The sequence below is a fragment of the Citrobacter sp. MGH103 genome, assembly GCF_001034475.2.
Classification (GTDB): Bacteria; Pseudomonadota; Gammaproteobacteria; order Enterobacterales; family Enterobacteriaceae; genus Citrobacter; species Citrobacter freundii.
Genome location: NZ_CP073043.1, coordinates 2359904 through 2417574, shown reverse-complemented (window position 1 = coordinate 2417574; position 57671 = coordinate 2359904). Strand labels below are relative to the sequence as shown.

The 57671-nt window shown below is 50.1% G+C and carries 57 protein-coding genes (1 of these 57 cut by a window edge); 24 read left to right on the top strand and 33 right to left on the bottom strand.

The annotated features are described in order from the left end of the window. Positions 1-571 precede the first annotated feature (571 nt). Together SK33_RS11705 and hslJ are read left to right on the top strand one after the other, a co-directional pair. On the top strand, positions 572-1561 hold the full coding sequence (locus SK33_RS11705) for a 2-hydroxyacid dehydrogenase (protein ID WP_003020354.1): 990 nt from the start codon (positions 572-574) through the stop codon (positions 1559-1561). A gap of 112 nt (positions 1562-1673) precedes the next feature. Continuing rightward, the gene (gene hslJ, locus SK33_RS11700; protein ID WP_048217801.1) at positions 1674-2093 is read left to right on the top strand and encodes a heat shock protein HslJ; all 420 of its coding nucleotides are present in this window, start codon (positions 1674-1676) and stop codon (positions 2091-2093) included. Positions 2094-2106: 13 nt separating this feature from the next. On the opposite strand, the gene SK33_RS11695 is transcribed toward hslJ, so the two are convergent. Continuing rightward, positions 2107-2373, bottom strand: coding sequence for a putative hemolysin (locus SK33_RS11695; RefSeq protein ID WP_003020360.1), 267 nt, complete (start codon positions 2371-2373; stop codon positions 2107-2109). Between the two features lie 274 nt (positions 2374-2647). Here SK33_RS11695 and nifJ point away from each other — a divergent pair, with 274 nt between their 5' ends. From nifJ to ttcA, 5 genes are all read left to right on the top strand, one after another. Then, positions 2648-6172, top strand: a complete 3525-nt coding sequence (gene nifJ, locus SK33_RS11690) for a pyruvate:ferredoxin (flavodoxin) oxidoreductase (protein WP_048217803.1) — start codon at positions 2648-2650, stop codon at positions 6170-6172. 366 nt (positions 6173-6538) lie between these two features. Beyond that, complete coding sequence (gene ompC, locus SK33_RS11685) at positions 6539-7663, top strand: porin OmpC (protein WP_003020364.1); 1125 nt, start codon at positions 6539-6541, stop codon at positions 7661-7663. Between the two features lie 146 nt (positions 7664-7809). Next, a complete protein-coding gene (locus tag SK33_RS11680) occupies positions 7810-8022 on the top strand; it encodes a KTSC domain-containing protein (protein ID WP_003020366.1) in 213 nt (70 codons plus the stop codon). A gap of 81 nt (positions 8023-8103) precedes the next feature. Further along, positions 8104-8538, top strand: a complete 435-nt coding sequence (gene uspF / locus SK33_RS11675; protein WP_003020369.1) for a universal stress protein UspF — start codon at positions 8104-8106, stop codon at positions 8536-8538. A gap of 198 nt (positions 8539-8736) precedes the next feature. Next, positions 8737-9672, top strand: a complete 936-nt coding sequence (ttcA, locus tag SK33_RS11670) for a tRNA 2-thiocytidine(32) synthetase TtcA (protein ID WP_003833209.1) — start codon at positions 8737-8739, stop codon at positions 9670-9672. A 93-nt stretch (positions 9673-9765) separates the two neighbouring features. On the opposite strand, the gene dbpA is transcribed toward ttcA, so the two are convergent. The 4 genes from dbpA to SK33_RS11655 form a co-directional block, all read right to left on the bottom strand. Beyond that, entirely contained in the window at positions 9766-11139 is a 1374-nt protein-coding gene (dbpA, locus tag SK33_RS11665) for an ATP-dependent RNA helicase DbpA (RefSeq protein WP_048217805.1), read from the bottom strand. 28 nt (positions 11140-11167) lie between these two features. Beyond that, entirely contained in the window at positions 11168-11335 is a 168-nt protein-coding gene (gene ynaL, locus SK33_RS26660; protein WP_008322343.1) for a proline-rich small protein YnaL, read from the bottom strand. 275 nt (positions 11336-11610) lie between these two features. Then, entirely contained in the window at positions 11611-12594 is a 984-nt protein-coding gene (gene zntB, locus SK33_RS11660; protein ID WP_048217806.1) for a zinc transporter ZntB, read from the bottom strand. A 154-nt stretch (positions 12595-12748) separates the two neighbouring features. Further along, entirely contained in the window at positions 12749-13858 is a 1110-nt protein-coding gene (locus SK33_RS11655; RefSeq protein ID WP_048217809.1) for a methyl-accepting chemotaxis protein, read from the bottom strand. Between the two features lie 411 nt (positions 13859-14269). On the opposite strand from SK33_RS11655, the gene SK33_RS11650 reads away from it, so the two are divergent. Both SK33_RS11650 and SK33_RS11645 read left to right on the top strand, forming a co-directional pair. Then, entirely contained in the window at positions 14270-16384 is a 2115-nt protein-coding gene (locus SK33_RS11650; RefSeq protein ID WP_048217811.1) for a putative bifunctional diguanylate cyclase/phosphodiesterase, read from the top strand. 67 nt (positions 16385-16451) lie between these two features. Then, complete coding sequence (locus SK33_RS11645) at positions 16452-17684, top strand: sensor domain-containing diguanylate cyclase (RefSeq protein WP_003020387.1); 1233 nt, start codon at positions 16452-16454, stop codon at positions 17682-17684. Between the two features lie 12 nt (positions 17685-17696). Here the strand turns inward: SK33_RS11645 and smrA are convergent, their stop codons facing one another. Next, entirely contained in the window at positions 17697-18260 is a 564-nt protein-coding gene (gene smrA / locus SK33_RS11640) for a DNA endonuclease SmrA (RefSeq protein WP_003020390.1), read from the bottom strand. 225 nt (positions 18261-18485) lie between these two features. Here smrA and ogt point away from each other — a divergent pair, with 225 nt between their 5' ends. The 3 genes from ogt (at position 18486) to uspE (ending at position 21050) form a co-directional block, all read left to right on the top strand. Further along, positions 18486-19001: a methylated-DNA--[protein]-cysteine S-methyltransferase gene (ogt, locus tag SK33_RS11635; RefSeq protein ID WP_003020394.1), complete on the top strand. Its 516-nt coding sequence runs from the start codon at positions 18486-18488 to the stop codon at positions 18999-19001. 194 nt (positions 19002-19195) lie between these two features. Next, positions 19196-19948 carry a fumarate/nitrate reduction transcriptional regulator Fnr gene (fnr, locus tag SK33_RS11630; RefSeq protein WP_003020397.1) on the top strand — a complete coding sequence of 251 codons (753 nt, stop codon included), beginning with the start codon at positions 19196-19198 and terminating at the stop codon, positions 19946-19948. A gap of 151 nt (positions 19949-20099) precedes the next feature. Further along, on the top strand, positions 20100-21050 hold the full coding sequence (gene uspE, locus SK33_RS11625; RefSeq protein WP_003020400.1) for a universal stress protein UspE: 951 nt from the start codon (positions 20100-20102) through the stop codon (positions 21048-21050). Positions 21051-21098: 48 nt separating this feature from the next. Here the strand turns inward: uspE and SK33_RS11620 are convergent, their stop codons facing one another. After that, the gene (locus SK33_RS11620; RefSeq protein ID WP_003020403.1) at positions 21099-21359 is read right to left on the bottom strand and encodes a DUF2534 family protein; all 261 of its coding nucleotides are present in this window, start codon (positions 21357-21359) and stop codon (positions 21099-21101) included. Between the two features lie 244 nt (positions 21360-21603). Here SK33_RS11620 and SK33_RS11615 point away from each other — a divergent pair, with 244 nt between their 5' ends. Then, on the top strand, positions 21604-22635 hold the full coding sequence (locus tag SK33_RS11615; RefSeq protein ID WP_003843943.1) for a mechanosensitive ion channel family protein: 1032 nt from the start codon (positions 21604-21606) through the stop codon (positions 22633-22635). A gap of 37 nt (positions 22636-22672) precedes the next feature. On the opposite strand, the gene SK33_RS11610 is transcribed toward SK33_RS11615, so the two are convergent. From SK33_RS11610 to SK33_RS11600, 3 genes are all read right to left on the bottom strand, one after another. After that, entirely contained in the window at positions 22673-23725 is a 1053-nt protein-coding gene (locus tag SK33_RS11610) for an NAD(P)-dependent alcohol dehydrogenase (protein WP_048217812.1), read from the bottom strand. Positions 23726-23768: 43 nt separating this feature from the next. Then, complete coding sequence (locus SK33_RS11605) at positions 23769-24176, bottom strand: cupin domain-containing protein (RefSeq protein WP_171859132.1); 408 nt, start codon at positions 24174-24176, stop codon at positions 23769-23771. Positions 24177-24387: 211 nt separating this feature from the next. Then, positions 24388-24771, bottom strand: a complete 384-nt coding sequence (locus SK33_RS11600) for a VOC family protein (RefSeq protein ID WP_048217815.1) — start codon at positions 24769-24771, stop codon at positions 24388-24390. A gap of 120 nt (positions 24772-24891) precedes the next feature. Between SK33_RS11600 and SK33_RS11595 the strand changes: the two genes are divergently transcribed. Beyond that, positions 24892-25662, top strand: a complete 771-nt coding sequence (locus tag SK33_RS11595; protein WP_048217816.1) for a DeoR/GlpR family DNA-binding transcription regulator — start codon at positions 24892-24894, stop codon at positions 25660-25662. On the opposite strand, the gene SK33_RS11590 is transcribed toward SK33_RS11595, so the two are convergent. Further along, complete coding sequence (locus tag SK33_RS11590) at positions 25659-25943, bottom strand: Rho-binding antiterminator (RefSeq protein ID WP_003843950.1); 285 nt, start codon at positions 25941-25943, stop codon at positions 25659-25661. The genes SK33_RS11595 and SK33_RS11590 overlap by 4 nt on opposite strands. Positions 25944-26009: 66 nt before the next feature. Next, complete coding sequence (locus SK33_RS11585) at positions 26010-26240, bottom strand: glutaredoxin family protein (protein WP_003020425.1); 231 nt, start codon at positions 26238-26240, stop codon at positions 26010-26012. Between the two features lie 114 nt (positions 26241-26354). On the opposite strand from SK33_RS11585, the gene SK33_RS11580 reads away from it, so the two are divergent. Next, positions 26355-26918: a MarR family winged helix-turn-helix transcriptional regulator gene (locus SK33_RS11580; RefSeq protein ID WP_048217818.1), complete on the top strand. Its 564-nt coding sequence runs from the start codon at positions 26355-26357 to the stop codon at positions 26916-26918. A 37-nt stretch (positions 26919-26955) separates the two neighbouring features. Here SK33_RS11580 and mppA read toward each other — a convergent pair whose 3' ends face one another. After that, a complete protein-coding gene (gene mppA / locus SK33_RS11575; RefSeq protein ID WP_048217819.1) occupies positions 26956-28569 on the bottom strand; it encodes a murein tripeptide ABC transporter substrate-binding protein MppA in 1614 nt (537 codons plus the stop codon). A gap of 184 nt (positions 28570-28753) precedes the next feature. On the opposite strand from mppA, the gene mpaA reads away from it, so the two are divergent. Then, positions 28754-29482 carry a murein tripeptide amidase MpaA gene (gene mpaA, locus SK33_RS11570; RefSeq protein ID WP_003020433.1) on the top strand — a complete coding sequence of 243 codons (729 nt, stop codon included), beginning with the start codon at positions 28754-28756 and terminating at the stop codon, positions 29480-29482. Here mpaA and ycjG read toward each other — a convergent pair. Continuing rightward, positions 29457-30422, bottom strand: a complete 966-nt coding sequence (gene ycjG / locus SK33_RS11565; RefSeq protein ID WP_048217822.1) for an L-Ala-D/L-Glu epimerase — start codon at positions 30420-30422, stop codon at positions 29457-29459. The genes mpaA and ycjG overlap by 26 nt on opposite strands. Before the next feature lie 115 nt (positions 30423-30537). Between ycjG and tpx the strand changes: the two genes are divergently transcribed. Then, positions 30538-31044, top strand: coding sequence for a thiol peroxidase (gene tpx, locus SK33_RS11560; protein WP_003020437.1), 507 nt, complete (start codon positions 30538-30540; stop codon positions 31042-31044). 53 nt (positions 31045-31097) lie between these two features. On the opposite strand, the gene tyrR is transcribed toward tpx, so the two are convergent. From tyrR to pspE, 4 genes are all read right to left on the bottom strand, one after another. Continuing rightward, positions 31098-32642, bottom strand: a complete 1545-nt coding sequence (gene tyrR, locus SK33_RS11555; protein ID WP_003020438.1) for a transcriptional regulator TyrR — start codon at positions 32640-32642, stop codon at positions 31098-31100. Between the two features lie 146 nt (positions 32643-32788). Then, positions 32789-33850: a YcjF family protein gene (locus SK33_RS11550; protein ID WP_008322369.1), complete on the bottom strand. Its 1062-nt coding sequence runs from the start codon at positions 33848-33850 to the stop codon at positions 32789-32791. Next, the gene (locus SK33_RS11545; RefSeq protein ID WP_003020444.1) at positions 33847-35244 is read right to left on the bottom strand and encodes a YcjX family protein; all 1398 of its coding nucleotides are present in this window, start codon (positions 35242-35244) and stop codon (positions 33847-33849) included. Before SK33_RS11545 ends, SK33_RS11550 begins: the two co-directional genes overlap by 4 nt. Before the next feature lie 142 nt (positions 35245-35386). Further along, positions 35387-35704, bottom strand: a complete 318-nt coding sequence (gene pspE, locus SK33_RS11540) for a thiosulfate sulfurtransferase PspE (RefSeq protein WP_003020447.1) — start codon at positions 35702-35704, stop codon at positions 35387-35389. 228 nt (positions 35705-35932) lie between these two features. On the opposite strand from pspE, the gene SK33_RS11535 reads away from it, so the two are divergent. Next, positions 35933-36943, top strand: coding sequence for a LacI family DNA-binding transcriptional regulator (locus SK33_RS11535; protein WP_003843961.1), 1011 nt, complete (start codon positions 35933-35935; stop codon positions 36941-36943). A gap of 32 nt (positions 36944-36975) precedes the next feature. Here the strand turns inward: SK33_RS11535 and SK33_RS11530 are convergent, their stop codons facing one another. From SK33_RS11530 to pspA, 15 genes are all read right to left on the bottom strand, one after another. Beyond that, positions 36976-37881, bottom strand: coding sequence for an OmpG family monomeric porin (locus SK33_RS11530; RefSeq protein WP_003020453.1), 906 nt, complete (start codon positions 37879-37881; stop codon positions 36976-36978). Between the two features lie 67 nt (positions 37882-37948). Beyond that, positions 37949-39031: an ABC transporter ATP-binding protein gene (locus tag SK33_RS11525; RefSeq protein WP_048217825.1), complete on the bottom strand. Its 1083-nt coding sequence runs from the start codon at positions 39029-39031 to the stop codon at positions 37949-37951. 10 nt (positions 39032-39041) lie between these two features. Then, entirely contained in the window at positions 39042-39710 is a 669-nt protein-coding gene (pgmB, locus tag SK33_RS11520) for a beta-phosphoglucomutase (RefSeq protein ID WP_048217826.1), read from the bottom strand. Continuing rightward, entirely contained in the window at positions 39707-41983 is a 2277-nt protein-coding gene (locus SK33_RS11515) for a glycoside hydrolase family 65 protein (RefSeq protein WP_162771960.1), read from the bottom strand. Before SK33_RS11515 ends, pgmB begins: the two co-directional genes overlap by 4 nt. Beyond that, complete coding sequence (locus SK33_RS11510; protein WP_044710888.1) at positions 41980-43035, bottom strand: Gfo/Idh/MocA family protein; 1056 nt, start codon at positions 43033-43035, stop codon at positions 41980-41982. The genes SK33_RS11515 and SK33_RS11510 overlap by 4 nt, the downstream gene beginning before the upstream one ends. A gap of 10 nt (positions 43036-43045) precedes the next feature. Beyond that, positions 43046-43834 (bottom strand): sugar phosphate isomerase/epimerase family protein, encoded by a 789-nt coding sequence (locus SK33_RS11505; RefSeq protein WP_048217827.1) that lies wholly within the window; start codon positions 43832-43834, stop codon positions 43046-43048. Between the two features lie 16 nt (positions 43835-43850). Further along, complete coding sequence (locus SK33_RS11500; RefSeq protein WP_048217828.1) at positions 43851-44903, bottom strand: zinc-dependent alcohol dehydrogenase; 1053 nt, start codon at positions 44901-44903, stop codon at positions 43851-43853. A 27-nt stretch (positions 44904-44930) separates the two neighbouring features. After that, on the bottom strand, positions 44931-45773 hold the full coding sequence (locus SK33_RS11495; RefSeq protein WP_003020474.1) for a carbohydrate ABC transporter permease: 843 nt from the start codon (positions 45771-45773) through the stop codon (positions 44931-44933). Further along, on the bottom strand, positions 45760-46641 hold the full coding sequence (locus SK33_RS11490; RefSeq protein ID WP_003840754.1) for a carbohydrate ABC transporter permease: 882 nt from the start codon (positions 46639-46641) through the stop codon (positions 45760-45762). Before SK33_RS11490 ends, SK33_RS11495 begins: the two co-directional genes overlap by 14 nt. A 20-nt stretch (positions 46642-46661) precedes the next feature. After that, positions 46662-47954: an ABC transporter substrate-binding protein gene (locus tag SK33_RS11485; RefSeq protein WP_048217830.1), complete on the bottom strand. Its 1293-nt coding sequence runs from the start codon at positions 47952-47954 to the stop codon at positions 46662-46664. A 16-nt stretch (positions 47955-47970) separates the two neighbouring features. Continuing rightward, complete coding sequence (locus SK33_RS11480; RefSeq protein WP_075262462.1) at positions 47971-49677, bottom strand: sugar phosphorylase; 1707 nt, start codon at positions 49675-49677, stop codon at positions 47971-47973. Between the two features lie 164 nt (positions 49678-49841). Continuing rightward, positions 49842-50072, bottom strand: a complete 231-nt coding sequence (gene pspD, locus SK33_RS11475) for a phage shock protein PspD (protein ID WP_003020493.1) — start codon at positions 50070-50072, stop codon at positions 49842-49844. A gap of 8 nt (positions 50073-50080) precedes the next feature. Continuing rightward, the gene (gene pspC, locus SK33_RS11470) at positions 50081-50440 is read right to left on the bottom strand and encodes an envelope stress response membrane protein PspC (RefSeq protein WP_048217832.1); all 360 of its coding nucleotides are present in this window, start codon (positions 50438-50440) and stop codon (positions 50081-50083) included. Beyond that, the gene (gene pspB / locus SK33_RS11465; RefSeq protein ID WP_003020509.1) at positions 50440-50664 is read right to left on the bottom strand and encodes an envelope stress response membrane protein PspB; all 225 of its coding nucleotides are present in this window, start codon (positions 50662-50664) and stop codon (positions 50440-50442) included. Before pspB ends, pspC begins: the two co-directional genes overlap by 1 nt. Positions 50665-50718: 54 nt before the next feature. Beyond that, positions 50719-51387 (bottom strand): phage shock protein PspA, encoded by a 669-nt coding sequence (gene pspA, locus SK33_RS11460; RefSeq protein WP_003020532.1) that lies wholly within the window; start codon positions 51385-51387, stop codon positions 50719-50721. 155 nt (positions 51388-51542) lie between these two features. On the opposite strand from pspA, the gene pspF reads away from it, so the two are divergent. From pspF to sapD, 6 genes are all read left to right on the top strand, one after another. Beyond that, positions 51543-52532 carry a phage shock protein operon transcriptional activator gene (gene pspF, locus SK33_RS11455; protein ID WP_162771961.1) on the top strand — a complete coding sequence of 330 codons (990 nt, stop codon included), beginning with the start codon at positions 51543-51545 and terminating at the stop codon, positions 52530-52532. A gap of 96 nt (positions 52533-52628) precedes the next feature. Next, complete coding sequence (locus SK33_RS11450; RefSeq protein WP_003020537.1) at positions 52629-53273, top strand: quinolone resistance pentapeptide repeat protein QnrB38; 645 nt, start codon at positions 52629-52631, stop codon at positions 53271-53273. Between the two features lie 268 nt (positions 53274-53541). Further along, positions 53542-55185, top strand: a complete 1644-nt coding sequence (gene sapA, locus SK33_RS11445; protein WP_048217834.1) for an ABC transporter substrate-binding protein SapA — start codon at positions 53542-53544, stop codon at positions 55183-55185. Then, complete coding sequence (sapB, locus tag SK33_RS11440; RefSeq protein WP_003020545.1) at positions 55182-56147, top strand: peptide ABC transporter permease SapB; 966 nt, start codon at positions 55182-55184, stop codon at positions 56145-56147. The genes sapA and sapB overlap by 4 nt, the downstream gene beginning before the upstream one ends. Beyond that, entirely contained in the window at positions 56134-57024 is an 891-nt protein-coding gene (gene sapC, locus SK33_RS11435; RefSeq protein WP_003020550.1) for a peptide ABC transporter permease SapC, read from the top strand. The genes sapB and sapC overlap by 14 nt, the downstream gene beginning before the upstream one ends. Continuing rightward, positions 57024-57671, top strand: partial view of a peptide ABC transporter ATP-binding protein SapD gene (gene sapD / locus SK33_RS11430; RefSeq protein ID WP_003020556.1) — the 5' portion only. 345 nt of this gene lie beyond the right edge of the window; only the first 648 of its 993 coding nucleotides appear in the window; the start codon lies at positions 57024-57026; the stop codon falls past the right edge of the window. The genes sapC and sapD overlap by 1 nt, the downstream gene beginning before the upstream one ends.

Sequence of the window (57671 nt, the reverse complement as noted above, 5' to 3'; positions counted from 1 at the left end):
GCCCGTATTGTGGCATGTTTAACTGGATATGCCCACATTAAGGATAGATAACCGTTTTATAGGCACGCTGTTACACGTGCCGTCGGGGATATTAAGATTCAGACTCAATGGGGCCTCAGTTGTCCATCGCTATGTTTAGGTCCTATACGACCTGCTTCTATCAGAATTTCTTCAATGAGTTCTTCGAGGCACTCCCTACCATGATGATCGCAGACCAGATGTACCTGCCGGGAAATCTCATCAGGTTTCATACCATCGCATAATGCCGCCTTCAGCATTAAGGTGGCCCATCGTTTTGCTTCAGAGTGAGTTAACATGACTCCTCCCGATATTTGCTACCTGTATAAGCGTAGCTGTCAGGATGTGATTCGGCTGGCTTTTTAACCACGTTGTCTTTACCGGCATGAGCTGAATGAAAATTATCCAGTTGTTGAAAACGCGTAATCTGCCCACACTAACCAGATATACGTTGGAATTATTCATTACGTCCATGACTATCAATAACTTTTTATATTTTGTAAAATAATTTGAATTGGATTAATGTGACGTCAAAATCACTGGAGAAAGTCTTATGAAACTCGCCATCTATAGTACAAAACAGTACGACAAGAAGTATCTGCAGCAGGTTAACGAGGCTTTTGGTTTTGAACTTGAATTCTTTGACTTTCTGTTGACGGAAAAAACAGCCAAAACCGCCCATGGCTGCGAAGCCGTGTGCATTTTCGTCAACGACGATGGTAGCCGCCCTGTTCTGGAAGAGCTGAAAAAGCATGGCGTGAAATATATCGCGCTACGTTGTGCCGGGTTCAACAACGTCGATCTCGACGCTGCAAAAGAGCTGGGTATGCAGGTCGTACGTGTGCCAGCCTATTCACCGGAAGCCGTCGCTGAGCATGCGATTGGCATGATGATGACGCTGAATCGCCGCATTCACCGCGCTTATCAGCGTACCCGTGATGCCAACTTCTCTCTTGAAGGGCTGACCGGCTTTACCATGTATGGCAAAACGGCTGGGGTGATCGGTACCGGTAAAATCGGTATTGCGGCCCTGCGGATCCTGAAAGGTTTTGGTATGCGCCTGCTGGCGTTTGATCCCTACCCAAGCGCTGCTGCGCTGGAGTTAGGTGTTGAATATGTCGATCTTAAAACGCTATTTGCCGAGTCCGATGTCATCTCTCTGCACTGCCCGTTAACACCGGAGAATTATCATCTGCTCAATCACGAAGCCTTTGAGCAAATGAAAAACGGCGTGATGGTGATTAACACCAGCCGCGGGGCGTTGATCGATTCGCAAGCCGCTATCGATGCGCTGAAAAACCAGAAAATTGGTTCTCTGGGTATGGACGTGTATGAAAACGAACGCGATCTGTTCTTTGAAGATAAATCCAATGACGTGATTCAGGATGATGTGTTCCGTCGCCTGTCGGCCTGTCATAACGTGCTGTTTACCGGGCATCAGGCGTTCCTGACCGCCGAAGCGTTAACCAGCATTTCTGAGACTACGCTACAGAATCTGGCACAAATCTCCAAAGGCGAAACCTGTCCAAACGCCCTCTTCTGATTTCCGTGCTCCCCTGGATTCAGGGGAGCATTTTCAGACAATCACCGATGATAAAACACTCAGTATCATTATTATATTGAATGTATTCCCGTCACAAACCCAGAGAAATAGAATGAAGAAAGTTGTCACGTTGATTGCGCTCAGCATGCTGATGGCTGGCTGTGTGAGCAATGGAAAAGTGTCCGTCAATCGCGAACAGTTGCAGCATCACCGCTTCGTTTTGCAGAGCGTCAATGGCAAGCCGGTAACCGTCGCCAATAACCCACCTGAATTAAGTTTCGGTGAAAATATGACAGTGTCGGGAAAAATGTGTAATCAGTTCCATGGTCAGGGCAAGCTGTCCGACGGTGAATTAAAAGTGAAAGACATGGCAATGACGCGCATGATGTGCGCCGATCCACAGCTTAACGCGCTCGACGGCATCGTCAGCGAGAAGTTTAAGCAAGGCGCACAGGTTGATCTGACTGCTGACCAGTTAACACTGGCTACGGCAGAACAAACGTTGACGTTTAAACTGGCAGATTTAATGTAGTAAAAGCAGTGGCTCAATAATTCCCACAGCTTCCGGCGGCAAGCGACTGCTCACTACAGCGTTTGCCGTTAGGTAATGCACACATGCCGATGGCAGAACCATCCAGTTGGCGTGCCACGGAGAGCGAACCTCCAATCATGGCGCAATTTGCCTCTCCAGAACTGGACATTGCGGCCTTCATCCCCGGTGCGACATGAGCGGCGGTTGCCTGCTGAACAGGTTCACTGCTGCACGCCGATAATAATAACGCGGCACACCCTACCCAAAACGCTGCGCGCATCTTACTCCCCTCTGAAAATTAACCAAACGACACAGCCATAAATAATAGGCAGCGGAAACATTGCCGTCGAGAGGCAAAATGCGCATTTATGCGTGCTGTTTACATTTTCTGGCAATTTTTTGGCTACTCCTTTGATCAAACCATTCATTCTGATTATTCCCAGGACACAAAAGCGAAAATCTGTCTTTAGCGCTTTTGCTAAAATAGAAAGATAACTACAGGATCCGCCGCGGTTACGCGGGTCCCTCTTTTTGCGCAATGTAAGGGTGTCAGTATGATCACAATTGACGGTAATGGTGCGGTTGCTTCAGTCGCATTTCGTACCAGCGAAGTTATCGCCATCTACCCGATTACGCCCAGTTCGACGATGGCTGAACAGGCAGATGCCTGGGCTGGAAACGGGCTTAAAAACGTCTGGGGAGATACCCCTCGCGTCGTAGAAATGCAGTCAGAAGGCGGCGCAATCGCGACCGTTCACGGTGCATTGCAGACCGGTGCGCTCTCTACGTCGTTTACCTCATCGCAGGGTCTGTTGCTGATGATCCCAACGCTGTACAAACTGGCCGGTCAGTTGACGCCATTTGTGCTGCACGTTGCCGCGCGTACCATTGCTACTCATGCGCTGTCTATCTTCGGTGACCATTCCGACGTAATGGCAGTGCGCCAGACAGGGTGCGCGATGCTGTGTGCCAGCAGCGTGCAGGAAGCACAGGACTTTGCGCTCATTTCACAAATGGCCACTCTGAAAAGTCGGGTTCCGTTTATTCATTTCTTTGATGGTTTCCGCACATCGCATGAAATCAATAAAATTGTGCCGCTGGCCGATGACACGATCCTCAGCCTGATGCCGCAAGCTGAAATTGATGCGCATCGTGCCCGCGCGCTGAACCCTGAACATCCCGTTATTCGCGGGACATCTGCGAACCCGGATACCTACTTCCAGTCGCGTGAAGCGACAAATCCCTGGTACAACGCGGTTTACGAAAACGTCGAACAGGCGATGAACGACTTCGCCGCGGCGACGGGCCGCCAGTATCAACCCTTTGAGTATTACGGTCATCCACAGGCGGAACGTGTCATTATCTTGATGGGTTCTGCAATTGGTACCTGCGAAGAAGTCGTCGAAGAGTTGCTTGCTCGTGGAGAGAAAGTTGGCGTCCTGAAAGTTCGGCTGTTCCGCCCATTCTCTGCCAAACATTTACTGCGCGCCCTGCCGGAAACCGTACGCAGCATCGCCGTTCTGGATCGCACTAAAGAGCCGGGTGCCCAGGCAGAACCGCTGTATCTGGATGTAATGACCGCGCTGGCGGAAGCCTTTAACTGCGGAGAGCGGGAAACCCTACCACGCGTAATTGGCGGGCGTTATGGCCTTTCTTCCAAAGAGTTTGGCCCGGACTGCGTCATGGCGGTCTTTACTGAGCTGAGTAGCGCGAAGCCGAAACCTCGCTTTACGGTTGGTATCTATGATGATGTCACCAACCTGTCACTACCGCTACCGGAAAACACCCTGCCCGGTACCGCGAAGCTCGAAGCGCTGTTCTACGGTCTGGGCAGTGACGGCAGCGTGTCGGCCACCAAAAATAATATCAAGATTATCGGTAACTCGACGCCATGGTATGCGCAGGGTTATTTCGTGTATGACTCAAAAAAAGCAGGCGGTCTGACGGTTTCTCACCTGCGCGTCAGCGAGCAGCCTATTCGATCAGCGTATCTGGTTTCACAAGCCGATTTTGTTGGCTGTCACCAGCTGCAATTTATCGATAAGTATCAGATGGCCGAGCGCCTGAAACCAGGCGGGATCTTCCTGCTTAATACGCCTTACAACGTGGATGAAGTCTGGGCGCGTTTGCCACAGGAAGTTCAGGCAGTACTGAATCAGAAGAAGGCCCGTTTCTACGTGATTAATGCGGCCAAAATCGCTCGCGAATGCGGTCTGGCAGCGCGTATTAACACCGTTATGCAAATGGCATTCTTCCATTTGACGCAAATCTTACCCGGCGACAGCGCGATGGTTGAATTGCAGGGTGCGATTGCGAAAAGCTATAGCAGTAAAGGTCAGGATCTGGTTGAACGTAACTGGCAGGCGCTGGCTCTGGCGCGTGAATCCGTCGCCGAAGTGGCACTCCAGCCAGTTGACCCGCACAGCGCTAACCGCCCACCAGTGGTTTCTGATGCCGCGCCGGATTTCGTGAAAACCGTTACCGCGGCAATGCTCGCCGGTCTGGGTGATGCTCTTCCCGTATCCGCGCTGCCGCCAGACGGCACCTGGCCAATGGGCACCACGCGTTGGGAAAAACGCAATATCGCCGAAGAGATCCCCATCTGGAAGGAAGAGCTGTGTACCCAGTGTAACCACTGCGTTGCCGCTTGCCCGCACTCGGCAATCCGCGCCAAAGTGGTTTCACCTGAAGCGATGGAAAACGCCCCTGCCAGCCTGCATTCTCTGGATGTGAAATCACGCGATATGCGCGGTCAGAAATATGTCCTGCAGGTTGCGCCTGAGGATTGCACCGGTTGTAATCTGTGCGTCGAAGTGTGTCCGGCGAAAGACAGGCAGAACCCGGAGATCAAGGCCATCAATATGATGTCGCGCCTTGAGCATGTTGAAGAAGAAAAAGTTAACTATGACTTCTTCCTCAATCTGCCGGAAATAGACCGCACTAAACTGGAACGCATTGATATTCGTACCTCGCAGTTGATAACGCCGCTGTTTGAATATTCCGGCGCCTGCTCGGGCTGTGGTGAAACGCCGTATATCAAACTGCTTACGCAGCTGTACGGCGACCGCATGCTGATCGCCAATGCGACTGGCTGTTCATCGATTTATGGCGGTAACCTGCCCTCAACACCGTATACCACCGACGCCAACGGTCGTGGGCCAGCGTGGGCAAACTCACTGTTTGAGGATAACGCCGAGTTCGGTCTGGGCTTCCGTCTGACGGTAGATCAGCACCGTGTGCGCGTTATGCGTTTATTGGAACAGTTTGCCGATAACATTCCGGCTGAACTGAATGACGCCCTGCACGCTGAAGCGACGCCAGAAGTACGCCGTGAACAAGTTGCCGCGTTGCGCCAGCACCTGAAAGATGTCGAAGGCGCACAGCAGCTGTTAACCGATGCCGACGCGCTGGTCGAGAAATCCATCTGGCTGATTGGCGGCGATGGCTGGGCTTACGATATTGGCTTTGGCGGCCTGGATCACGTCCTGAGTCTGACCGAGAACGTCAATATTCTGGTGCTGGATACTCAATGTTACTCCAACACGGGTGGACAAGCGTCGAAAGCCACGCCGCTCGGGGCTGTCACCAAATTTGGCGAACACGGCAAGCGCAAGGCGCGTAAAGATCTTGGCGTCAGTATGATGATGTACGGGCATGTTTATGTCGCGCAGATCTCTCTGGGCGCACAGTTGAACCAGACGGTGAAAGCGATTCAGGAAGCAGAAGCCTATCCGGGTCCGTCGCTGATTATCGCCTATAGCCCATGTGAGGAGCACGGTTACGATCTCGCGCTAAGCCACGATCAGATGCGCCAGCTGACGGCGACCGGATTCTGGCCGCTGTACCGCTTTGATCCGCGTCGTGCAGATGAAGGTAAATTGCCGCTGGCGCTGGACTCTCGCCCACCGTCAGACGCGCTGGCCGAAACATTGCTTAACGAGCAGCGCTTCCGCCGCCTGAATGCCCAACAGCCAGAAGTTGCTGAGCAGCTGTGGAAAGACGCCGCCGCCGATCTGCAAAAACGCTACGACTTCCTGGCCCAACTGGCAGGTAAAGCAGAAAAGAGCGGTGCCGAGTAATACATTTATCTCAGTATTTGCCTGGAACCAAAAAAAAAGCCCGAACAGTTGTTCGGGCTTGTCAATTTATTCGCTGGCTAATTAATAATTACCATCAATATACCAACGAAAAATAAAACGTGACAATAAAGGCATATAACACGCGCAGAATAGCCCAACAAAATTCAATTGTATAATTTTTATTTTATATATTTTCACGCAACACATTCATCGCAATTATCATCATTTCCGTAGAATTATTTATTTAAGGTTTTACTTAAGGCGTAACAATTCATATTTATCTCTTTACGGAACTTCTCCTTTAGCATGCTTTTACTCCCTACATGGGTAGTCACAGGTTAATAAAAAAACTAAAGGATTATTTCAATGAACAGAAAAGTACTGGCTCTCGTAATTCCTGCCCTGCTGGCTGCAGGCGCTGCTCACGCTGCTGAAGTTTATAATAAAGACGGCAACAAATTAGATCTCTACGGTAAAGTAGACGGCCTGCGTTATTTCTCTGATGATGCCAACAAAGATGGCGATCAGACTTATGTTCGTGGCGGCTTCAAAGGCGAAACTCAGATCAACGATATGCTCACCGGTTACGGTCAGTGGGAATATCAGGTCAATGCCAACACCACTGAAGGCAACCGCAACAATAATTTCACTCGTCTGGCCTTTGCCGGTCTGAAATTCGGCGACTACGGCTCATTCGACTACGGCCGTAACTACGGCGTACTGTACGACGTAGAAGGCTGGACCGATATGCTGCCTGAGTTCGGCGGTGACTCCTACACCTATGCTGATAACTTTATGACCGGCCGTGCTAACGGCGTAGCGACCTACCGTAACACTGACTTCTTCGGTCTGGTGAACGGTCTGAACTTTGCACTGCAGTATCAGGGCGCGAACGAGCAAGCGGGTGATGAGCAGGAAGGTACCGGTAACGGCAGCGATCGTAACGTGCAGAACTCTAACGGCGACGGTTTCGGTATCTCCTCTACCTACGATCTGGGTATGGGTGTAAGCTTCGGTGCGGCTTACTCGACTTCTGACCGTACTAACGATCAGGTTAACGCTGGTAAAGCTGGCGGCAACGTTGCCGGCGGTGATACAGCTGACGCATGGACTACCGGCCTGAAATACGATGCCAACAACATCTACCTGGCAACCATGTACTCCGAAACCCGTAACATGACTCCGTACGGCGACAGCGGCGTGGCGAACAAAACTCAGAACTTCGAAGTCACTGCACAGTACCAGTTCGACTTCGGTCTGCGTCCGGCTGTGTCTTTCCTGATGTCTAAAGGTAAAGACCTGAACGCTACCGACGGTGACAAAGACCTGGTTAAATATGCTGATATCGGCGCTACCTACTACTTCAACAAAAACATGTCCACCTATGTTGATTACAAAATCAACCTGCTGGACGAAGACGACAGCTTCTACACTCGTAACAACATCTCTACTGATGACGTAGTTGCATTAGGTCTGGTTTACCAGTTCTAATCCGTCAGCCCGCTGGCAACAGCGGGCTATCCTTTCTTTGATAACCAATCTGTTTTATCCAGATCGAAATATTATATCTATTGTATTAAAACACGCCTTTGATAGATGATATCTTGCATTAAGACCTGTAGTAGAGGATACCTGCAATGAATCATCATCCTGTAAAATCATCCCGTATTGCATCCGTCGGCTATGACGAATCCTCTCACACGCTGGAAATTCGCTTTCACCAATTGGCTACCCTGCAATATCAGCCTGTCCCTGCCCGTATTTTTCGTGATTTCCTGAGCGTGGTCTCGAAAGGTCGATTTTACGACGGCGTAATAAAAGGCAAGTTTCCTGAAATCAAAATAAAGTGATGCCAAAATGTGATCTTTGTCATTGTACATAAAGTGCCATTACGCGGTAAGCTTTAGGTGGATACTTAAACAGGAGGTTTTATGAACAGAACGATTCTTGTACCCATCGATATTTCAGACTCAGAATTAACTCAACGCGTTATTGCCCATGTTGAAGCAGAGGCCAAAATTGACGATGCGCAGGTCCATTTTCTGACCGTAATTCCGTCACTGCCCTATTACGCTTCTCTGGGACTGGCCTACTCGGCAGAGTTACCGGCCATGGACGATCTGAAAGCCGAAGCAAAATCTCAACTGGAAGAGATTATCAAGAAGTTCAATATCCCAACGGACAGAGTGCACATTCATGTCGCAGAAGGTGCGCCGAAAGATAAGATTCTGGAGATCGCCAAAAAATTACCGGCTGATATGGTCATTATTGCCTCACACCGACCTGACATCACCACCTACCTGCTGGGCTCTAACGCCGCAGCAGTAGTGCGTCATGCGGAGTGTTCGGTACTGGTAGTCCGCTAAGCTTTCAGGCCCGCACATCGCTGCGGGCTTTTTGTTTCTACCACTTATACCCCACGATTCCTGTCCTAAATGTGCTGACATTTTTCCCGCTTATCCGTACCATACACGCCACAGTTTTTATATCAGACTTCTTTTGCCGGACTATCCGGCGTGATGCATACTCTTCTGATGCCACACTATGAATTGAGCCTCTATTAAATGTCGCAAAATCAAGATATTAGCAAGAAAGAACAATACAACCTGAACAAATTGCAAAAACGTCTGCGTCGTAACGTGGGCGAAGCCATTGCCGACTTCAATATGATCGAAGACGGCGATCGCATTATGGTGTGTCTTTCCGGCGGGAAAGACAGCTATACCATGCTGGAGATCCTGCGTAATTTACAGCAAAGCGCCCCGATCAGTTTTTCCTTGGTTGCCGTTAACCTCGATCAAAAACAACCCGGCTTCCCAGAGCACATTCTGCCGGAGTATCTGGAACAGCTGGGCGTTGAGTACAAGATTGTCGAAGAAAACACTTACGGGATCGTCAAAGACAAAATCCCTGAAGGCAAAACGACCTGCTCGCTCTGCTCTCGCCTGCGTCGCGGCATTCTGTACCGTACGGCAACCGAGTTAGGTGCCACCAAGATTGCACTCGGCCACCATCGCGACGACATCCTGCAAACGCTGTTTTTAAACATGTTCTACGGCGGAAAAATGAAAGGTATGCCGCCGAAGCTGATGAGTGATGACGGTAAGCACATCGTGATCCGCCCGCTGGCTTACTGCCGTGAGAAAGATATCGAGCGCTTCTCCGAAGCGAAAGGTTTCCCGATTATTCCGTGCAATCTGTGTGGCTCACAGCCTAACCTGCAGCGTCAGGTCATTGCTGACATGCTGCGTGACTGGGACAAACGCTATCCAGGTCGGATTGAAACCATGTTCAGTGCGATGCAGAACGTTGTGCCTTCACATCTGAGCGATATCAATCTGTTCGATTTTAAAGGCATTAAGCACGGTTCAGAGGTTGTGGACGGCGGTGATTTAGCGTTCGATCGTGAAGAGATCCCGCTGCAGCCTGCGGGTTGGCAGCCAGAAGAAGATGATGCTCAACTGGATGAGTTACGCCTGAACGTGGTGGAAGTGAAATAAGTCGATTATGTAAACGCCCTATCAGGCCTACAACGAGCATATACCCGTTGTAGGCCTGATAAGCGGAGCGCCATCAGGCACTCCAATGGGTATTTATTTCAATAAACGAACTCGGCAAGTCTTGCCTTTAATCTTACCGTTTTGCAATTGTTTCCACGCCTTGTGCGCTATGTTCTGGCGAACGGCGACATAGACGTGTGCCGGATGAACGGCAATTTTGCCGATATCGGCACTATCCAGGCCAATATCACCGGTCAGAGCCCCCAGAACATCACCAGGACGCATTTTAGCCTTTTTGCCACCATCAATGCATAACGTCGCCATCTCTGCTTCCAGCGGCAGGATTGACATGTTTGTTGGCGCTGGCAGCCAGTTCAGCTTCAATTGCAGCATTTCAGAAAGAATATTGGCACGCTGTGCTTCTTCCGGCGCACAGAAACTAATCGCCAGACCGCTGTTACCGGCTCGCGCGGTACGTCCGATACGATGGACATGAACCTCCGGATCCCACGCCAGTTCAAAGTTAACCACCAATTCGAGTGATTTAATATCCAGGCCACGCGCAGCGACATCGGTGGCAACCAGAACGCGTGCGCTGCCGTTGGCAAAACGCACCAGCGTCTGGTCGCGATCGCGCTGTTCCAGATCGCCATGCAGTGAAAGTGCGCTTTGCCCCGCCGCATTCAATGCGTCACACACGGCCTGACAGTCTTTTTTGGTGTTGCAAAAAACGACGCATGAAGCAGGCTGATGCTGGCTGAGCAATTTTTGCAGCAGCGGAATTTTTCCGTGGCTGGAGGTTTCGAAAAACTGCTGTTCAATCGCCGGTAACGCATCGACCGTATCAATTTCAATGGTTAATGGATTTTGTTGCACCCGGCCACTGATGGCGGCAATGGCTTCCGGCCAGGTCGCAGAAAACAGCAAGGTCTGGCGAGAAGCTGGTGCAAAGCGAATGACATCATCAATTGCATCGCTAAAGCCCATATCCAGCATGCGGTCGGCTTCATCCATAACCAGCGTATTCAAGGCTTCCAGAGAAACGGTGCCTTTTTGCAGGTGGTCGAGTAAACGCCCCGGCGTGGCGACAATAATATGAGGTGCATGCTGCAGAGAGTCACGCTGTGCACCAAAAGGCTGCCCACCGCACAGCGTTAAGATCTTGGTGTTTGGCAGAAAGCGCGCTAAACGACGCAGTTCACCCGCCACCTGGTCGGCAAGCTCTCGGGTTGGGCACAGCACCAGAGACTGCGTCTGAAACAGCGCGGCATCAATATGCTGTAATAGCCCAAGACCAAAAGCAGCCGTTTTGCCACTGCCGGTTTTAGCCTGCACGCGAACATCTTTACCCGCCAGGATTGCCGGTAATGCAGCAGCCTGAACAGGCGTCATTTCAAGATAACCCAGCTCGTTAAGGTTCTCGAGTTGAGCAGCAGGTAAAACATTCAGGGTTGAAAAAGCGGTCACAATTTAATCTCGCGGTAAAAACTCACATTCAGCAGGCGCGTATCCTCGCAGATCTACGCCTACGATGCGACAATTTAATAGGTTCTTCATCCGGCGGCGGATCCGGCATTGGCTGCGGACGAGGAATGGGATCGGGAATGGGAACCGGGTCAGTCGGGAGCGAATCCGTGTGCGCAGTTGCAATCAGACAGGTCATATACTCCTCCAGTCATTCAGGTTGACTCTTTTAGGGTAGACGCTGATTTCCTGCAGGCAAAAAAAAGCCGACTAATCTAAGTCGGCGTCGTACGAATCAATTGTGCTATGCAGTAATTCAAAAAAGGAAGTAAGACAATATGGAGCGCAACGCCCATCGCTTGACGTTGCATTCACCTGCGAGAGAGATATTGCCCCGAATAGGTAGATGGTTTATTGACCTCGCTCAAAATTCAGGACGTTTTCATGCGCAAAAGTCACTAAAAAACGTTGTTGTTACAACCATTTACTACGATGCAACCATAAAGTAACACCACCAATCAGGACCACTAACAGAATACAAAAAAGTGAGAAACCGAACTGCCAACCACCGCCAGGGATACCGCCGAGGTTAACGCCGAAAAGCCCGGTTAAGAATGTGCTGGGAAGAAAAACCATTGCCATCAATGACATTGTATACGTTCGGCGAGCCAGAGACTCCTGCATCACCTGCGCAATTTCATCCGCCATGATACCGGTCCTGGCAATACAGGCATCGATTTCATCCAGTCCTCTCCCCAACCTGTCAGCGATATCCTGCATCCGTCGCCGATGGTCGTCAGTCATCCAGGACAACCGTTCGCTCGCCAGGCGGGCATAGACATCACGCTGTGGCGCCATATAACGGCGCATCACAATTAACTGCTTACGCAGTAATGCCAGGAAGCCACGCGGCGGGATCTGCTGATCGAGCAGGTTATCTTCCAGATCGATAATTTTGTCGTGCAACTGTTCGATAAATTCACTGGCATGATCGGTCAGCGCATCACAAACATCCACCAGCCAACCGCCACATTCAGCTGGCCCTGTACCTTCCTGGAGGTCGCTGACCACGTCATCCAGTGCCAGCACTTTGCGCTGACGCGTTGAGACAATCAGACGCTCATCCATATATAAACGCATCGCTACCAGTTGGTCAGGCCGCTCGTCGGTGCTACCGTTGATACAGCGCAGCGTAATTAACGTACCTTCTCCTACCCTGCTGACACGCGGGCGCGTGCTTTCACCCGCCAGCGCATCACGCACGTTATTGGGGAGTAAGGGCGTTGTCGCCAGCCATTGCGCACTTTCAGGATGAGTATAATTAAGATGCAGCCAGCAGGGATGCTGAGTGTCGATAACATCGTTATCTTCCAGTGGTTTCACCCCACCACGCCCATCCAACAGCCAGGCAAACACGGCATCCGGCACATTAACATCCGTTCCCTTAATGGCTTCCACAGCGCCTCCACAAACATTCAGCTTTTTTCGTTAGTCTAGCCGTCAGAATATGTTAAGCAATATCTCATTGTCCCATTGTGCTGAAATGACTCATAAAAGTATCTGATAACAAAAAAAGCGCCGACAAATGTGGCGCTTGTTACGAGGCACCCTGTTAAGCCCGCTGGCGTCTCTCAGATTCAAAAGCGTGACTTAAACGAAACTTGTGCGTTCGCGACTGGAGGTCAGTCACTTGATTTTTTAGAATATCCGAAGAGTCAGACAGCTCATCCACCATAATGGCGTTACTCTGGGTAACGTTTTCCAGTTCCGCGAGCGCATGAGTAATACTGATGATCCCTTTCTCCTGCTCCTGCGTAGTGGTTAATATCTCGCCCATCAGTTGGTTTAATTGCCCGGCGCCACCAACAATATCCTGCATATTTTTTTCAGCTTCACGCACAATAGCCGCGCCTTGCTGAACGTTTTCATGAGTTTGGGCAATCAGATGTTTAATATTCTTAGCGGCATCTGCGCTACGGTGCGCGAGCATTCGTACCTCTCCGGCCACCACGGAAAAACCTTTACCATGTTCTCCCGCTCTCGCCGCTTCTACGGCGGCATTCAATGCCAGAATATTTGTCTGGAATGCAATACCATCTATCAGGGTAATAATTTCTGTCATCTGCTGGGCGCACTCGGTGATCGACTGCATATTGGTTGCGACCTGCACCATTAAATCACCGCCCTGCCGGGCAGATAGTGTTGCAATATTGGCCTTAGCACTCGCCATTTGCGTATTCTCTGCATTGTTACGCGTGCTGACCGCTATTTCATCCATGTTGGCAGCCGTTTGCATTAATGCTCCGGATTGCTGCTCTGTTTTTACTGATAACTCAGCGCTGCGTTCCGCGAGCTGTTCAGAGAGCGCCATCGCCGTTTGCGAAGATGTTCTGATCTCATTAACGAGTGTTGAAATATTACTTGATAAACTATTAATGCCCGGTATTAATCTCCCCGCACAGTTATTACCAAACTCTGGAATGCTAATCGCCAGATTCCCGGAGGTTACCTCCTCAATGCTTCTTTTAACCGTATTAATTGGCACAACCAAATATTTCGTCATGTACCACCACAAACATAATATAGAAGTAAAACTGACCAAATTAGTTCCAATGATAATTACCGGGGGAGCAGAAAATATCATTTCAAAAACATTCAGAGCGACCGCCGTAATGAGCAGAAATAAAATAATAAAGGTTCTGACGCTAATATTATTTAACATTTTAGTCCTGTGCGCTAAGAAATAACGTGGATATTATTTTTTATAGCATCTGCAATGCAGATTTCCATAACGCGGAGACGAAAGACGAACTTTCAATGAGAGTCTGCAATCCTTTCACTTAAGACAGGCAATCACACTATTAATTTACATTAACCAGGTGTTTTATCCTGCAAAGGATGATGCCGGCGCTTGTCGTTAGATTATTGTGATAGCAAGCACGTCGTGTACATAAAATGCACAGAATTATAAATCTGATGAATATTTGTATAAGTAAAGGTCTATCATTTTCGATGTTTGTCCCTTCCCTCTAATAGTCATTGTAAAAACACAAGAACATCCCAGGTTTTATCAGGTTAACTGGACAAAACCTGCTAAATTTATCATCACGTCTTTTTTTTGATAGGTAGTAAGATGTTGCACGTGTCGTGGGACCCTGTATTGATTGGGATTTCCTTTATTGTCGCGTTTATTGCCTCCTTTATTGCTCTCGACAGCGCGGGCAAAGTGGCAATTTCCAGCAGACGTGAATCTACCTTCTGGCGACTCTCTGGCGGTACTACGCTGGGTATGGGGATCTGGTCGATGCATTTTATCGGTATGCTGGCCATGAAAATGAGTATGCCAATAAATTACCATTTATCCCTCACCGCGTTTTCGTTCTTTATTGCGCTCATTTCTGCGACAGTCGCCATCAATATCGCCATTTCTGGTAATACGCTATCAACAAAACGCCTTCTCATTGCTACCAGCATATTAAGTGCCGGTGTTGTTACAATGCACTACGTTGGTATGTATGCCGTTATTGAACATGTGGCTATAACCTGGGATCGCTCGCTGATCCTGCTCTCCGTGATTATTGCCGTCGCTGCGTCTGGCGTGGGTTTGTGGCTGGCCTTTCACTTACGCCAAAATAGCCGTCGAGCGCTAATAAATCGGCTTATTGCTGCCTTTATTATGGCGCTGGCAATAGCCTCTATGCATTACACCGGTATGGGAGCCGCTACGTTCACCCATTTTGGACACACTGCGCACGATGGTCTCAGCACGCTGGAACTTTCTATCTGGGTCTGCGCCGTCACGCTTTTTATTTTGGGGATCATGCTGGTGGTTTCGATGGTGGATTCGCAACTCCGTACCTCCCGACTGGCTGACAATCTGCATCAGTTGAACTGCCAGCTTGAACATCAGGTTCACTTCGACGCGCTGACCGGTCTCGCTAATCGTACGCAAATAGACACCTGCTTACTGGCCTGCCTGCGGCATTCTAAACTGCATCAGCAGCATTTCGCGTTGGTATTTATCGACCTCGATCGTTTTAAAGTCGTTAACGATACCTGGGGACATCACATTGGCGATCAGCTACTGATAGCCAGTACACAGCGAATCTTCACTTGCCTTGATGACTCAATGACGCTGGCAAGACTGGGGGGCGATGAATTTATCCTGCTGGTTCCAGACTGCAACCAGCAGGATATCTCCGCCCTGCTGACGCGGATTGCCGATGTGATCGGTGAACCCTTTACCTTGTTCGAACATACCATTCGGGTTTCGTTAAGTGCGGGGAGCAGTATTTACCCTGAGCATGGCTCAACGCTGCATGAGCTAAAAGTGAAGGCCGATATGGCGATGTATCATGTCAAACAGGCGGGCAGAAACGGCTGGGCTATTTATCATCCGGAAATGGAAGCTATCGCGGATACACCGCCGACATTTTTACAAGAATTGTCGCAAGCGCTTGAACGCAACCAGTTTGAGCTATGGTATCAGCCTAAATATACCGCTGGAGATCATTCCCTGACCGGTTTTGAAGCATTATTACGCTGGCATCATCCGGAACGCGGCATGCTGCTGCCAGCCGAATTTCTTTCTGCGTTGGAAGATACGGGCCTGATTATTCCCGTTGGGAAATGGGTTATCCAGCAGGCATGCCTGCAGTTGCATCAATGGAAATTACAGGGAAATACAGAATGGACGCTCGCCGTTAACCTCTCACCCGCCCAGTTTGAACAGCATGATATTATTGATGTTGTTTGTAATGCCCTGGCGCAGTATCAACTGTCACCTGCCTGCCTCACGCTGGAACTCACTGAAAGCACCGCCCTTAAAAATTTGAAACGCAGTGTGGAAGTCCTGAATGCTTTTTCTGCTTTGGGGATCACCGTATCTATTGATGATTTCGGTACAGGTTATTCAAATATATTGATGCTGAAGTCTCTTCCGGCGCGCGAATTAAAAATTGACAGGATATTTGTCAAAGATATCAGCGAGAACAGCAAAAACACAAAAATTGTGTCTACCATTATTGACATAGCTCACTCCATGAATATGCGTGTGGTGGCAGAAGGAATAGAAACCCAGGAACAGGAAATACTCCTTACTCAGATGGGGTGTAGCATGCTGCAAGGTTTCTTGTTTGCAAAACCGCTGCCAGCACATAAGATTCATGAATTGATACAACAAGAAAACAGCATCAAGCAAAAGCCAGTTAGACCCCCCTTGTCTCACCGACAATCAATAACATTGTGAGACGTAATATCTAAAAATATTCGCCATTTAACAGGCAACACAGCAGATAAAAATAACGGGATTATCGATGAGCACAACCGAGCTGCATTCACTGGATTTATTAACCATTCCGGTGTGGATTGTTTTGCCACATACCGAAGAGCTGGTGTTCGCTAATAACGTTGCACGGGAGCTAATGCAGGGTCTCTGTTTTTCCCCGCTCCGCAAGGGAACATTTTCAACGCATGCTCAAAATGATTTAACTATGTATCTCAGCGACTTGAGAAATCATCACCATGTAGTGGAAATTCTCACGGTTTACCGCGACGGTGAAGAGATTGCGATGGCAAGTCGCCTTTCCATTAAACCCCTACCAGGCATGGGTGAAGTCATCCTTTTCGAAGGCATTGAGACGCCTACTGCACAGGGTCTGAAAGCGAGCCGTTCAGCAACCTATCAGCGGAAAAAGCAGGGATTTTATGCACGCTTCTTCCAGACTAATTCCGCGCCAATGTTACTTATTGATCCGTCACGCGATGGGTTGATCGTGGATGCAAACCTCAGTGCGCTCAATTTTTATGGATACACTCATGATGTGATGTGTCAGAAACATACATGGGAAATCAATATGCTGGGCCGCCATATACTTCCGGTGATGCATGAAATCGCCCATCTGCCCGGCGGCCATAAACCTTTGCATTTTGTCCATAAACTGGCTGATGGGACTTCCCGTCATGTGCAAACCTACGCCGGACCGATCGAAATTTACGGTAATAAACTGATGTTGTGCATTATTCATGACATTACCGAACAAAAGCGGCTGGAACAGGAGCTGGAGCGTGCGGCCCTGCGAGATGTTTTAACGGGATTACTTAACCGCCGACATTTTTATCAGGTAACCGAACCGGAACAGACGCATGCGATATCATTGACGCAGGACTACAGCCTGTTGTTGATCGATACGGATCGCTTTAAAAGCATTAACGATCTGTTTGGCCATTTAAAAGGCGACGAAGTGCTTTGTGCTCTGGCACGCACCCTGGAATCCTGTGCGCGAAAAGACGATCTTATTTTTCGCTGGGGTGGTGAAGAATTTGTGCTGCTCCTGCCGCGAACGTCGCTGGATGTCGCTCTCAACCTCGCAGAAGTGATCCGTGCGACGGTGGCAAAGGTGACTCTCCCTGGCCTTCCCCGCTTTACCGTCAGCATTGGTGTAGCACGGCACGAAACAAATGAAAGTATCGATGAGTTATTCAAACGTGTTGACGACGCGTTGTACAAAGCCAAGAACGAAGGCAGGAACAGAGTGCTGGCCGCCTGATGTTTACGTCGTTCAGCGACTACGTTTAGCGTGACGCTCCCAGTTATCCTGTTTTGCCTGCGCGGTTTTACGCAATGCCACATAGCATGCCCCGCTGCCGCCGTGATGCGGCAGTGCGGCGCAGTATGCTTGCACGTCGTCAAATTCCGTCAACCAGCGCGCTACGTAGCTGCGAATAATATTGGCATGAGAATTATCGTCACGTCCCTTGCCGTGTATCACCAGCACGTTACGCAACCCTTCTTGCTGCGCCTGCATAATAAAGCTAAAGAGCATCTGACGACATGTTTCAACAGGTTGGCGAATAAGATTAAGACTCGCCTGCTGCGGGTATTTTCCGTTTCGCAGTTTGTCAGTCACACCGTTCTGTAAACCTTCGCGACGAAACTCGAGCGGCACACTTAACGGGACAATATCGAGAAATCCTGTCGAGAGAAAATTATCCAGTTGAAGCGTATCGATACGCGCCGGAGTGCGAAGATTGCGCATGGGCTGCCAGTGTACATCGGTATGGCTTTTCAGCGGTTGAACATCCCCCATAGCGTCAAGAAACAACGATGCATCATCAAGGTTCATGTTTCATCCTCCAGCGTATTGCGACGGGCATTATCATAACCGCGCACTATTATACCGACAACTATACCGGTAACGGTTTACGGTTATTTCCAATAATTAACCGGATCCGTCGCGCTGAACCGATCTACTCACGACAAGTTGATATCCATTTTTAGAGGTATAGCTGCGACGGTCACTGGCGTGATAATGTGTAGCCTCGCCTGAATGCTGTAATGAGAGAAACGGATGCTTAACTTACTGGAAGACACCATCGACACGCCGCTGGGCCCGCTGTGGGTTATTTGTGATGAGCAATTTCGCCTGCGCGCAGTGGAATGGGATCAGCACAGCGATCGCATGGAACAATTGCTGGATATTCATTACCGCACAGAAGGTTATCAGCGCATTACCGCCAAAAACCCAGGTGGATTAAGCGACAAACTCGCTGAGTATTTTGCCGGAAACCTCAGCATCATTGACACGCTGGAAACAGCAACCGCTGGGACGCCTTTCCAGCGTGAAGTCTGGCAAGCGTTACGCACTATCCCCTGCGGGCAGGTCATGCATTATGGTCAACTGGCCGAACAGTTGGGACGCCCCGGTGCTGCAAGAGCCGTCGGCGCAGCTAATGGCTCCAATCCAGTAAGCATTGTGGTCCCCTGCCATCGCGTCATTGGACGTAACGGCACCATGACCGGATATGCCGGTGGCGTACAACGAAAAGAGTGGTTATTGCGTCACGAAGGTTATTTGCTACTCTAGATTCCAGGCAATTAATGCCTTATCCATCACACTTCCGCATAATGTGACCACAAATTAATTGTGGTTAATCAAGCAGATACAAACATTCACTCCAGTTATGCCTGAATTATTCTCTATTGGGAGTAGCTCAGGCTTACGTGCTCACCAAAAAGATGTTAAAATTGACAAATATCAATTACGGCTTGAGCAGACCTATGATCCCGGAAAAGCGAATTATACGGCGCATTCAGTCTGGCGGTTGTGCTATCCATTGCCAGGATTGCAGCATCAGCCAGCTTTGCATCCCGTTCACACTTAACGAGCATGAGCTTGACCAGCTCGATAACATCATCGAGCGCAAAAAGCCTATCCAAAAGGGGCAGACGCTCTTTAAAGCAGGTGATGAGCTTAAATCACTCTATGCTATCCGCTCCGGAACGATTAAAAGCTATACCATTACCGAACAAGGCGATGAGCAGATTACTGGCTTCCATCTGGCGGGCGATCTGGTCGGTTTTGACGCGATTGGCAGCGGACATCACCCGAGCTTTGCTCAGGCGCTGGAAACCTCAATGGTATGCGAAATTCCTTTCGAAACCCTTGATGACCTGTCCGGCAAAATGCCAAATCTGCGTCAGCAGATGATGCGTCTGATGAGTGGCGAAATCAAAGGCGACCAGGATATGATCCTGTTGTTGTCGAAGAAAAACGCTGAAGAGCGCCTGGCGGCCTTTATCTACAATTTGTCTCGTCGCTTTGCCCAGCGTGGATTCTCGCCTCGTGAATTCCGCCTGACCATGACCCGTGGCGACATCGGTAACTACCTCGGTCTGACGGTTGAAACCATCAGCCGCCTGCTGGGTCGTTTCCAGAAAAGCGGTATGCTGGCGGTGAAAGGCAAATACATCACTATTGAGAATAGCGACGCGCTGGCAGTTCTTGCTGGCCATACGCGTAACGTAGCGTAATCTTTCCGCAAGCATCTCTGTTATCCTTCTGTCAAATCGCTAAATTATCCCGATTTATTGATCTGGCAGGAGGTTATTCCCTGTTTCAAACCACATTATTGGGTTACTCTTTTAGTTACAAACTGCGATGACAGTTGTAAGGAGACCCTGTATGGCTATGTATAAAAATATGCTGGTCGTCATCGACCCGAACCAGGACGATCAACCAGCATTACGGCGAGCTGTTTATTTGCATCAACGGATTGGTGGCAAAATTAAAGCCTTTTTGCCGATCTATGACTTTTCCTATGAGATGACTACCCTGCTGTCGCCCGATGAGCGTACGGCAATGCGTCAGGGGGTTATCAGCCAGCGAAGTGCATGGATACGTGAACAAGCGAAATACTATATCGAAGCAGGGATCCCTCTGGAGATTAAAGTGGTCTGGCATAACCGACCCTTTGAAGCCATCATCCAGGAAGTCATCAGCGCCAAGCATGACCTGGTCCTCAAGATGGCGCACCAACACGACCGCCTCGAAGCCGTAATATTTACGCCAACCGACTGGCATTTATTGCGTAAATGTCCAAGTCCGGTATGGATGGTGAAAGACCAGCCATGGCCTGAAGGGGGTAAAGCACTGGTTGCAGTAAACCTCGCCAGTGAAGAGGCTTATCACAACGCGCTCAATGAAAAACTGGTCAAAGAGACGCTACAGCTTGCAGAACAGGTTAACCATACCGAAGTGCATCTGGTAGGCGCCTACCCTGTTACGCCAATCAACATCGCGATTGAACTGCCTGAATTTGATCCCAGCGTTTACAACGACGCAATCCGTGGACAGCATCTGCTGGCCATGAAGGCGCTACGCCAGAAATTCAGTATTGATGAGAAAGTGACGCACGTTGAAAAAGGCTTACCTGAAGAGGTCATTCCTGATTTAGCCGAGCACCTACAGGCAGGTATTGTGGTATTGGGGACCGTCGGACGTACCGGTATTTCTGCCGCGTTCCTTGGTAATACCGCGGAACAGGTTATCGATCATCTACGCTGTGACCTGCTGGTCATCAAGCCAGATGAATATCAGACGCCAGTTGAACTGGACGACGAAGAAGACGATTAACCACATAATAAAATGCCGGATGGCGATATCATCCGGCATTTTAAACGCCTAGTGTTGCTCCTCGCCGCCGAGGAAATAGATACCAAGCGGGATAGCCAACAGAATCGTAAACACCATGCTGTAGACACAAATCATTGCAGATTGAATGGCATACATTGAAGCGGTCCAGTCGGATAGCGGAATGTCATACTGTTCAATAACGCCGCCGATCGTCGCGCGCGTCACGACCGACGCTGCGATAATAAACACTCCAAGCAGGCACAACAAAAATTTCCGTCCCTTCGCTGTTTTCAGCTTAGCCATGATCATAGTACTGTCCTTTTGCAGATGAAAACCTTGTTACTTTGCGCTAACAATACCATGACATCAACTGACTGTCTGCTACATAAACCGCATACAGGGTTGACGTCAGCACTATTTCGCTGAAAATAACGCTGATTGCATTATTTATCTCTCCTTTTGATTAATGATCTGACCGCCCTAACTGAGTAAAATATCCGGGGATTAAGATGTCAGATGATATTTAGATAACATGGAGTTGCCAGGAAGAATCATGATCGCTGAACTGTTTATGAATAATGCGTTTAATTTGACGGTAATTCTCAGTTGCTGTGCCGCGCTGGTCCTGATGAGCGTCTGGTATCATCGTGGAGAGCGTCGCTGCAAAGGATTCATATTTCATGCCGCACAATTTTTTGTCTATGCCATTATCATTGGGACGTTTGGCAGCATTGCTAATAACGTTATCGAAAGTTACAGCCTGAAATTTATCTCCCCCAGCGTGGTCGACTTTATCTGCACCTCATTGATTGCGTTAATCCTGACGATCAAACTTTTTCTGGTGATTAATCAGTTTGAAAAGACGCAGATTAATAAAGGCAGAGATATCACCAGCGCGAGGATCCTGTCGCGTATCATCAAGATTACCATCGTGGTTGCCATCATTTTACTGTATGGCGAACACTTCGGTATGAGCTTATCCGGCCTGTTAACCTTTGGCGGCATTGGCGGTATCGCTGTGGGTATGGCGGGGAAAGATATTCTGAGCAACTTCTTCTCAGGCATTATGCTCTATTTCGACAGACCGTTTAGCATCGGCGACTGGATCCGCTCCCCGGACCGCAATATTGAAGGCACAGTGGCCGAAATTGGCTGGCGAATGACTAAAATAAACACCTTCGACCATCGTCCGTTGTATGTGCCAAACTCGATTTTCTCCTCCATCAGCGTAGAAAATCCAGGGCGCATGACCAACCGGCGTATTAAAACGGTGATCGGGTTACGATATGAGGATGCCGATAAAGTCGGTGCTGTTGTCGAGTCGGTCAGAGAAATGCTGCAAAACCATCCAGGAATAGACCAGAAACAAACTCTGTTGGTCTATTTTAATGAATTTGCCGATTCATCGTTGAATATCATGGTGTATTGCTTCACGAAAACCACCGTCTGGAAGGAATGGCTCGCGGTACAGCAAGACGTTTATTTAAAGATTATCACGATAGTCCAGGCAAATGGCGCCGACTTTGCGTTCCCCAGCCAGACGCTGTATATGGATAATCCTGAAGCATCGCCGTCGACACACTAACAAAAAAAAGACGCGGAAGTCCGCGTCTTTTTTGTACTTATTTCAATGAGGCAATATCAATTACAAAGCGGTATTTCATATCGCTTTTCAACATCCGCTGCCAGGCATGATTAATATCCTGAATATTGATCACTTCGACATCGGCGGTAATACCATGCTGACCGCAAAAATCGAGCATCTCTTGCGTTTCGGCAATACCGCCAATAACTGAACCCGCCACAGACCTACGTCCAAGGATCAGGGGAACCGTATTCAGAAACGGATCCAACGCACCGAGATAACCAACCAGCACCAGCGTACCGCTTAGTGCCAGGGTTGGGATATACGGGTTCAGGTCATGAACGTAGGGCACAGTATCGATAATCAGATCAAACTGATTCGCTGTCGCTTTCATCTGCTCACTGTCAGTGGAAAGCACAACATGACTGGCACCCAAACGTCTGGCATCAGCTTCTTTGCCCGGTGAACGCGTAAACAGCGTAACTTCCGCGCCCAGTGCATTTGCAAGTTTGATTGCCATATGCCCAAGTCCACCCAGACCGACAACCGCGACTTTACTGCCCTCGCCTACCTGCCAGTGGCGCAGAGGCGACCATGTCGTGATCCCGGCGCAGAGCAGCGGTGCCGCACCGCGTAAATCGATCCCTTCAGGAACCTTCACCACAAACTTTTCAGTAACGACAATTTTGTCAGAATAGCCGCCGAAAGTGGGCAGACCGTCATGACGGTCGATATCGTTATACGTTAGCGTGTTGCCTTCTTCGCAATATTGTTCCAGCCCTTGTTCACAGGCGCTACAGTGTTGACATGAATCAACCATGCAGCCTACCCCTGCGAGATCGCCCACGTTGAATTTCGTTACCGATTTACCAACATGCACCACGCGGCCAATGATTTCATGCCCTGGTACCATCGGATATTTAGCACCGCCCCAATCGTTGTAGGCGTTGTGGATATCCGAGTGGCAAACACCACTGTATAAAATATCGATAACCACATCATCTTCACGCGGGTCACGACGAACAAAACTATGGGGGACTAAATCTTCTTTCACTGCCAGAGCAGCATAACCCTTCACGTTCATGACCATTGAGATCTCCTCAGGGATTAGGTGTTACCAGAACCAGCATAGTTCAGGGCAGCAGGTTGTACTCAGCGTCGCTAACCGGTTCCAGCCATTCGTTCGACGCGCCAGGGGCCGGGATTTCCACGGCGATATGGGCAAACCAACTATCACGCGCAGCGCCATGCCAATGTTTCATTCCCGCAGGAATATGCACGACATCACCGGTTTCCAGCTCGCGCGCCGGTTGATTCCATTCCTGATACCAGCCTCTACCACCGGTCACCAGCAATATTTGTCCGCCCTCGTGATGAACATGCCAGAAGTTACGACAACCCGGTTCAAATGCGACATTGCCAATTACCACACCTTCCATGGAGAGCATGGTCAGATAGCTATCACCAGTGAAATACTTCGCATAAGCTTCATTTTTCTCGCCTCGCGGAAAGACGCTGTTACCATCAAATTGTTGATTCATAATCTCCGCGCTGGCGCTGGGCGCGGTATTCAGTTGATTTTGCATTTCGATTCTCCAAAACGGTGGCGGCATGCGCCACCGGATGCTGAAAACTATAAAAATTATAGAGACTCGACAGGCTGGTGATTAGAGGTGGAAAGAAGGACAAACTTATGAATCATGTTCATTAATAATAAGCGTACGATTTATCTCATGGCGCTTGCTTTAAGCCCTACGCCACAATTTCAATCAGGTTACCGTCCGGATCGCGTATCACCGCTTCGTAATAACCATCGCCCGTAGTGCGCGGACCTGAGACTAATATCCCCTGTTCCTGCGCTTGCATTGCAACGGCATCAACATTTTCATTGCCGCCAACAGAAATGGCGAGGTGTACCCATCCGCAACGATTATTGTCAGGTTGCTGCCCGACAAGACCCGGTTTGGTCATTAACTCAATTGCAATATCCTCGCCAATTTTGACAAAATAAGATTCAAACCCAGGGTTGGTTTTACTGCAGTATTTCTCGTTGATCTTACCGTCAAAAAATGAAACCCAGAAGCGAGCTTGCTGCTCGAGATCCTGTGTCCATAACGCCATATGCGCAATCTTCATAGCGAACCTCTTCCCGTTGTATCCAGAATAGTACGATCCCTGTAAGGGATGTTGACATCGTTAATCATAATGCACGATCATGCACTTTATTGCTCGATGTTTATTTTACCTGGAGTACCTATGCTCGATTACGCCGCATTCCCGGAACAGCGCCAGGCGCTTATCTATCAGATCCTGCAAGAAAACGGCAGAGTCATTTGTTCTGAACTCGCGAACCGATTAGGCGTTTCTGAACATACAATTCGTCGTGACTTGCATGAATTGAGCAAAGATGGCGTATGCAAGAAGGTCTATGGTGGCGCGGTAATTGCACTCCCTGAATCCGAAGACATTGCCGTGCGCAAGGGTATTAATGTGGCCAAAAAGAGCAACATCGCGCAGCGATGTGCCAGACTGGTCAAATCCGGAAGCTGTATTTTTATCGACACGGGTAGCACCAATCTGGCGATGGCAGAAGCTCTGCCCGCCGAACTGGCGTTAACCGTGGTGACAAATTCACCGGAGATTGCCGCCGTTTTGCTAAAAAAACCGCTGTTTGAGGTCATTATGCTGGGCGGCGCGGTACAGAGATCTTCAGGCGGGTGTGTGGGAGCTTCCGCCATCGCACAAGTGCAGGACATTTTATTCGATCAGGGATTTATTGGCGGCTGTGCGATGTCGCCTGAATCCGGCTTAACGGGGTTTGATTACGCGGATTGTGAGTTCAAAAAAGCGGTGATCAAACAATGTAATGAAACTATCGTCGCGCTAACCGCTGAAAAAATCCCAGCCATCGCCCGATATGTCGTTACCGAAAGCAGCAATATTGATGTAATTGTTGTAGAGGACAACATCAGCAAAGAGTACGCCACAGCATTCCAGGCGCACGACATTCGGATTTATACCGTCTAACCGCGGCAGGCTCTCTGAAAACTTACTGTGCTAAACGTCGCTCCTGGCGTCAGCGCGGTGATAGCTGACAGACAATCCAGACGGATTTTTTGCTGATTTTCAGATTGCCCCACTACCAGAAATTCTTCTTTTTCCACGGTGGTACACGTCGTCAACGCTTTAGCATCAAAACATGTGCCATCCGTTAGTTCAATGCGCAACCAATAGTGGTACATGCAGGCGATTTCCAGATAATCATGAAGATCGCAATCTATCGGGTGATACTCTTCGGTCGTGTTCATCGCGTTACCTTCCCGAACGTCTTGTATATTCGGGAAATCACCAACGCAACTTCCCGAACTATCCAGCTATTTCAACGCTTCAATGGGAGCGCCAAAATTAATATGCAGCACATTGCCGTCAATCACCAGCGCCGGAACAGATTTCACGCCAGCCACTTCAGCCTCGGCAACCCGATCAGGATGCTCTCCCAGATGAACCACATCGATTTCAACATCCGCAGACAAGTGCTGCAGAAGAGTTTGTTCTGCGGAAACACAAACCGGGCAACCTGCATGATAGAAACGAGCTTTAGTCATGATACATCTCCTATAAATTATAGTGTCGATTCGATACTATAATTTATAGTACGTTGCTTTTATTCTTTGTCAATATAGTTTTTAATCGATACTATATGCCGAGGAGGATTTGTTATGCCCGACATGTCACTTTTCGACGTACTTGACCGGCTTTCCAGCCTGACACGGATGTGGTTTCGCCAGCATCCTTTACTGGTGGATCTTCAGCCAGTACAACTTAGTGCGTTAATGTATCTGGCCCGTTGTAACCGTTATTCCAATACGCCGCTTGGCGTGACAGACTACCTTGGTCTCACCAAAGGTACCGTGTCGCAATCGCTGAAGCTGTTGGAAAACAAAGGGTTGATTGTTCGCAAGCCGGATGACCGTGATAAACGTAGCGTCCATCTCCACTTAAGTGAGTCTGCCAATACCTTACTGGAAGCCCTGCTGCCCCCCACGTTTTTAGTGGAGGGTGAATCGGCAATGGGTGAACGGGCGAGCGTACTCAGAGAGCTGCTGTTAGAACTGTTACGCGGGATCCAGAGGACCAACAATGTGCCTGGCTTTGGTCTTTGCCATAGCTGTCGGTTCCACCAAAAAATTGATGGTCAGGGATTTTGTAATCTGACGAAAGAGGGATTAAGTGAAGAAGATTCGTTGCTGATTTGCCGTGAGCATCAACCGCCGGAAACGTAGAATGGCTGATGCAAAATCACACCAGCCATTATCTCTGTCAGTGCTTAACGATATACATTGTGCGGCTATAGGCCACATCTTCAGGGTTAGTAATCGGATACCCTTTCAGCCATGGTTTAATTAAACGCCCATTAGTGTACTGATAGATCGGCGCAATAGGTGCCTGTTCCATCAGAATCTTCTCCGCAGCGTTATAATCAGCATTCCGCGCTTTTTCTGTATTCTCCAGAGTAGCCTGAGTCAACACTTTATCGTATGCCGGATTATTAAAGCGGGAGATATTGCCCGTATGGGTCGATGTTAATAATGACAGGAACGTAGAAGGCTCATTGTAGTCGCCCACCCAGGAGGCACGGATCACATCAAAATTACCGGTATTACGGCTGTCGATATACGTTTTCCATTCCTGGTTCTGCAGTTTCACGTCAACACCAAGGTTTTTCTTCCACATAGAAGCCACTGCGATAGCAATCTTCTGATGATTTTCTGAGGTGTTGTACAGCAGCGTCAGTTTAAGCGGTTTCTGTGGACCATAGCCCGCCGCACGCAGCAGCGTTTTCGCCTGCGCGTTCAATTCTTCCTGACTCATTTGCTCAAACGGTGAAGGTTCCGGCACAAATCCTGCCGTTACATCCGGCGTAAAATGCCATGCAGGCTTCTCACCGGTACCCAGCACCTTCTCCGCCATCAGGCGACGGTCGATAGTCATGCTGAGCGCCAGACGCACGCGTGAATCGGCAGTCGGTCCCTTCTGGGTATTAAAGGCATAATAATAAGTACCAAGCTGCGGCGGGGTGTAAACCTGACCCGGGATATCCTTCAACAGTTTCTGGTACAGATTTTTCGGGAAGGATTCCGTGATATCAATATCACCAGCAAGATAGCGCTTGGTCGCTGCCGATTCCTGGTTAATTGGCAGGAATGTGACTTTTTGCAGCACTGTTTTGGCGTTGTCCCAATAATGCGTGTTCGGGATAACTTCCAGTTTTTCGTTCACGACGCGATTTTTTAGCACATAGGCGCCATTACCAATCAGGTTGCCCGGTTTGGTCCACTCTTTGCCGCTCTCAACGTTGGCTTTTTGTACCGGATAAAATGCAAAACTCGCCGTCAGATTGGCAAACCAGGGCAGCGGTTTATCCAGTTGAACTTTCAATGTCCGTGCATCGACAGCACTAACGCCAAGTTTATCAGGCGTGGCTTTGCCATCGATAATAGCCTGAGCATTATTAATGCCCGCCAGCGCAGCAAACCAGGCAAACGGCGACAGCGTTTTTGGATCAACCAGACGCTGCCAGCTGTAGACAAAATCCTGCGCCGTTACGGGCGTACCATCCGCCCATTGCGCATTGTCGCGCAGCGTAAACGTCCAGATGCGGTTATCGTTACTCTTCCACTGGGTAGCGACGCCAGGTACGATCTCACCCTTCTCATTCTGGTTGACCAGCCCTTCAAATAAATCACGAATTACCTGAATCTCAGGGAGCCCGACGGCCTTTGCCGGATCAAGCGACGCCGGTTCGTCTTTTATATGACGCACCAGTTCTTGTTTCTCTGCCAGTACCGTTCCGCTGGGAACATCAGCAGCCCAGGATAAAGAAATGCTGCTAACCAACAACGCACAACAGGTTACTGAAACAGAATGCTGCATAAGATACCCTCGATTCCGGCTACTAAGTGAATGTGTAATTATTTGTATCGCCAGCAGGAAATGCAATTAACTTCCGACAAGAAAGTGATATTACACCTGAAAAGATAAGTGTGTGAAAACGATTTGATTATCCATACATTTTGCACAACACTGCGAGTAACAATCCAAGCATTCAGAGATGACTATGACCGTTACCCGTCCCCGTGCCGAGCGCGGCGCATTCCCACCTGGAACCGAACATTACGGACGTTCATTGTTAGGCGCACCGCTAATCTGGTTTCCTGCACTGGCAGCCGATCGTGAAAGCGGCCTGATACTGGCGGGAACGCACGGCGACGAAAACTCCTCGGTCGTTACCCTTTCCTGCGCATTGCGTACGCTTAACCCTTCCCTGCGTCGCCATCATGTGGTGCTAGCCGTAAACCCTGACGGTTGCCAGCTTGGGCTGCGCGCAAATGCGAACGGCGTCGATCTTAACCGTAACTTTCCCGCCGCAAACTGGAAAGCAGGCGAAACGGTGTATCGCTGGAACAGTAGCGCAGAAGAGCGTGATGTGGTGTTGTTGACCGGCGATCATCCGGGCTCGGAACCAGAAACCCAGGCATTGTGTCAGCTTATTCACCGAATTCATCCCGCCTGGGTAGTCTCTTTTCACGATCCACTGGCCTGTATTGAAGATCCCAGAAGCAGCGAGCTGGGCGCGTGGCTGGCACAATCGTTTGAATTGCCTCTAGTCACCAGTGTAGGTTATGAAACGCCCGGCTCTTTTGGTAGCTGGTGCGCAGACTTAAACTTACACTGTATAACCGCCGAATTTCCGCCCATTTCATCGGATGAAGCGAGCGAAAAATACCTGCTAGCCATGTCCAATCTCCTGCGCTGGCACCCTAGAGATGGAGCTGCCCGGTCGTAAAATGCAGGGCTGGCGCCGCATCGGTGGCAAGCCACGTTGGGCCATCAAGATCCGCAAAGCTAACCAGTGGCGTAAGGGGTAACGCCGCGCCGATCGCCCGGGAGGTACACAGCATGCAGCCCAGCATCAGCGCAAATCCCTGCTCGCGTGCTTCGGTTGCCAGCGCGAGCGCTTCCGTCAGGCCGCCTGTTTTGTCCAGTTTGATATTAACCATTTCATAGCGTCCGTGCAGTGCTTTCAGACTGCTACGGGTGTGGCAGCTTTCATCTGCGCAGATGGGCAGCGGATGTACAAAATTCTCAAGCGCGGCATCATCCTGCGCCGGCAGCGGCTGCTCCAGCATCGCAACCCCTAAATCAGCCAGCAGCTGACAGCGTGCCGCAAGGCCTTCTGCCCGCCAGGATTCGTTGGCGTCGACAATAATCGTGGCGTCAGGAACAGCCGCACGAATGGCAACCATTCGCTCACTAATCAAGCGAGCATCCAGTTTAACTTTCAGCAATTTCGCGCCATTTTCCCACAGCGCAGCCGCGCTCGCGGCCATTTGTTCCGGTGAGCCAATCACTACGGTTTGCGCCGTAGTCACCACTTCCGCCAGTTCACTTCCCACTAATTCCGCCAGCGACTGCTGCTGTTGACGCGAACTTAGATCCCACAACGCGCAATCCACGGCATTACGCGCTGCCCCCGCTGGCAGCTGCTTTTGCAGCTCTTCACGCGTCATTCCGTTTTCCAGTTGTGGCGCAATGCTCATAATTTGCGCCAGCACTGAGGCATCGCTTTCACCGTAGCGCGGGTACGGTGTGCACTCGCCAATACCTGTGACGCCGTTTTCTTCCACTTCGACAACCACCACATGCGCTTCGGTCCGGCTCCCACGGGCAATGACAAAGGGAGTGTGCAGCGGCCAAGCTTCCTCATATACCTTAACTGTTCTCATTTGTTTTCCTTAATGCAGTCCCTGAAGCGGATATCCGCAAATAGCGTTTGCCGTGTTAACTGCTGATGGCATAAACTAGCCTCGACGTTAACTATATGTAAACAGGAAGATAACCATGTCACAAACCGTTCATTTCCAGGGCAACCCGGTTGCAGTTGCCGGCTCTATTCCTCAGGCTGGAAGCAAAGCTCAGGCTTTTACCCTTGTGGCTAAAGACCTGTCTGACGTTACGCTGGGCCAGTTCGCAGGCAAGCGCAAAGTGCTGAATATTTTCCCAAGCATCGATACCGGCGTTTGCGCGGCATCGGTACGTAAGTTTAACCAACTGGCGACAGAAATCGACAATACCGTCGTACTGTGCATCTCAGCCGACCTGCCATTCGCCCACTCTCGTTTTTGCGGCGCGGAAGGTCTGAGCAACGTTATCACGCTGTCCACCCTGCGCAACGCAGAATTCCTGAAAAACTACGGTGTTGAAATCGCTGAAGGCCCGCTGAAAGGCCTGGCCGCACGTGCCGTGGTCGTTATTGACGAAAATGATAACGTTGTTTTCAGCCAGCTGGTCAATGAAATCACCAACGAACCAGACTACACTGCTGCGCTGGACGTACTGAAAGCGTAAGCTGCGTCTGCATACAAAAATGCCTCCGCATGGAGGCATTTTCATTTACGGCATTACTCTTCGCTTTTTTTCTGCTGGCTCAGTCCATACTCACGCAATTTGTTAGCAATCGCAGTATGCGAAACGCCGAGGCGCTTGGCCAGCTTGCGCGTGCTGGGATAATTCATATACAGCTGCGTCAACACGGAGCGTTCAAAGCGGCTGGTGATTTCATCCAGCGACCCTTCCATCACCTCTTCTCCGACAGCAACCGTTGCCGCATCGTAATCCGGCAGCAAAATATCCTGTGGTCGTAGCTCATAGCCTTCTAGCTGGGTCAGCGCCCGGTAGATCGCATTTTTAAGCTGACGCACGTTGCCCGGCCAACCATAACGAGTTAGTACCGTGCTGAGATCTGCAGACAGTTTCGGACGCGGCACGCCCTGCTCGTCGGCAAAACGCGCCACAAACAGTTCGGTAAGCGGCATAATATCTTGTGGGCAATCGCGCAGCGGCGGCAGGTTTAGCGTTAGTACATTAAGACGATAATAGAGGTCTTCACGGAAAAGTCCTTTCTGCACCAGTTCCACAAGGTTCTTTTGCGTTGCGCAAATCACGCGAACATCAACATGAACTTCGTGATCTTCTCCCACGCGACGGAATGTGCCGTCATTGAGAAAACGCAGCAATTTGGTCTGCATACGTGGCGACATTTCGCCAATTTCATCTAACAGAACCGAACCGCCATTCGCCTGCTCAAAGAAGCCTTTTTTACCTTCCGGCGCATGGCCAAACAGCTCGCTTTCAACCGCATCTTCAGGAATTGACGCGCAGTTCAGCGCCAGATACGGTTTTGACGCACGCGGACTTGCCAGGTGGCAGGCATGAGCAAAGAGATCTTTGCCGGTGCCGGTATTACCGGTAATCAGCAGCGGCGCGCTCAACGTCGCCAGCTTGCGCGCCTGTTCCACCACGTGTTTCATTTTGGCGCTGACGGCAATAATCTGGCTAAACGCGCTGAGATCCTGCGTAGTCATATTTTGCAGCTGGCGTCCCATTCGGATAGTGGAGCGCAACATCACCACCGCACCGGTCAGCATCTGCTCCTGATTTTCGCCCTGCAAATGGACAGGCGTAATTTCCATCAGGAAATTCTGTCCGTTAATTACGACATGTTCGCTCTGGGAATCCTGCGGATTGCTTTCCAGCCAGCGCTGGAAGTTAAACCCATTGATTAGCTGGGCGGCGGTATGATTGCGCATCCGATCCTGCGTATGCGCGAAAAGCTGACAGCTCGCAGGGTTCGCCATCTCGACTTTGCTTTTCATATCCAGAGAAAGGACCGGTTCTGGCAACGCTTCAAGCAGCGCACTAAGCGCCAGATGTTCACGTTCGGAAGGCATCCAGGGTACGGTACGCACATCCGTAACCCCTGAAATACGGCGGATTTCAGCCATCAGACTGCTGAAGTTGGTGAACTCCAGCTCCGCAAAATTAAGGTAAATTCGCCCGATGGGGTCAATCTCGATACCGCGTAAATCAATGCTTCTCAGCACCAGTAAATCGAGCAGTTCGCGGGTCAGACCAAGACGGTCTTCACAAAAGACTTCCAAACGCATAGGAACCTTCACCTGGACAAGGGATTATGTGTTAAATGATAAGCCAGTATTTGGTTTGCAGGAAGAACTCTGTCAACAAATATTGACAGCGAGCTGGAAAATTGGGCGCCGGGGCGTAAAGTTAAACGATCGGCGCCTGTTTATAGCTAACTTTCGCGCGGAGATTTATTCTTTTGTAAGGTCTCTTTCACCTGACCAATCAGTTGGCGGCGGAAATCACCCAGCCGAGGCTTATCATCATCGATCCACGGTAGCGGTCGGCATAGTTCCATGGCTTTGATACCCAGACGCGCCGTTAATAAGCCCGCGCCAATGCCCTGAGCTGCACGTGTCGATAAGCGGGCGGCTAAATCCTGCGACATCCAGTCCATCCCTACTTCCCGCACCAGTTCACTGGCCCCGGCAAAAGCGATATTCAACAGCACCAGACGGAACAAACGCAGGCGGCTGTAATAACCCAGCTCAATGCCATACAGCGAAGCAATACGATTAATCAGCCGCAGATTGCGCCAGGCGATAAACGCCATATCCACCAGCGCCAGCGGGCTGACGGCAATCATCAGCGTGGATTCTGCCGCTGAACGGCTAATCTCACGCCGGGCTTGCGCATCCAGCACCGGCTGCACCAGATGGGCGTATAGACTGACCACTTCGCGATCGTTCTGCGTTTCATGAATTGAGGCATACCAGCGCTGCAATGCCGGATGAGACTGATCGATGCCCGCCTGCTGCGCCAGCTTTTCACAGAATGCACGACCTTTTCCGGTTCCATGGCTGTGGAGTAGATCTCGCGCTTCATCACGTTCGTGCGCGCGCTGACGCAATCGCCACAATCTGCGCCATTCGGTCGCCACCGATCCAACACCTGCGCCGATAATCAATGCGCCTGCGGCACATCCTCCCAGCGCGACCCAGTCCTGAGTCTGCCAGGCATTCATAGTCCACTGCACACCCTGAGCGACAACGCTCACGCCAAACAGCGCCAGGCCACCCATCACCATCTTACGCCACAGACTGCGTTTAGGGCGAAGGGCCGCATCAATAACGGCTTCTGCCTGACCTTCGTCTTCCAGTGGTTCATCCACTGTCGCCGGAGAAAAAGTCTGCGCCTCCGTTTCGTTAAACATCTGCTGCGCTTTAAACGCCGCATTTTGTTCCACATCCAGCGGACCTGAGAAATCGATACGCGGTTTTAACGGCTCGCTCATCGCAATTTATCTCCTATCAAAAACTCCAGCGCGGCATCAAGACGGATATGCGGTAAGGGCTTATCGACATCCATCACCTGCGGGCGAAACGCCTCAAACTGAAAGCCCTGGTTGTCCCAAAATGCCTGTCCAGGTAAACGCGCGGGCACTTCCCCCGGATAAACGGTTAGCGGTTCGCCATCGCTCAGACGATTACCACGCAGCGCGGGGATCTTTTCACCTTTCACATCGATCAGGCCGCTGGTGGTTGCCTGCACCGATGCCAGCCCCAGACAATCCATGCTGATACCTTCGAACGCAGCGTTTTGCCAGGCATCCTGAATTAACTGCTGCAATAGCGACACCATATTGGCGTGCTGATCGACGGTGACGTGGTCGGCTTTGGTGGCGGCAAACAGCAGTTTGTCGATCACCGGAGAAAACAGCCGACGAAACAGCGTGCGCTGTCCATAATGGAAACTTTGCATCAGTTGGGTCAGCGCCAGACGCATGTCGTTAAACGCCTGTGGCCCGCTGTTGAGCGGTTGCAGGCAATCGACCAGCACAATCTGACGATCAAAGCGCAGGAAGTGATTCTTATAAAATCCCTTCACGACTTTTTCACAGTAGTAATTAAACCTGTCGCGCAGCATGCCCGCATTGGTGTGTTTATCTGCCTGCGCCAGCTTCGATTCTCCCCAGGCATCAACGTCCGGCCACGGGAAGAATTGCAACGCAGGCGCGCCCGCCATATCTCCTGGCAGAACAAAACGGCCCGGCTGAATAAAGTGCAGTCCCTGCTGCTTGCATTGATGCAGATACTCCGTCCAGGCAGCAGCGATTTCCGCCAGACGGTTTTCGTCAGCAGGTGCCAGTGGATCGAGCCCGTGGCTTAACTGCCGCCATTTTGCCGACCATTCGCCACGCTGACCCTGTAATAATCCGGTCATTTGCCGCGACCAGCTCAAATAATCCTGGGCCAGCATCGGTAAATCGAGCAGCCACTCCCCCGGATAATCGACGATTTCCAGGTACAGCGTGGAGGTGTCTTTAAAGTGGCGCAGTAATGAGTCATTAGACTTGTAACGCAGCGCCAGACGAATTTCACTCACACCGCGCGTTGGTGTCGGCCAGGTCGGCGGAGAACCATACAGCTGCGCCAGTCCTTCATCATAGGTAAAGCGCGGAATACCAAAGTCGCGTTGTGGAACCCGTTTCACGCCAAGCAGACGCTCTTCGCGCACGCAACTGAGCAACGGCAAACGCGCACCGGCATGAATATTGAGTAACTGATTTACCATTGCGGTGATAAACGCCGTTTTACCGCTCCGGCTAAGTCCGGTGACAGCCAGGCGTAAATGCCGGTCTACGCCGCGATTAACCAGCGAATTGAATTCATTTTTAAGTCGCTTCATCGCCATCCCGTTTTGCTGAAGGAACCGAAGAAATTATAACAAACAGGAAGTAAAGATAGGGGTCAATTCTTACTTATCAACTACCTGAGCTGTATCAGGCGGCATTATTCTTACCGCCTGTAGCAGAATGAATGCGGGCGGTTTATTTATTCTCTACTTTAGGAAGCGCTATCTGATTGATGCCACCTTCGTTGGTCACCTGCGTGTAGCCCATTTCAGTCAGCATATCTTTCGCCTGCCCTGATTGACGCCCGGAGTTGCAATAGAGCTTCACGGTATCGTTCTTATCTGGAACTTCAGTTACGATACGCGCCTTGATCTCTTTTAACGGGATGTTGACAGCCCCCTGAATATGCTGTTGTTGGTACTGTTCAGGAACGCGAACATCAATCCAGTGCTCGGCAGCATAAACAGGCATGCCAATAACCAGTGCCAACGCTAATACGCTTTTCTTCAACATAATATCTTCCTGACTGATAGTTGGATTTAACCCCTACACTATACGCCAGTTCTTAAGAAAATATTGCGACCGCATTATCACCGTCCGCCCCCGTGGACGATTGTTCCTCAGCACGCACATAGTGCGGTTAGCCTTTTGATTTTCCTACCCGCATTCCGAGATTGTTGTCATTCGCCACTTAACTCCATAATATGTCCGCCATTGACTCTCGGACGGAGCTTGGGATCTATGTCTCCTACCATTTATGATATTGCACGAGCCGCTGGTGTATCAAAATCCACGGTATCGCGCGTGCTTAATAAGCAAACCAACATCTCGCCGGAGGCGCTTGAAAAGGTGCTGCGCGCAATTGATGAGTTACAGTATCAGCCGAATAAACTTGCTCGCGCGCTTACCTCTTCCGGGTTTGATGCAATAATGGTGATATCCACCCGTTCTGCAAAAACAACTGCCGGTAATCCGTTTTTCTCTGAAGTATTGCATGCAATTACTGCCAAGGCTGAAGAAGTCGGTTTTGATGTCATATTGCAGACGTCGCGAAGCACCGAAGATGATTTACAAAAATGTGAGAGCAAAATTAAGCAGAAGTTGATCAAAGGGATCATTATGCTGAGCTCTCCTGCCGATGAATCATTTTTTGCTCGGTTGGATAAATACAACGTCCCGGTTGTGGTTATCGGGAAGGTTGAAGGTGACTACACTAATGTCTATTCTGTAGACACCGATAATTATCGCGACAGTATTACGCTGACAAATGCGCTGATTGAGAGTGGCCACCGTAATATAGCCTGTTTGCATGCACCGCTTGACGTTCATGTTTCTATCGATCGCGTTAACGGTTATAAAGCCAGCCTTCAGGCACATAACATTAAAATGCGCGATGAGTGGGTTATTGACGGGGGGTATACTCATGAAACCGCCCTACTTGCTTCTCGAAAATTACTTAGTCAGCAACCGTTACCCGATGCCGTATTTGCGACAGACAGCTTGAAGTTAATGAGTTTATATCGCGTAGCGGCCGAGAAAAACATTTCCATTCCAAAGCAACTTGCCGTTGTAGGCTATAGTAATGAGCTACTTTCTTTTATGCTCACACCAGTTCCTGGTGGAATTGATGTACCTACTCAGCAGTTGGGTGAACAAAGTTGTAATTTATTATTTAATCTGATTGCAGGTGAAAAAGGATTACAGAATATCACGGTGAGCACGCAAATATCGTTGGCCGATTCACTGGTGTAAAAACAGGGGCATAATAATGCCCCTGTTCATTTTTAGAATGCGTAGTTCACGCCTATACCAGCATAATGGAACCTGTCGCTTTCACCTTCGTCATGATTTTCCCACTCATAAGCATACTCCAGAGACATTGATAAACCGTTCTGGAAATCATACGCATACAGTAAACCGAGGCGATTGAAATCATGGCCTTCGCGTTCAGGATCATCCTGCCAGTCCCAGTTTGACCAGCGATCAAGCCCGATACGGGTATACGGCGTCAGGGTTGTATTGCCGAAGGACAGAGGCAGATAAGCACGAATTTCCTGGGTTGAGAACTCACCATTATTACGCGAATCTGCCAGATTAAAGCCGCGTTCAAGGTAATAGTTGACCGTTAACCCTACTGTTTCGTTAAACGTATAATTCAACCCGCTCTCACTTTCGACGCGGCTATCAGAGTAGCCGGTGGTGCTCAAATCATTAACGAATTGATACATCGCAAACCAGCCGCTAAAGCGCAGATCATCGGTAAGTTTAACATCCCAATCTGGCTGCACTTTCCAGCGCTGCATATTAGCTGTATCTTTTCCGGGTTCATTGACATAGTGATAACCGTAATTACGAAAGCCACCGGTCAGACCGAAATTAACATTCTCGCTTTCAAGGAATTGATAGCGGACTTCCAGTTCAGGGCGGTCAAACCACGTACCGCGCTTACCCTCGCTGTAATCAACCGGTCCTTCCTGGTAATAGGCCAGCGATATTTTCCACGGCCCATTGGACGCATTAAAATAGATGGACGGTTCAGCCAGTCCATCCATATCTTCGCCCTGACCTTCAACGTTTTCTATTTCGTACATAGCACCGATATTAAAGTGCCAGTCATTCTTTTCAGCAGCCTGCGCGCAGGCCATTCCCGCGCTCATAATCAGCGCAGTCGCGGACAGTAGGGTTTTCATTATTATTCCTTGTTAAAATACTCGCAAAAATGCCCCAAGGCGCGGGGGATTATTATCCCCCGGAATTTTATTGAATAGCCACTTCAGTTTCAGTATCAAAGAAATGGCATTTCGCCATATCAAAATGAATAGTGATATTTTCTCCTGCGTGATAATCATTCACTGCACCGGCACGGACCACCAACTCATGCCCCCCAACAATGGTATAAAGCATAAATTCAGCGCCAGTGAGTTCTGCAACGCTAATTTTTGCTGATACACTATTTTCATTATTAAGCTGCGGATGGATATCCTCAGGGCGAATACCCAGCGTGATCGCCTGATGTTCATAACCCTGCGTTTTTAATTGTGCTAATTTATTTTCTGGAATCGTTAATTTTAGTGTTTCAGTAACAAACTTATCACCGTCAATCGCGCCACGAATAAAGTTCATGGCCGGTGAGCCAATAAATCCTGCGACAAACATATTTGCTGGGTGGTTATAAACTGTTTTCGGCGCACCAACCTGCTGAACAATACCATCCTTCATAATCACAATACGCGTCGCCATCGTCATGGCTTCTGTTTGATCGTGGGTAACATATATCATGGTGGTATTGAGTTTCTGATGCAGCTTGCTGATTTCTGCCCGCATCTGTACGCGAAGTTTGGCATCGAGATTCGATAAGGGTTCATCCATCAGGAAGACCCCTGCCTCACGAACAATCGCACGCCCCAGTGCCACACGTTGACGCTGACCACCGGATAACGCACCCGGTTTACGTTGCAGATAATCGCGCAGGCCAAGGATTTGCGCCGCCCAGTTGACACGTTCCTCAATCACGGCAGGGGCAATTTTCTGCATTTTCAGGCCAAACGCCATGTTGTCATAGACTGTCATGTGCGGGTACAACGCGTAGTTCTGAAAGACCATCGCAATGTTGCGCGATTTCGCCGGCACATCGTTCATCCGTTTACCGTCAATCAGCAGATCGCCACCGCTGATCTCCTCCAGACCGGCGATCATGCGCAACGTCGTTGACTTCCCACAGCCTGAAGGGCCAACAAAAACAATAAACTCTCTGTCTTCAATTTCCAGATTGAAGTCTTTAACGACGTGTACCTGGTTGTCGTAAATTTTTTGAATGTGTTGCAACGAAAGCTGTGCCATGTTGAATCCTTTACTTGTCGTGTTGCCAAAGAGCCGATAAGCACGGCCACGTCAGAAATTCGGTTGAAGGAAGTTGCAAGCTTGCTCCGTTCAGCCCCGTACCCATGCCAACAGAGAGCATGCCGCAGGCGTTGATCGCATCAATACCCGCCTGAGCATCTTCTATGCCAATACACTGCTGCGGGTCAGCGCCAAGGCCCGCACAGGCTGCCAGAAAAATCTCCGGATCCGGTTTCGAGCGAGAAATTAGCGCGGCATCCGCACAGAAATCAAAATAAAATTTAAGATCAAGCGCTTGTAAAATCGCAGAGGCATTGAGCGACACAGAGGCCAGCCCCACCGGAATCCGCTCTTCCCGCAACGTCATCAGCAGCTCACGTATTCCCGGCAATACCGAGTTCACCGTCAACTGGCGCAAAGAATGGACATACAGTCTGTTTTTTCTCTCGGCCAATTGTGCGCAAACCTCAGGTGTAAACTCCCCCGCTTTCCCGCCATATTGCAAAATACGCTGTAGCGATTCGCCGCGACTAATCCCTTTCAGGCTGTCATTAAATGCCTCGTCAATCGCAATCCCTATTTCACCGGCTACCTGCCGCCAGGCGAGAAAATGCAAATGTGCAGTGTCGGTAATCACGCCATCTAAATCAAAAATGATGGCCTGTGGTTTGAGGATCATTCATCGCCCCCTTTCATGGTAGCGGTCCCATAAGTGGGCGAAATAATGGCGTCATTGCAGATAACTATCTCCCCCTGAACAGAGATCTTTTCCCCTTTTACCCAAAGAGTAATCTGCTCGGCGCTGTTAATGCGGATTTCAGTTGCATTGATGGTTACCTGCAAATCGATACCCTGCCAGCGCAGTGGGAAAGACAGTGTTTGCCAATGTTCCGGTAATGCAGGGGCAAGATGTAACTCCCCATGGCGAACATTCACTCCGGCAAATCCCTGGATAGCGCCCAACCAGATTGCGCCCGTTGCCGCCGCATGAATACCATCATCGCAGCTGTGCGGGTCATCCCCGAGATCGATTAGCGAACCTTCGCGCCAAAACCGATATCCCTGAGCCGAATCACCACAACGCGCAGCCACAATCCCGTGAATCGCCTTACTCAAAGAGGAGTCGTGAATCGTACGTGGCTCGTAATAACGCAGGTTAGCCAGACAGGTTTGCGGGCTAAATTGCTCCGGCAACATGTAGGTCAGCATCACGACATCAGCCTGTTTAAGAATTTGCATCTCATTGACTTCTGCACGGGAGTAATCGAGCAAAATGGTCTGCTTGCCCGCTTTGGCTTTGTACTGCGACAGATCGATAACCGGTTTGTTCAGGAAGGTATCATCCTGAGGAAGCACGCCATCGGGCTGCACTTCCGGTCGCCAGAGATACTGTAAAAAATGCTCTGCGCGATGAATAAACGTGCCATCGCCACAGCCCAACCGACGGGCAAAACCCAGCGCCTGCTCTACGTTGTACCAGGCCATGTAGTTGGTGAACGCATTGTTGTTCACATGCTCAGTGTATTCATCCGGGCCAATCACATCGTGGATCTCTAAACGATCGTTGACCATGACAGCCCTGCTAATCCAGAACTTCGCCGTTTCCAGCAGCAGCGTCATGCCCTCTCGGGTCATGAAGTTTAGATCCCCTGTGACATGCCAGTAATTGATTACCGCCCAGGCAACATCCGCCACGAGGTGATGTTCAGCCTGTGCGGAGGCCACTTTTTGCCGCAGCCCGGTACGGATGTTGATCGCCGCGAATTCAGGCGTTTCCTCATCACCGCTGCGAGCGCTTTCCCACGGGAACAGCGCGCCTTGCCAACCGTTACGGCGGGCTTTCTCACGCGCGCCCGGCAAATTATGCCAGCGGTAACGCAATAGACCTCTCGCGGTTTTCGGTTCGGTAAACAAGTGAAACGGTAACAAAAAGACCTCAGTATCCCAGAAGATGTGGCCTTTATACCCTTCACCCGTCAGACCTTTGGCCGCAATACTGCTGCGCTCATCATGGTCTGGGGTCATCACACGCAGATGATAGAGGGCATAGTCCAGCGCGCGCTGATCGCTAATATCAGAGCTGGTAACCTGAACGCGACGAGTTTGCCACCAGGCATGCCAGTTGGTGCTCGACTCAGCCAACAGAGCGTCATATCCCTGTTTCGCGCATGCTTCAATGTTACGCAGCGACTGGCGTCCCCAGGTCTCAAGCGACAAGTTGCGTTCGCTCGTCCAGTCAACCCAACTCATTTTCGTCAGCGTGACGCGCTGCCCGGCTTGCGCCTGCACGGTGTTGTGTTGTAACAACCGACGTTCTTTCGCGGTGAAGCAGCGCTGCGCTGCGCCGTCGACGTCACAATATGAGGTGATCGCGATATCGTTGCGATTGTCCTGGGTTGTGTAAATGCCCTGCAGAAGATGCTGACCAAAGACTCTAATCTGTGTTTCATCCAGATGCTGACGGCCATGATTGGTGATCGTGGCATCAATACCGGTTGAGATACCAATGCTGGCATCGGCATCCAGTGGCGTTACGACCACTTCCATAGCAAACAGCGGCAGCTTCTGTGCCGAGACAAACCGCCGACTCTCAATAGCGAAACGCGCCCCGCCAGGTGCATGCCAGATAAACGCACGGCGCAATTCCCCGCTGGCAAAATCCAGTTCGCGATGCCAGCTTTCAATCACGCCGCTGGTTAGCGAGAAAATCTCGCCATTAAGCGTGATCTCCACTCCGACTACATCGGGTAGATTAACCAGTTCATTAATTTCGCCTTTACCCGCACGGTGATACAACCCAGCCAGATACATGCCACGAGTCTGTAAGGTGTAAGCTTCCTCGTGGCTGGCGCGAATTCCCATATACCCGTTACCGGTCGTCATGAGTGACGCATATTTATTCAGGCTATGTGGGCAAAAAGCCGGTTCAGTTAGCATTACTGGCTTCGTCATAAGTCTACGTAGGTCCCTGTTTCAGCCGATTGGTACAGTGCGGCAACCAGTTGTTGAATAACGACGCCCTGCTCTGCGTCAGCAATAGTGACAGGCTCGCCCTGGACATGGTTAACGAAGGCTTCCATGCTGCGATAATGACGGTTGTCATCAGCCATCTCGCGCGCAAGCAGCACGTCAAGCGTACCATCACGGTCGGTGTAAACCTGGGCCGGAAATAACGTCGCCCCCGCCAAATCGCCACAGAAATTAACGTTCATAATCGATTGTTCAGGAATATTCAGCGCGAAAGAGGTTTCCAGGCGCAGGATACCGCCGTTATGAAATTCAATCGTGCCGAACAAAGAATCCTCCACGGTATATGTGGTGGGATCCCATTTCCCAAACTGACCGCTGTTTTTAAGCGTGCCAATGCGCTGATAGCTGTGCGCGTTAACACGCTTTACCGCCGGGAACCCCAGCACATACATGGCGGCATCAAGCATATGAATACCGAGATCAATCAGCGGCCCGCCGCCCTGCAGTTCTTTGTTGGTAAACACTCCCCAGCCGGGCACGCCGCAGCGGCGCAAAGCGCGGACATTGGTGACATAGATTTCACCCAGAATACCGGCCATCACCTGCTCACGAAGCAGTTGCGTATCCAGCGCAAAACGATGATGAAAATCATAAGCCAGTACTTTTCCCACCCGACGCGCTGTTTTGCACATCTCCAGCGCCTCGTCTGGCGTCATTGCCGGAGGTTTCTCGCACATCACATGGCATCCAGCGTTCAATGCCAACATGGTGTGTTCATAATGAAAGCGATTGGGCGAGCAGATGCTGACGATATCTGGCTTAGCTTCGCGTAACATCGTTTGCGGATCGTCCCAAACCTGCGGATTACCGTATTTTTCTGCAAACAACCGCGCCTGTGACAGGCGGCTGTCGCAGACAGCCACCAGTTCCAGATCGTTGCGGGTGCAGTAGTACGAAGCATGAACTTTATCCGCCACCTGCCCGGCGCCAATAATGGCGACACGTAACGGAGCGCTTGTCAGTGCACTTTTCACGGAAATCCTCTTAGCAAGTACGCAGCCAGGTCAGTGACTGACGATACGCTTCCGGCAGATTCTCTGCTCGTACGCGCCCTTCGTACACAACGTAGCCCTGATAATTATCTTCACGTAACTGGTCAAACAGTGCAGCGAAATCCAGCGTACCGCTTCCCGGCTGATAACGATGGTTATCCGCAATATGGACGTGACCCAGCAGATCGCGATTGTCGTGCAGCGCCTGTGCCATATCGTCTTCTTCGATATTCATATGGTAAAAATCACCAATGATTTGCACATGCTTCAGATTATTTTCCACGATATAGCGACGGGCATCCGCCAGGGTGTTGATCATATGATCCTGATAGCGGTTGAGCGGTTCCAGATACACCACCGTACCCGTACGCTGGGCAACTTTATCAAGATAAATCAATGAATCACTGATAGCTTTACGATCGCCATCCTGGCTACGCGGAGAGGTCATCGGCGGTAGGCGGAAGGTAAACATGCCCCATGCAGCAGGTACAATAATGCCTTGTCCACCAACTTCGGCCAGCGCTTCGAGAATGCGGGTAATCTGCCGCAACCCGTTTAAACGACGCTCTTCGATAAAATCACCGATCCAACCGTCATATCCTCCACAGGCAGTGGTAACAGGCAAACCTGTTTCTTTGATCGCCGCTTTTACTTCATCAAGGTTATTGACCAGCAACTTACCGTCAATTTCAAAACCGTCAAACCCCATCTCTTTGATATAACGGAATTTCTCGAGAATATTTTCCGGGAAAAAAGCCTGATTCTGTGTTCCAATTTTCATCTTCTGCATTCCTTAATTAAAACGTCACGCCCATTTTGATGCTTTTTTCCGGATGGCGATCGACATACTGCATATAGCTTTCCGGGCTGTTGGCGAAAGTCACTACCGGGTCAATGAGTTCTTCACAGTCCAGGTAACCGTTCATCAACAGTTCCCAGCAGGTCTCCTCAATACGCTTGCGGCTCCAGCGCGGATAATCTGGATTAGGTTCACTACCAGCACGTGAGAAGACAATTTTGGCATTGTTGAAGTGCGCTTCACGCCCCAGGTTGAAACCTTCAGCAAAAGGTTTCGCGAAAGCGACATAGGAAATGGTTCCACCATAGGCCAGACCGCGTAACGCCGACTGCAGCGCATCTGCATAGCCGCTGGTTTCGATGATCACATCTGCGCCCTGCTTACCGGTCAGCTTCTTAATTTCCATGCCTACATCGGTGCCAATCGGATTCAGACAGAAATCCGCGCCATGGCGACGCGCGATATCGCAGCGATGGGCAATCGGATCGACGCCGATGACCACTGAGGCTCCCGCTTTCTTAACCAGTTGCACGGCAATCTGGCCAATTGCGCCTAAGCCCACGACGACCACAAAGTCACCGACGCGCACATTGGCGTCGCGCACACCGCTCATGGCGAACTGTGCCGGGTCATAGCACACGGCATTTTTCCACGAACTGCCTTCAGGCATTTTGCGTAGTTTGTAGTTGTTCACCGCATTAAAAATAACCGTTTCTGCCAGAGGACCGTATCCGCAAACTGAATCGCCAACAGCGTATTCGGTCACATCGCTGCCACACTCAATAACATCGCCCACCACCATATTGCCAAGCTGGAATTTACCGAATTCGATTCCGCGTGGAGCCCCTTCCGGACGCGGCATAAACATTTGCCATTCACCGTTAAAATCTTCGTCAATAAACGGGCTGGCAGCACGAAAATCGACCACTTCTGTGCCATGTTTCGGCGCGCCAAATTTAACGCGAACTTTAACTTCATTGGCGGATACCGCTCTGTCTTCATATTCCACCAGCGCTGCAACGCGCGGTTCTGTGGCAACTAACTTCTTCATTTACAACTCCTTAATTAAACTGGCCGCTTAGCCTTTCACGCCGCCTGCGGTCAAACCACTTTTAATAAAACGTTCGGAAAGCGCATACATAATGACCACCGGCAATGCAGTGACTAACGATGCAGCCATCATGCGTCCCCAGATATAGTCAGGTGTACTGAACAGTGCGTTCAGACCGACCGGTAAGGTAAAATTGCTGGCGCTGGAAAGGAAAATCGAAGCAAACAGATAGTCATTCCACGCCACCATAAAGCAGTACACAAAGACCGAAACCAGACCAGACATTGCCAACGGCACGGTAATACGAAAGATGATCTGCAGACGGTTCAACCCATCCATCATCGCGGCTTCTTCGATCTCGTCCGGAATGGTGTCGAAATAGCTTTTCAACATGAACACCGCGGTCGGCAGCGTCTGGGTGACCATAGTGATAATCAACGCCATTTCGGTGTCGTAGATGCCGAGTGCCGTAATGATCTTGAATAACGGCACCACCAGCAGGATCCCCGAAAACATATACACCGTGTAAAAACTGGCATTGATGGTCATTCGTCCCTTAAAACGCAGGCGGGAAAGCGCATACGCCCCGAGCACGCCCAGAAATACCGCCACCACCGAAGAAGTCACCGATACCACCAGGCTATTACGGAAGTAGTCAACAAACGGGAAAATCATCGGGTTGAAGATGTCGATGTAATGTTCCAGCGTCCATTGCTGCGGTAACAGCGTCGGATGCAGTGAAATCGCCTCTTTTGCGCTTTTAAATGAGGTCATCAGCATCACAAAAAATGGAAATAGCGTGATGCCCAGGAAGACAATTAATCCACAGTAAAAGCCAATACGGCCAAGCGTGCGCTTATTTGTTGCCATTGAGGTTCACCCGTTTTCTGGTCAGCAGGATAACAGCGAAAATGATGACGAAGAGGACGACAGAGATCGCGGCTGCTTTGCCTAAGTCATTAAATGCAAAGGCTGTTTTATAGAGATAGACCCCGAGAATATCGACTTTAGTGGTCAGCAGATAAACATCGGCGAACATATAAAACATCCAGATCGTACGCAGTGTGACTACGGTCGCCAGTACCGGCATGATCGCTGGCAGCGTGACGATGCGAAACCGTTGCCAGGCGTTCGCGCCGTCCATTTCTGCAGCCTCATACAACGATTTATCAATAGTCTGTAAAATCGCCAGAAACGAGATAAAGGCATAGGGGAAGTAGCGCCAGATGGCGAACAACACGACCAGCGCGAAGCTGCTACCGGGATTGTCGAACCACAGCGGAGCCTGATCGTAGAGATGCAACAGATCCACGCCGAGGTAGTTCACAATGCCGTAGCCGTTGTTGAACATGTATTTCCAGGCAAACACCAGCGAAATTGATGGCGTTACGTAAGAGAGGATGACCAGTGAGCGCGCTGTTTTCCGCAGACGAAACTCACGGTTAAAAAACATCGCCACTCCCAGCCCCAGCACCGTGCTCCCTGCCACAACCAGCGCGGTATACCAGACCGTCATCCACAGCGAATGCCAGAATCCGGGATCGGATAAGATACGGATATAGTTGCTCAGCCCGACAAACGTAGACTCAATTTGCGGATTAAGCGGCAAACGCATAAAGCTGATTTCGATGTTAGATATCATCGGCCACGCCACTAAACCGCCCAATAACAGCAAGCTGGGCGCCAGCAGCAGCATGGCAAATGGCATATCAGATCGACCTGAAAAGAACTTATTCATCACGGCTTTCCATTTCCCCATTAGCGCTGTTCAACGAGGTCATCCAGTTTTGTCTGGCTTGCCTTGATGGTCGATGAAAGGTCAGCTTTTCCTACCGTGACGTTGTGCACCATGGTACTCACGATGCCGGAGCCGGTTACGTCGCCCATGCGGGTAAAGTTCTTATCACCGACGGCACCAAAGACCTGAATATTTGGCAGTTCGGCAATCAGTTGATCGGGTAATTCACCCAGCGCTTTGATAACGGCGTTATCTTTCCACGTCGAAGTATTCACCACCGCTTTGTTGACTGGCAGCGCCGCCCCTGGCGACATCATGACCCAGTCCGCAATGTTGTCTGCCTGCTCCATAAAGGTGACAAATTTCTCTGCCGCTTCTGTCTCTTCGGTTTTTTGACCTGCGGTTATGGTCAGCGACGTCAGCATGCCGTAAACAGCGGAATTTTTTTCCGTCGGCACCATAAAGCCAACATTTTTAGGATCGCCCTCTTTGATCACCGCCGGGAGGATATAGGTGGAATAAATCGCCATTGGCGCCGTGCCGTTCATGAAAGCATCTTTGACTTCCATTATGTCGTTCGAGCCAGGCATAGTGTTCATGGCAAGTTGGCGGTAATACTGCAACGCCTGCGCCATTTCAGGTGTGTCGAGCGTAATCTTTCCCTGCGCATTAAAAACGTTGGCCTGGTTAGAGAGCGCAAACTGGGAGAATGACTGTTCGGTCAAAACGCTTTCTGCCGTGGGTAGCGCAATACCGTATTTCTTACTGCCAGGATTGTTGAGCTTCTGGGCCACGTTCAGCAATTGCTGCCAGTCTTTTGGTTCTTCCAGTCCAGCTTTTGCCAGCACATCTTTGCGATACCAGATCCCGCCAATCCAGGCGCTGACCGGAACCCCAGTCCATGCACTACCGTCTTCAGTACGCACAATACGCAGGACGCCATCATAAAAAGTACCTTCACCGACGCCGTTGATGACCTGCGCCACCGCTTTACGATCGATAAGGGATTCTTTATCCATAACTTTCGCGTAGTCATGGCTGGTTTCAATGACTTCAGGCAGTGAACCGCTGCGCGCCAGGGTAATGACCTTGGTGTTGTAAGCATCTTCTTCCACAGGAACCTGTTTGACGCTGATGCCCGGATTTTCTTTTTCAAAACGCTCAATCAGTTTTGCAATAACTGCTTGCCGCTCCTGCTCGACAGAAGAGTGCATAAATTCAATCGCGACAGAGGACTTTTTATCATCCTTACACCCGGAAACCAGGGCGCAGGAAACCAGTGCTGAAATCAGCACAATTTTAGCTTTAAGCATGAAATGTTCCTTTTTATTACTTAACCCACATGACCTGCCAGGCGTACAACGTTAATTCTTTACCTGAAATAGTTTCACCGCTAATCAAATCAAATCCATTTTCAATATCAATGCAAATGGTTTGCGTATGACCGCTGACATTAAATAGTCCAGTAATTTCCTCGCCTGTTTCCGCCGTACGTTTAATTTGCATGACAGCTGGTGTAACATTGCAAATTTGAAAATTACTATCAGGGTGGAATGCTTTATTATTACGACGTATTACAATGAGTCGGGATAACTCATGATAAATAGCGTTACGCAAACTGGTTTCATCTGCCAGCTCCGTTTCTATTTGTCTTATCTGATATTTTTTGCGGTTGATCGCACGGTTATAACCTAACGTCTCAACACCTTTATAATCATTGCGTGAGCCAAGTATGCTTTGAATGTAAACCGCCGGCACGCCTGGAAAACTCAGCAAAATGGCATGTGCGAGAATAAAGCGAGAAAACCGTTCGGCATCGCTACAATTACCAGGGGTTAGCGCATCCACATATGTCACGTTAATTTCATACGGACTGCGACTGCCATCAGGGTTATTTTTCCAGTTAACCAGCGCACCTTCCTGTTGTAGTTCTGTCACCAGCCGCATGATCTCGTCTTCAGGCAACAAACCGCGTAATGGGTTGAGACCAATGCCATCATGCGATGCGAGAAAATTAAACCAGGTCGTCTCACCAGACGGCAGCTCCAGTGATTGCGCCCACTGGCACAATGTCGACGTGTCCTGGCGTTGTACCGCATGCAGCACCAGCGGCGGCAGCGAGAACTGGTACACCATATGCGCTTCATCATGGCCATTACCGTAGTAGGACACGTTATCCTTATGCGAGACGTTGGTTTCGGTAATAATCGCCGTACCAGGCGCCACGCAGTCCGCAATAGCGCGGAATAGTTTGATAAGCTGATGCGTTTTTTCCAGATGAATACAGCTCGTTCCAGGCTCTTTCCACATAAAGCCAACCGCATCCAGGCGAACATAATCTGCGCCCTGCTCAAGATAGCTCAGCAGCACATCGACCATCGCCAGTAATACCACCGGGTTGGCATAGTTGAGATCGATCTGGTCATCGCTGAACGTCGTCCATAAATGGCGCACGGTGTTATCTTTTAGCGTAAATGGTGTCAGTAACGGTAATGCGCGTGGACGTGTGACGTTGCTCAGGTCCGTATCAGGATCCATTGCAATAAAGAAATTTTCATAACCGTCAAGCTGTTGCAAATAATTATTAAACCACTCGCTTTTAGCTGACATATGGTTACAAACAAAATCAAACATCAGTCGACTGGACTCACCTAATTCCTTAATATCATTCCAGTCACCGGTTTCTTTGGCAACCTGATGGTAATTAATCACGGAAAAACCATCATCCGATGACCACGGATAAAATGGCAGAAGATGCACATGAGAAAATGTCGACTTAAACCATTCATTATAAAACTGATTAAACGTCGGCAACGGTTTTTTACCAACCCCGTGGAATTGATCGACGTAGGTAATAAGCACCACATCGCCCTCATCCCAATGCGCTTTACGGATTTTTTTAATTAATCCCTGTGATTTCTCTAAACGTGCAAACAGCGCTTCATAATGGCATGAAGTAAATGTATGACCATAAACTTCTGTCAGGCATTTTTGGATTTTTTGGTTCACCTTCGATTCTCGTGGTAGCGGTCCCATGAACAAGAAGACTACTCTGCGGAAAATAAGCTGTCAATTAGCTGAGGTGGTCTGGAGGGGGGTAAAAAAAGAATTTTGGCAGCCAAAAAATCGTATTTGTGAGCTGCCGCAAATTAACTGAGGGAATGTTGATTAATTGTTGCTTGCTTTTACTGATTCAAATATCAGGTTCGATTACCGGAATATCGTTTCGACAATTTTGCCGCAGCCCGACTCAACACAGGTTCCAGAACCAACGCCAGCAGCATTTTTAGCGGGCGTCGGGCGACGGATTTCACCGCCCACCCTGCTACCCCCGCCGGGCCGTAGCGAAGCGCCGTTAAAAGCACCAGCTTACCTGCTATTTTAAAGCCCGGCTTAACCCTTTGCCCGGCACGTTGCCAGCGATTGTTCATTTCTAACCTCACAATTGGCGAAAACGACTACGTAAGGAAAAAGTATCGGACGTCACATAACGTTCCATTTCACGCAAACGCTTTTCACTAGCCGCCAGCTCGCGATCGACAGCATCCAACAGTTCACCGCTTGCTGGCTGCTGCTCGCCGGAAACCACATTGTCCGGCATAGGGTCCAACACAAATGTCAGCACGATATAGGCGACGAAGGTGAAAAAGGCCAGACCAAAAAAGACTGACAGCACCACCAGGATCCGTACCAGCTTCACAGGCACATCGAGATAATGCGCAATACCCGCACAAACCCCCTTCACCATGCCCTGCTGCGGAATACGCCACAGTTTTTTGTTCAGATTAACGCCACCCATTAGCGGTCCCTCCAGTTTGGATGTTCAGCATCAAGGATGTCTTCCAGCGCCTGAATGCGCTCACGCATCCGCTGTGCGTCGTCGTTGAGTTCGACCAGACGTTGCTGTTCACTTTGCGACAGTTCGCCACGACTGGAACGGTTGCTGTAATGCAGCCAGAGCCAAATCGGTAAAACAAACAGCACAAAGATGGTTAACGGGATAGCCAGAAATAGCGCGCTCATGAGTACTCCTTACAGGTGATGAGCGGCGGCGCGATCGGGCACCGCCAGATGTTATTATTGCTTGTCTTGCTGCATTTTGGCTTTAAGTTGCGCCAGCTGCTCGCTGATTTCATCATCTGCTTTCAGGTCAGCAAATTGCTGATCCAGGGACTTCTGTTTACCGAAATTATGGCTTTCAGCCTCAGCTTCCATCTGATCGATACGACGCTCGAAAGATTCAAAGCGCGCCATAGCTTCATCAAGTTTACCGCTGTCCAGTTGACGACGAACATCACGTGAAGAACTCGCTGCCTGATGACGTAGCATCAGCGCCTGCTGACGAGCACGGGTTTCACTGAGTTTATTTTCCAGCTCACCAATCTCTTTTTTCATACGCGCCAGCGTATCGTCAACCAGCGTGACTTCATGCTCCAGAGAGGCAATCAGGTCAGTCAATTTCTGTTTTTCGATTAACGCAGAACGAGCCAAATCTTCTTTCTCTTTGCGCAGCGCCAGCTCAGCTTTTTCTTGCCACTCTGCCTGTTGCGCGCTGGCCTGTTCGATACGACGAGATAATTGTTTCTTTTCTGCCAGAGCGCGTGCGGAGTTTGAACGCACCTCAACCAGCGTATCTTCCATTTCCTGGATCATTAACCGCACCAGCTTCTGCGGATCTTCAGCCTTTTCCAGCAACGCATTAATGTTGGCGTTCACGATGTCGGCAAAACGAGAAAAAATACCCATAATGTAATCCTCACTTACTGTTCTGATATCGGGCTATGCCCTGCTGATTTCGTAATGCACTTGGCGTGCCAACTTTTTATCTCATTGATTTTAATAATTATATCTAATTTTACCTGGCGAGAGAATTAGGGTAAATTGGTGAATAACACTAACAAATGGTGAATTTCATCATGGCAGGATACAAAGACAATCTTCTGGGTGAAGCAAACAGCTTTATTGAAGTGCTGGAGCAGGTTTCTCATCTGGCACCGCTGGATAAGCCTGTCCTGGTTATCGGTGAGCGAGGTACTGGGAAAGAGCTTATTGCCAACCGCCTGCACTATCTGTCCACCCGTTGGCAAGGCCCGTTTATTTCGCTTAACTGCGCAGCGCTCAACGAGAACTTGCTTGATTCCGAACTGTTTGGTCACGAAGCAGGTGCCTTTACCGGCGCTCAAAAACGCCATCCTGGACGTTTCGAACGCGCCGACGGCGGTACGCTGTTTCTCGATGAACTGGCAACCGCCCCGATGTTGGTGCAGGAAAAACTGCTGCGCGTTATTGAATATGGAGAGCTGGAACGTGTTGGCGGCAGCCAGCCGTTGCAGGTTAACGTACGACTTGTTTGTGCAACCAATGCCGACTTACCTCGCATGGTCATCGAAGGTACTTTTCGCGCGGACCTGCTGGATCGTCTGGCCTTTGACGTAGTGCAACTCCCACCGTTACGCGAACGCCAAAGCGACATAATGTTAATGGCCGAGCATTTTGCCATTCAGATGTGCCGCGAGATCGGGTTACCACTGTTTCCAGGGTTTAGTGCCGAAGCCAGAGAAACGCTCCTCCACTACCGTTGGCCGGGCAATATTCGTGAACTGAAAAACGTCGTGGAGCGATCCGTTTATCGACATGGGACCAGTGATTACCCGCTGGATGAGATAATCATTGACCCCTTCCGCCGCCATGTCGTGGAATCTCAGGTGCAGGAAGCAAAACCAGCATCTGTAGCATTACCGCTGGATCTGCGTGAATTCCAACAACAACAAGAGAAAGACTTTCTACAAACCAGCTTACAGCAGGCAAAATTTAATCAGAAAAAAGCCGCTGAATTACTGGGTCTGACTTATCATCAGCTACGAGCCTTGCTGAAGAAACACCAGATTTAATGCACATTTGTCGACGTGATATTGGATGGTTTGACGTATAACGTTAAAACAGCTTAACATCCCAGTAATACTGTATAAAAAAACAGGCGCATTATTATGGCTCTGGCATTAATTGGCGAAAAAATTGACAGAAACCGCTTCACCGGTGAAAAAGTTGAAAATAGCACTTTTTTTAACTGTGATTTTTCGGGTGCCGACCTTAGCGGTACTGAATTTATCGGCTGTCAGTTCTATGATCGAGAAAGCCAGAAAGGGTGCAATTTCAGTCGCGCAATACTGAAAGATGCCATTTTTAAAAGCTGTGATTTATCCATGGCGGATTTTCGCAACGTCAGTGCGTTGGGCATAGAAATTCGCCACTGCCGCGCACAGGGTGCAGATTTTCGCGGCGCAAGTTTCATGAATATGATCACCACGCGCACCTGGTTTTGCAGCGCATATATCACTAATACCAATCTAAGCTACGCCAACTTTTCGAAGGCCGTGCTTGAAAAGTGCGAATTGTGGGAAAATCGCTGGATGGGAACTCAGGTGCTGGGTGCGACGTTGAGTGGTTCCGATCTCTCCGGTGGCGAGTTTTCGTCGTTCGACTGGCGGACGGCAAATTTCACGCACTGCGATTTGACCAATTCAGAACTGGGTGATTTAGATATTCGGGGCGTCGATTTACAAGGTGTCAAATTGGACAGCTATCAGGCCGCGTTGCTCATGGAACGTCTTGGCATCGCTGTCATTGGCTAACCGCTTACGCATTTTATCATCGCGTCGAAACCATAACCGATTACACCAAGGCTCACATCCTGCGCCTCGTTTATTGCGGGTCAGATGGGTCATGAAAATGCTAAGATAGTTAATAGAGTATATTCAAAGTGGATGGCGGGTATGAATTTTGACCATACCGCGATGTTGAAATCGTGGTTATCCCCCCTGCTGCCCCCTAAAACAAACGGTAATGGCAAATGTCATTAAGTATTAGTAAGATAGCCTCTTTATATAATCCATTAAAATTATGCGCCTGGTTTTATCATCTCTGATCGTGATGGCTGGATTTCTGAGTGGTCAGGCTGCTGCTGCGCCTGAGCAAGCTTCGCACGCTGATATCCGTGACAGTGGGTTTGTCTATTGCGTCAGCGGGCAGGTCAATACGTTCAACCCGCAAAAAACGAGCAGTGGTCTCATCGTCGACACGTTAGCGGCCCAATTGTATGACCGACTGCTTGATGTAGATCCCTACACCTATCGACTGGTGCCTGAGCTGGCTGAAAGCTGGGAGGTGCTGGATAACGGCGCAACCTACCGCTTCCATCTGCGTCGTGACGTACAGTTTCAGAAGACTGCCTGGTTCACTCCCACCCGCAAACTGAATGCAGACGATGTGGTGTTTACCTTCGAGCGCATCTTTGATCGCCACCATCCGTGGCACAATGTGAACGGCAGCAATTTCCCCTACTTCGACAGCCTGCAGTTCGCCGATAACGTCCAAAGTGTGCGCAAACTGGACAACAACACCGTTGAATTCCGCTTAACTCAACCTGATGCCTCTTTTATGTGGCATCTTGCCACACACTATGCCTCCGTAATGTCGGCGGAATATGCGGCTAACCTGGCAAAACAGGATCGTCAGGAACTGCTCGACAGACAACCTGTCGGCACAGGACCGTACCAACTTTCGGAGAATCGTGCCGGCCAATATATTCGGTTGCAGCGGCATGAAAAATTCTGGCGTGGCACTCCTCTGATGCCGCAGGTGGTAGTGGACCTCGGTTCTGGCGGAACCGGACGGTTATCAAAGTTACTGACCGGCGAATGTGACGTTTTAGCCTGGCCTGCCGCCAGCCAGCTCAGCATATTGCGTGATGACCCTCGCCTGCGTCTGACGCTGCGCCCGGGGATGAACATTGCCTATCTGGCGTTCAACACCAATAAACCGCCGTTGAATAACCCTGCCGTGCGGCATGCGCTGGCGCTAGCGATCAACAACCAACGGTTAATGCAGTCTATCTACTACGGGACGGCAGAAACCGCGGCATCTATTTTGCCTCGCGCCTCGTGGGCTTATGATAACGAAGCTAAAATTACAGAGTACAACCCGACAAAATCGCGCGAGCAGTTAAAAGCACTGGGGCTGGAGAATCTGACGTTACAACTTTGGGTCCCTACCAGCTCTCAGGCCTGGAACCCCAGTCCGCTGAAAACCGCAGAGCTGATTCAGGCAGATATGGCTCAGGTGGGTGTGAAAGTGAAGATCATCCCGGTAGAAGGCCGTTTTCAGGAGGCAAGATTAATGGATATGAACCATGATCTGACGTTATCCGGCTGGGCGACGGACAGTAACGATCCTGACAGTTTTTTCCGGCCGTTGCTCAGCTGTGCCGCCATCAATTCGCAGACCAACTTTGCCCACTGGTGTAATCCGCAGTTTGACAGCATTCTGCGCAAAGCCCTCTCTTCACAGCAGCTTTCATCGCGAATTGATGCCTATGACGAAGCGCAAAATATTCTTGCGCAAGAGTTACCGATCCTGCCGCTGGCCTCTTCACTGCGTCTACAGGCTTACCGCTACGACATCAAAGGGCTGGTGCTCAGTCCGTTCGGCAATTCCTCTTTTGCCGGGGTGTCCCGGGAAAAGAAAGATGAGGTGAAAAAACCATGATTATCTTCACCCTGCGTCGATTTTTGCTGCTACTGGTCACCCTGTTCTTCCTGACTTTTATTGGATTCAGCCTGAGCTATTTCACACCTCATGCGCCGTTACAGGGAGCATCGTTGTGGAACGCCTGGGTATTCTGGTTCAATGGTCTCATTCACTGGGATTTCGGCGTATCCAGTATCAACGGTCAGTTGATCTCAGAACAGCTGAAAGAGGTGTTCCCGGCCACAATGGAACTATGCATTCTTGCCTTTGGTTTTGCACTAATGGTCGGGATCCCCGTTGGTATGCTGGCAGGCATCACGCGCAACAAATGGCAGGATCGTTGCATCAGCGCATTGGCTCTGATGGGGTTTTCTATCCCCGTTTTTTGGCTGGCTCTGCTGCTGACATTGCTCTTCTCACTGACCCTCGGCTGGTTACCCGTTTCCGGGCGTTTTGATCTTCTCTACGAGGTGAAACCCGTTACCGGTTTTGCCATTATTGATGCGTGGATCTCCGACTCACCCTGGCGCGATGAAATGCTGGTCAGCGCTATCCGTCATATGGTGCTCCCGGTGCTAACGCTCTCCGTTGCGCCCACCACCGAAGTCATCCGCCTGATGCGTATCAGCACCATTGAGGTCTTTGATCAGAACTACGTCAAAGCGGCAGCCACACGCGGTTTGTCACGCTTAACGATTCTGCGCCGTCACGTTCTGCACAACGCCCTGCCGCCGGTGATCCCGCGTCTGGGCTTACAGTTTTCCACCATGCTGACGCTGGCGATGATCACCGAGATGGTCTTTAGCTGGCCTGGTCTTGGCCGTTGGTTGATTAACGCGATTCGCCAGCAGGATTACGCGGCGATTTCAGCGGGCGTTATGGTGATTGGCTCACTGGTTATCATCGTCAACGTTATCTCTGATATTTTGGGTGCTATGGCTAACCCTCTGAAACATAAGGAATGGTATGCCTTACGATAGCGTCTATAGCGAAAAACGCCCGCCAGGTACGTTGCGCACCGCATGGCGCAATTTCTATGGTGATGCAACTGCGATGATCGGCCTGTACGGCTGCGCGGGATTGGCTGTTTTGTGTATTTTTGGTGGTTGGTTTGCCCCTTACGGCATCGATCAGCAATTTCTCGGCTATCAGCTTTTACCGCCGTCATGGTCACGCTATGGCGAAGTCTCTTTCTTCCTCGGAACTGACGATCTGGGACGAGACGTTTTAAGTCGTCTGCTCAGCGGCGCGGCCCCGACCGTTGGAGGCGCGTTTGTCGTCACTCTTGCCGCAACACTGTGTGGCCTTGTATTGGGCGTAGTTGCCGGTGCGACGCACGGCTTACGCTCCGCAGTGCTGAACCACATTCTGGACACCCTGCTGTCTATCCCTTCTCTGCTGCTGGCGATTATTGTGGTGGCCTTTGCCGGTCCGCATCTGACACACGCCATGTTTGCGGTCTGGCTGGCGTTGCTGCCGCGCATGGTGCGCTCCGTTTACAGCATGGTGCATGACGAGCTGGAGAAAGAATACGTCATTGCCGCTCGCCTGGATGGTGCAACCACACTGAATATTCTGTGGTTTGCCGTTCTGCCGAATATTACCGCCGGTCTGATTACTGAAATCACCCGCGCACTGTCGATGGCGATTCTGGATATCGCCGCGCTGGGTTTTCTCGATCTTGGCGCACAGCTGCCATCCCCGGAATGGGGGGCCATGCTCGGTGACGCGCTGGAGCTGATTTATGTCGCACCGTGGACGGTCATGCTGCCAGGCGCAGCAATTATGATAAGCGTGCTGCTGGTTAACCTACTGGGTGACGGCGTGCGCCGCGCAATTATTGCGGGGGTGGAATAATGCCATTACTGGATATCCGCAACCTGACGATTGAATTCAGAACCGGTGACGACTGGGTTAAGGCAGTTGATCGCGTCAGCATGACCCTCAACGAGGGTGAAATCCGCGGGCTGGTCGGCGAGTCGGGTTCCGGCAAAAGTCTGATCGCTAAGGCCATTTGCGGCGTCGCTAAAGATAACTGGCGCGTAACCGCAGACCGTATGCGTTTTGATGATATCGATCTGCTACGCCTTTCCGCGCGTGAACGACGCAAACTGGTCGGTCATAACGTCTCCATGATCTTTCAGGAGCCACAGTCATGTCTCGATCCGTCTGAGCGGATCGGACGGCAGCTAATGCAAAATATTCCTGCCTGGACTTACAAGGGCCGCTGGTGGCAGCGCATCGGCTGGCGCAAACGCCGTGCGATTGAACTCTTACACCGCGTCGGGATAAAAGACCATAAAGATGCCATGCGCAGCTTCCCGTATGAGCTAACCGACGGCGAATGCCAGAAGGTCATGATCGCTATCGCATTGGCGAATCAGCCGCGTTTGCTGATTGCCGATGAACCGACGAACGCGATGGAGCCAACCACCCAGGCGCAAATTTTCCGTCTGCTAACCCGTCTGAATCAAAACAGCAATACCACCATTTTGTTGATAAGC

Excerpts from the sequence above, each read along its gene's own strand:
- SK33_RS11705 (WP_003020354.1), top strand. The coding sequence starts at position 572 with ATGAAACTCGCCATCTATAGTACAAAACAGTACGACAAGAAGTATCTG.
- hslJ (WP_048217801.1), top strand. The coding sequence starts at position 1,674 with ATGAAGAAAGTTGTCACGTTGATTGCGCTCAGCATGCTGATGGCTGGC.
- SK33_RS11695 (WP_003020360.1), bottom strand. The coding sequence starts at position 2,373 with ATGCGCGCAGCGTTTTGGGTAGGGTGTGCCGCGTTATTATTATCGGCG.
- nifJ (WP_048217803.1), top strand. The coding sequence starts at position 2,648 with ATGATCACAATTGACGGTAATGGTGCGGTTGCTTCAGTCGCATTTCGT.
- ompC (WP_003020364.1), top strand. The coding sequence starts at position 6,539 with ATGAACAGAAAAGTACTGGCTCTCGTAATTCCTGCCCTGCTGGCTGCA.
- SK33_RS11680 (WP_003020366.1), top strand. The coding sequence starts at position 7,810 with ATGAATCATCATCCTGTAAAATCATCCCGTATTGCATCCGTCGGCTAT.
- uspF (WP_003020369.1), top strand. The coding sequence starts at position 8,104 with ATGAACAGAACGATTCTTGTACCCATCGATATTTCAGACTCAGAATTA.
- ttcA (WP_003833209.1), top strand. The coding sequence starts at position 8,737 with ATGTCGCAAAATCAAGATATTAGCAAGAAAGAACAATACAACCTGAAC.
- ynaL (WP_008322343.1), bottom strand. The coding sequence starts at position 11,335 with ATGACCTGTCTGATTGCAACTGCGCACACGGATTCGCTCCCGACTGAC.
- SK33_RS11655 (WP_048217809.1), bottom strand. The coding sequence starts at position 13,858 with ATGTTAAATAATATTAGCGTCAGAACCTTTATTATTTTATTTCTGCTC.
- SK33_RS11650 (WP_048217811.1), top strand. The coding sequence starts at position 14,270 with ATGTTGCACGTGTCGTGGGACCCTGTATTGATTGGGATTTCCTTTATT.
- SK33_RS11645 (WP_003020387.1), top strand. The coding sequence starts at position 16,452 with ATGAGCACAACCGAGCTGCATTCACTGGATTTATTAACCATTCCGGTG.
- smrA (WP_003020390.1), bottom strand. The coding sequence starts at position 18,260 with ATGAACCTTGATGATGCATCGTTGTTTCTTGACGCTATGGGGGATGTT.
- ogt (WP_003020394.1), top strand. The coding sequence starts at position 18,486 with ATGCTTAACTTACTGGAAGACACCATCGACACGCCGCTGGGCCCGCTG.
- fnr (WP_003020397.1), top strand. The coding sequence starts at position 19,196 with ATGATCCCGGAAAAGCGAATTATACGGCGCATTCAGTCTGGCGGTTGT.
- uspE (WP_003020400.1), top strand. The coding sequence starts at position 20,100 with ATGGCTATGTATAAAAATATGCTGGTCGTCATCGACCCGAACCAGGAC.
- SK33_RS11620 (WP_003020403.1), bottom strand. The coding sequence starts at position 21,359 with ATGATCATGGCTAAGCTGAAAACAGCGAAGGGACGGAAATTTTTGTTG.
- SK33_RS11615 (WP_003843943.1), top strand. The coding sequence starts at position 21,604 with ATGATCGCTGAACTGTTTATGAATAATGCGTTTAATTTGACGGTAATT.
- SK33_RS11610 (WP_048217812.1), bottom strand. The coding sequence starts at position 23,725 with ATGGTCATGAACGTGAAGGGTTATGCTGCTCTGGCAGTGAAAGAAGAT.
- SK33_RS11605 (WP_171859132.1), bottom strand. The coding sequence starts at position 24,176 with ATGAATCAACAATTTGATGGTAACAGCGTCTTTCCGCGAGGCGAGAAA.
- SK33_RS11600 (WP_048217815.1), bottom strand. The coding sequence starts at position 24,771 with ATGAAGATTGCGCATATGGCGTTATGGACACAGGATCTCGAGCAGCAA.
- SK33_RS11595 (WP_048217816.1), top strand. The coding sequence starts at position 24,892 with ATGCTCGATTACGCCGCATTCCCGGAACAGCGCCAGGCGCTTATCTAT.
- SK33_RS11590 (WP_003843950.1), bottom strand. The coding sequence starts at position 25,943 with ATGAACACGACCGAAGAGTATCACCCGATAGATTGCGATCTTCATGAT.
- SK33_RS11585 (WP_003020425.1), bottom strand. The coding sequence starts at position 26,240 with ATGACTAAAGCTCGTTTCTATCATGCAGGTTGCCCGGTTTGTGTTTCC.
- SK33_RS11580 (WP_048217818.1), top strand. The coding sequence starts at position 26,355 with ATGCCCGACATGTCACTTTTCGACGTACTTGACCGGCTTTCCAGCCTG.
- mppA (WP_048217819.1), bottom strand. The coding sequence starts at position 28,569 with ATGCAGCATTCTGTTTCAGTAACCTGTTGTGCGTTGTTGGTTAGCAGC.
- mpaA (WP_003020433.1), top strand. The coding sequence starts at position 28,754 with ATGACCGTTACCCGTCCCCGTGCCGAGCGCGGCGCATTCCCACCTGGA.
- ycjG (WP_048217822.1), bottom strand. The coding sequence starts at position 30,422 with ATGAGAACAGTTAAGGTATATGAGGAAGCTTGGCCGCTGCACACTCCC.
- tpx (WP_003020437.1), top strand. The coding sequence starts at position 30,538 with ATGTCACAAACCGTTCATTTCCAGGGCAACCCGGTTGCAGTTGCCGGC.
- tyrR (WP_003020438.1), bottom strand. The coding sequence starts at position 32,642 with ATGCGTTTGGAAGTCTTTTGTGAAGACCGTCTTGGTCTGACCCGCGAA.
- SK33_RS11550 (WP_008322369.1), bottom strand. The coding sequence starts at position 33,850 with ATGAGCGAGCCGTTAAAACCGCGTATCGATTTCTCAGGTCCGCTGGAT.
- SK33_RS11545 (WP_003020444.1), bottom strand. The coding sequence starts at position 35,244 with ATGAAGCGACTTAAAAATGAATTCAATTCGCTGGTTAATCGCGGCGTA.
- pspE (WP_003020447.1), bottom strand. The coding sequence starts at position 35,704 with ATGTTGAAGAAAAGCGTATTAGCGTTGGCACTGGTTATTGGCATGCCT.
- SK33_RS11535 (WP_003843961.1), top strand. The coding sequence starts at position 35,933 with ATGTCTCCTACCATTTATGATATTGCACGAGCCGCTGGTGTATCAAAA.
- SK33_RS11530 (WP_003020453.1), bottom strand. The coding sequence starts at position 37,881 with ATGAAAACCCTACTGTCCGCGACTGCGCTGATTATGAGCGCGGGAATG.
- SK33_RS11525 (WP_048217825.1), bottom strand. The coding sequence starts at position 39,031 with ATGGCACAGCTTTCGTTGCAACACATTCAAAAAATTTACGACAACCAG.
- pgmB (WP_048217826.1), bottom strand. The coding sequence starts at position 39,710 with ATGATCCTCAAACCACAGGCCATCATTTTTGATTTAGATGGCGTGATT.
- SK33_RS11515 (WP_162771960.1), bottom strand. The coding sequence starts at position 41,983 with ATGACGAAGCCAGTAATGCTAACTGAACCGGCTTTTTGCCCACATAGC.
- SK33_RS11505 (WP_048217827.1), bottom strand. The coding sequence starts at position 43,834 with ATGAAAATTGGAACACAGAATCAGGCTTTTTTCCCGGAAAATATTCTC.
- SK33_RS11500 (WP_048217828.1), bottom strand. The coding sequence starts at position 44,903 with ATGAAGAAGTTAGTTGCCACAGAACCGCGCGTTGCAGCGCTGGTGGAA.
- SK33_RS11495 (WP_003020474.1), bottom strand. The coding sequence starts at position 45,773 with ATGGCAACAAATAAGCGCACGCTTGGCCGTATTGGCTTTTACTGTGGA.
- SK33_RS11490 (WP_003840754.1), bottom strand. The coding sequence starts at position 46,641 with ATGAATAAGTTCTTTTCAGGTCGATCTGATATGCCATTTGCCATGCTG.
- SK33_RS11485 (WP_048217830.1), bottom strand. The coding sequence starts at position 47,954 with ATGCTTAAAGCTAAAATTGTGCTGATTTCAGCACTGGTTTCCTGCGCC.
- SK33_RS11480 (WP_075262462.1), bottom strand. The coding sequence starts at position 49,677 with ATGGGACCGCTACCACGAGAATCGAAGGTGAACCAAAAAATCCAAAAA.
- pspD (WP_003020493.1), bottom strand. The coding sequence starts at position 50,072 with ATGAACAATCGCTGGCAACGTGCCGGGCAAAGGGTTAAGCCGGGCTTT.
- pspC (WP_048217832.1), bottom strand. The coding sequence starts at position 50,440 with ATGGGTGGCGTTAATCTGAACAAAAAACTGTGGCGTATTCCGCAGCAG.
- pspB (WP_003020509.1), bottom strand. The coding sequence starts at position 50,664 with ATGAGCGCGCTATTTCTGGCTATCCCGTTAACCATCTTTGTGCTGTTT.
- pspA (WP_003020532.1), bottom strand. The coding sequence starts at position 51,387 with ATGGGTATTTTTTCTCGTTTTGCCGACATCGTGAACGCCAACATTAAT.
- pspF (WP_162771961.1), top strand. The coding sequence starts at position 51,543 with ATGGTGAATTTCATCATGGCAGGATACAAAGACAATCTTCTGGGTGAA.
- SK33_RS11450 (WP_003020537.1), top strand. The coding sequence starts at position 52,629 with ATGGCTCTGGCATTAATTGGCGAAAAAATTGACAGAAACCGCTTCACC.
- sapA (WP_048217834.1), top strand. The coding sequence starts at position 53,542 with ATGCGCCTGGTTTTATCATCTCTGATCGTGATGGCTGGATTTCTGAGT.
- sapB (WP_003020545.1), top strand. The coding sequence starts at position 55,182 with ATGATTATCTTCACCCTGCGTCGATTTTTGCTGCTACTGGTCACCCTG.
- sapC (WP_003020550.1), top strand. The coding sequence starts at position 56,134 with ATGCCTTACGATAGCGTCTATAGCGAAAAACGCCCGCCAGGTACGTTG.